This window comes from Clostridium saccharoperbutylacetonicum N1-4(HMT), assembly GCF_000340885.1.
Classification (GTDB): Bacteria; Bacillota; Clostridia; order Clostridiales; family Clostridiaceae; genus Clostridium; species Clostridium saccharoperbutylacetonicum.
The window spans coordinates 5072689-5130359 of sequence record NC_020291.1; the positions used below are offsets into that span (position 1 = coordinate 5072689).

General features: G+C 30.6%; 47 protein-coding genes (2 of these 47 only partly in view). 10 read left to right on the plus strand and 37 right to left on the minus strand.

Going from position 1 to position 57671, the window contains the following annotated elements:
• The 6 genes from CSPA_RS22585 to CSPA_RS22610 all read left to right on the plus strand — a co-directional run.
• Positions 1 to 1666: the 3' portion of a methyl-accepting chemotaxis protein gene (locus tag CSPA_RS22585; protein ID WP_015394716.1), read on the plus strand. 482 nt of this gene lie to the left of the window's left edge; only the last 1666 of its 2148 coding nucleotides appear in the window; its start codon lies off the left edge, out of view; it ends in the stop codon at positions 1664 to 1666.
• A 66-nt stretch (positions 1667 to 1732) separates the two neighbouring features.
• Positions 1733 to 2164, plus strand: coding sequence for a hypothetical protein (locus tag CSPA_RS22590; protein ID WP_015394717.1), 432 nt, complete (start codon positions 1733 to 1735; stop codon positions 2162 to 2164).
• Between the two features lie 297 nt (positions 2165 to 2461).
• A complete protein-coding gene (locus tag CSPA_RS22595; protein WP_015394718.1) occupies positions 2462 to 3631 on the plus strand; it encodes a galactokinase in 1170 nt (389 codons plus the stop codon).
• Positions 3632 to 3664: 33 nt separating this feature from the next.
• Positions 3665 to 4657: a UDP-glucose 4-epimerase GalE gene (gene galE, locus CSPA_RS22600; protein WP_015394719.1), complete on the plus strand. Its 993-nt coding sequence runs from the start codon at positions 3665 to 3667 to the stop codon at positions 4655 to 4657.
• Positions 4658 to 4881: 224 nt separating this feature from the next.
• On the plus strand, positions 4882 to 6384 hold the full coding sequence (gene galT, locus CSPA_RS22605; RefSeq protein ID WP_015394720.1) for a UDP-glucose--hexose-1-phosphate uridylyltransferase: 1503 nt from the start codon (positions 4882 to 4884) through the stop codon (positions 6382 to 6384).
• A 12-nt stretch (positions 6385 to 6396) separates the two neighbouring features.
• Positions 6397 to 7410, plus strand: a complete 1014-nt coding sequence (locus CSPA_RS22610) for a LacI family DNA-binding transcriptional regulator (protein ID WP_015394721.1) — start codon at positions 6397 to 6399, stop codon at positions 7408 to 7410.
• Positions 7411 to 7625: 215 nt separating this feature from the next.
• Here the strand turns inward: CSPA_RS22610 and CSPA_RS22615 are convergent, their stop codons facing one another.
• Positions 7626 to 8573, minus strand: a complete 948-nt coding sequence (locus tag CSPA_RS22615) for a methyl-accepting chemotaxis protein (RefSeq protein WP_015394722.1) — start codon at positions 8571 to 8573, stop codon at positions 7626 to 7628.
• Positions 8574 to 8759: 186 nt separating this feature from the next.
• On the opposite strand from CSPA_RS22615, the gene CSPA_RS22620 reads away from it, so the two are divergent.
• The gene (locus tag CSPA_RS22620; RefSeq protein ID WP_015394723.1) at positions 8760 to 10178 is read left to right on the plus strand and encodes a putative DNA modification/repair radical SAM protein; all 1419 of its coding nucleotides are present in this window, start codon (positions 8760 to 8762) and stop codon (positions 10176 to 10178) included.
• Position 10179: 1 nt separating this feature from the next.
• Positions 10180 to 10917 (plus strand): TIGR03915 family putative DNA repair protein, encoded by a 738-nt coding sequence (locus CSPA_RS22625; protein WP_015394724.1) that lies wholly within the window; start codon positions 10180 to 10182, stop codon positions 10915 to 10917.
• A 91-nt stretch (positions 10918 to 11008) separates the two neighbouring features.
• Here the strand turns inward: CSPA_RS22625 and CSPA_RS22630 are convergent, their stop codons facing one another.
• From CSPA_RS22630 to udp, 23 genes are all read right to left on the minus strand, one after another.
• Positions 11009 to 11569 (minus strand): beta-class carbonic anhydrase, encoded by a 561-nt coding sequence (locus CSPA_RS22630; protein WP_015394725.1) that lies wholly within the window; start codon positions 11567 to 11569, stop codon positions 11009 to 11011.
• Between the two features lie 117 nt (positions 11570 to 11686).
• Complete coding sequence (locus tag CSPA_RS22635) at positions 11687 to 12754, minus strand: galactose ABC transporter substrate-binding protein (RefSeq protein ID WP_015394726.1); 1068 nt, start codon at positions 12752 to 12754, stop codon at positions 11687 to 11689.
• A 65-nt stretch (positions 12755 to 12819) separates the two neighbouring features.
• Entirely contained in the window at positions 12820 to 13800 is a 981-nt protein-coding gene (locus CSPA_RS22640) for a substrate-binding domain-containing protein (protein ID WP_015394727.1), read from the minus strand.
• The gene (locus tag CSPA_RS22645; RefSeq protein WP_015394728.1) at positions 13800 to 15614 is read right to left on the minus strand and encodes a sensor histidine kinase; all 1815 of its coding nucleotides are present in this window, start codon (positions 15612 to 15614) and stop codon (positions 13800 to 13802) included. The genes CSPA_RS22640 and CSPA_RS22645 overlap by 1 nt, the downstream gene beginning before the upstream one ends.
• A gap of 10 nt (positions 15615 to 15624) precedes the next feature.
• Positions 15625 to 17247, minus strand: coding sequence for a response regulator (locus CSPA_RS22650; RefSeq protein ID WP_015394729.1), 1623 nt, complete (start codon positions 17245 to 17247; stop codon positions 15625 to 15627).
• Positions 17248 to 17492: 245 nt separating this feature from the next.
• Positions 17493 to 18719, minus strand: coding sequence for a galactose/methyl galactoside ABC transporter permease MglC (mglC, locus tag CSPA_RS22655; protein WP_015394730.1), 1227 nt, complete (start codon positions 18717 to 18719; stop codon positions 17493 to 17495).
• A gap of 75 nt (positions 18720 to 18794) precedes the next feature.
• The gene (locus tag CSPA_RS22660; protein WP_015394731.1) at positions 18795 to 20294 is read right to left on the minus strand and encodes a sugar ABC transporter ATP-binding protein; all 1500 of its coding nucleotides are present in this window, start codon (positions 20292 to 20294) and stop codon (positions 18795 to 18797) included.
• 155 nt (positions 20295 to 20449) lie between these two features.
• Positions 20450 to 21520, minus strand: coding sequence for a galactose ABC transporter substrate-binding protein (locus tag CSPA_RS22665; protein ID WP_015394732.1), 1071 nt, complete (start codon positions 21518 to 21520; stop codon positions 20450 to 20452).
• A gap of 374 nt (positions 21521 to 21894) precedes the next feature.
• On the minus strand, positions 21895 to 23313 hold the full coding sequence (gene hydG / locus CSPA_RS22670; protein WP_015394733.1) for a [FeFe] hydrogenase H-cluster radical SAM maturase HydG: 1419 nt from the start codon (positions 23311 to 23313) through the stop codon (positions 21895 to 21897).
• A gap of 90 nt (positions 23314 to 23403) precedes the next feature.
• Positions 23404 to 23655, minus strand: coding sequence for a TM1266 family iron-only hydrogenase system putative regulator (locus CSPA_RS22675; protein ID WP_015394734.1), 252 nt, complete (start codon positions 23653 to 23655; stop codon positions 23404 to 23406).
• 336 nt (positions 23656 to 23991) lie between these two features.
• Positions 23992 to 24831 (minus strand): DegV family protein, encoded by an 840-nt coding sequence (locus CSPA_RS22680; protein WP_015394735.1) that lies wholly within the window; start codon positions 24829 to 24831, stop codon positions 23992 to 23994.
• Positions 24832 to 25392: 561 nt separating this feature from the next.
• Positions 25393 to 27378, minus strand: coding sequence for a transketolase (tkt, locus tag CSPA_RS22685; RefSeq protein ID WP_015394736.1), 1986 nt, complete (start codon positions 27376 to 27378; stop codon positions 25393 to 25395).
• A 550-nt stretch (positions 27379 to 27928) separates the two neighbouring features.
• Positions 27929 to 28579 (minus strand): deoxyribose-phosphate aldolase, encoded by a 651-nt coding sequence (gene deoC / locus CSPA_RS22690; RefSeq protein ID WP_015394737.1) that lies wholly within the window; start codon positions 28577 to 28579, stop codon positions 27929 to 27931.
• A 259-nt stretch (positions 28580 to 28838) separates the two neighbouring features.
• Positions 28839 to 29492 carry a fructose-6-phosphate aldolase gene (gene fsa, locus CSPA_RS22695; RefSeq protein WP_015394738.1) on the minus strand — a complete coding sequence of 218 codons (654 nt, stop codon included), beginning with the start codon at positions 29490 to 29492 and terminating at the stop codon, positions 28839 to 28841.
• A gap of 184 nt (positions 29493 to 29676) precedes the next feature.
• A complete protein-coding gene (locus CSPA_RS22700) occupies positions 29677 to 30633 on the minus strand; it encodes an ABC transporter permease (protein ID WP_015391739.1) in 957 nt (318 codons plus the stop codon).
• Between the two features lies 1 nt (position 30634).
• Positions 30635 to 31855, minus strand: coding sequence for an ABC transporter permease (locus tag CSPA_RS22705; protein WP_015394739.1), 1221 nt, complete (start codon positions 31853 to 31855; stop codon positions 30635 to 30637).
• Positions 31848 to 33377, minus strand: a complete 1530-nt coding sequence (locus CSPA_RS22710; protein WP_015391737.1) for an ABC transporter ATP-binding protein — start codon at positions 33375 to 33377, stop codon at positions 31848 to 31850. Before CSPA_RS22710 ends, CSPA_RS22705 begins: the two co-directional genes overlap by 8 nt.
• A 171-nt stretch (positions 33378 to 33548) precedes the next feature.
• Positions 33549 to 34658, minus strand: coding sequence for a BMP family lipoprotein (locus tag CSPA_RS22715; protein ID WP_015394740.1), 1110 nt, complete (start codon positions 34656 to 34658; stop codon positions 33549 to 33551).
• Positions 34659 to 34680: 22 nt separating this feature from the next.
• Positions 34681 to 35394, minus strand: coding sequence for a purine-nucleoside phosphorylase (deoD, locus tag CSPA_RS22720; protein ID WP_015394741.1), 714 nt, complete (start codon positions 35392 to 35394; stop codon positions 34681 to 34683).
• Between the two features lie 25 nt (positions 35395 to 35419).
• Positions 35420 to 36094 (minus strand): YczE/YyaS/YitT family protein, encoded by a 675-nt coding sequence (locus CSPA_RS22725; RefSeq protein ID WP_015394742.1) that lies wholly within the window; start codon positions 36092 to 36094, stop codon positions 35420 to 35422.
• 29 nt (positions 36095 to 36123) lie between these two features.
• A complete protein-coding gene (locus tag CSPA_RS22730) occupies positions 36124 to 37314 on the minus strand; it encodes a phosphopentomutase (RefSeq protein WP_015394743.1) in 1191 nt (396 codons plus the stop codon).
• 68 nt (positions 37315 to 37382) lie between these two features.
• Entirely contained in the window at positions 37383 to 37784 is a 402-nt protein-coding gene (cdd, locus tag CSPA_RS22735) for a cytidine deaminase (protein WP_015394744.1), read from the minus strand.
• Positions 37785 to 37822: 38 nt separating this feature from the next.
• Complete coding sequence (udp, locus tag CSPA_RS22740; protein WP_015394745.1) at positions 37823 to 38599, minus strand: uridine phosphorylase; 777 nt, start codon at positions 38597 to 38599, stop codon at positions 37823 to 37825.
• Between the two features lie 361 nt (positions 38600 to 38960).
• Here udp and CSPA_RS22745 point away from each other — a divergent pair, with 361 nt between their 5' ends.
• Positions 38961 to 39695: a GntR family transcriptional regulator gene (locus CSPA_RS22745; protein WP_015394746.1), complete on the plus strand. Its 735-nt coding sequence runs from the start codon at positions 38961 to 38963 to the stop codon at positions 39693 to 39695.
• A 111-nt stretch (positions 39696 to 39806) separates the two neighbouring features.
• Here the strand turns inward: CSPA_RS22745 and tkt (CSPA_RS22750) are convergent, their stop codons facing one another.
• The 9 genes from tkt (CSPA_RS22750) to CSPA_RS22795 form a co-directional block, all read right to left on the minus strand.
• A complete protein-coding gene (gene tkt / locus CSPA_RS22750) occupies positions 39807 to 41798 on the minus strand; it encodes a transketolase (RefSeq protein ID WP_015394747.1) in 1992 nt (663 codons plus the stop codon).
• A 105-nt stretch (positions 41799 to 41903) separates the two neighbouring features.
• The gene (mmsB, locus tag CSPA_RS22755) at positions 41904 to 43118 is read right to left on the minus strand and encodes a multiple monosaccharide ABC transporter permease (protein ID WP_015394748.1); all 1215 of its coding nucleotides are present in this window, start codon (positions 43116 to 43118) and stop codon (positions 41904 to 41906) included.
• Between the two features lies 1 nt (position 43119).
• A complete protein-coding gene (gene mmsA / locus CSPA_RS22760; RefSeq protein ID WP_015394749.1) occupies positions 43120 to 44670 on the minus strand; it encodes a multiple monosaccharide ABC transporter ATP-binding protein in 1551 nt (516 codons plus the stop codon).
• Positions 44671 to 44739: 69 nt separating this feature from the next.
• A complete protein-coding gene (chvE, locus tag CSPA_RS22765) occupies positions 44740 to 45870 on the minus strand; it encodes a multiple monosaccharide ABC transporter substrate-binding protein (protein WP_015394750.1) in 1131 nt (376 codons plus the stop codon).
• Positions 45871 to 45986: 116 nt separating this feature from the next.
• Positions 45987 to 46259 carry a hypothetical protein gene (locus CSPA_RS22770; protein ID WP_015394751.1) on the minus strand — a complete coding sequence of 91 codons (273 nt, stop codon included), beginning with the start codon at positions 46257 to 46259 and terminating at the stop codon, positions 45987 to 45989.
• Positions 46260 to 46321: 62 nt separating this feature from the next.
• On the minus strand, positions 46322 to 47929 hold the full coding sequence (locus CSPA_RS22775) for a xylulokinase (protein WP_015394752.1): 1608 nt from the start codon (positions 47927 to 47929) through the stop codon (positions 46322 to 46324).
• 225 nt (positions 47930 to 48154) lie between these two features.
• On the minus strand, positions 48155 to 48808 hold the full coding sequence (fsa, locus tag CSPA_RS22780; protein ID WP_015394753.1) for a fructose-6-phosphate aldolase: 654 nt from the start codon (positions 48806 to 48808) through the stop codon (positions 48155 to 48157).
• A gap of 76 nt (positions 48809 to 48884) precedes the next feature.
• The gene (locus CSPA_RS22785; RefSeq protein WP_017810390.1) at positions 48885 to 49571 is read right to left on the minus strand and encodes an L-ribulose-5-phosphate 4-epimerase; all 687 of its coding nucleotides are present in this window, start codon (positions 49569 to 49571) and stop codon (positions 48885 to 48887) included.
• 457 nt (positions 49572 to 50028) lie between these two features.
• Entirely contained in the window at positions 50029 to 51111 is a 1083-nt protein-coding gene (locus tag CSPA_RS22795; protein WP_015394755.1) for a GntR family transcriptional regulator, read from the minus strand.
• Positions 51112 to 51514: 403 nt separating this feature from the next.
• Here CSPA_RS22795 and araA point away from each other — a divergent pair, with 403 nt between their 5' ends.
• Positions 51515 to 52981 (plus strand): L-arabinose isomerase, encoded by a 1467-nt coding sequence (gene araA / locus CSPA_RS22800; RefSeq protein ID WP_015394756.1) that lies wholly within the window; start codon positions 51515 to 51517, stop codon positions 52979 to 52981.
• A gap of 144 nt (positions 52982 to 53125) precedes the next feature.
• Here araA and CSPA_RS22805 read toward each other — a convergent pair whose 3' ends face one another.
• The 4 genes from CSPA_RS22805 to CSPA_RS22820 all read right to left on the minus strand — a co-directional run.
• Positions 53126 to 54913, minus strand: a complete 1788-nt coding sequence (locus CSPA_RS22805; protein WP_015394757.1) for a cache domain-containing sensor histidine kinase — start codon at positions 54911 to 54913, stop codon at positions 53126 to 53128.
• Positions 54914 to 55123: 210 nt separating this feature from the next.
• Positions 55124 to 56116, minus strand: coding sequence for a galactofuranose ABC transporter, permease protein YjfF (gene yjfF / locus CSPA_RS22810; RefSeq protein WP_015394758.1), 993 nt, complete (start codon positions 56114 to 56116; stop codon positions 55124 to 55126).
• Positions 56113 to 57153: an ABC transporter permease gene (locus CSPA_RS22815; RefSeq protein ID WP_015394759.1), complete on the minus strand. Its 1041-nt coding sequence runs from the start codon at positions 57151 to 57153 to the stop codon at positions 56113 to 56115. Before CSPA_RS22815 ends, yjfF begins: the two co-directional genes overlap by 4 nt.
• A protein-coding gene (locus tag CSPA_RS22820) for a sugar ABC transporter ATP-binding protein (protein ID WP_015394760.1) crosses the window boundary here: on the minus strand, positions 57150 to 57671 show its end. The gene runs 999 nt beyond the window's last position; 522 of the gene's 1521 nt are visible here — the last part of the coding sequence; its start codon lies off the right edge, out of view — the gene reads right to left on this strand; the stop codon is at positions 57150 to 57152. Before CSPA_RS22820 ends, CSPA_RS22815 begins: the two co-directional genes overlap by 4 nt.

Consider the following 57671-nt stretch of genomic DNA (forward strand, 5'->3'; position numbering starts at 1 on the left):
AACTCTTTTGGATGGAAGTACTGTAAATATTAAGTCTTACGATTACTTTTCCATAGCACTTTCTGGACATTCTTATGTTTCAGAACCTTTTCAAAGTAATTTTAGCAAAGATTTTGTAATTGCAATATCTGCTCCAATTAAAGATATGAATAAGACGTTAGGAGTTTTAGTTGCTTTTAAATCAGGAGATGAAATATCAAATATAAGTAAAAAAATATCTTTTCTAAGTACTGGTAAAGCATATGTAGTAAATTCCAACAGTAAAATAATTGGACATTCTAATGAAGACTATGTAAAAAATGCAACTAATCTTGGTGAAATTTTAACTAATACTGACAAATCAGCTCCTTACGATTTATTAAGCAAAATTTCTCAAGCTCAAAGTGGTTCGACAGAAATTATTTCTGATAATAAATTACAAACTTTATCATATTCACTAGTTCCAAGTACTGGGTGGTCAGTAATTGTTACAGTTGAAAATGATGACTTACTAAAATCTGTAGCAAACTTAAAATTTACAAATATTATCACTGGTATTGCTAGTCTTATATTAATATCTTTAATACTAATTTTTGCAATTTCAAAAATTTCTAAACAGATATTATATGTTGTTAGCTTAATGAAAACTTACGCTCAAGGTGATTTTTCTGTTGAGATACATGAAAAGACCTTGAAAGATCCAACTGAAACAGGAATTATGTGTAATTCTCTTATGAGTATAAAGAACTCCCTTAATACTAGTATTGATATGATAAAAAGTAATTCTTCTAATCTTAATGAACAATCAACTGGTTTGTCCTCTATTTCTGAAGAATTATCTTCACTTATAGATACTATTGTTAGAGCAATTAGCGATATTTCTGAAGGAACATCAAATCAAACTGATAATCTAATTAGCAGTACAAATAATTTAAATGAATTTGGTGAAAAAATTTCAACTCTTACTGATAAAGTTAATGATGTAACAATGACTTCATCTGAAATTGGTACTAAAGCTAAAAAAGGAAACGCTGAAATCCAAGTATTAGTTACTTCAATAGAATTATTAAACAATAACTTTAATGACTTCAATAAATCTTTGGCTGTTATGGCAAATGATATTAAAGAAGTTAATGAGATGACTTCCTTAATTAATAGTATATCAGAGCAAACTAATTTACTTGCTTTAAATGCTGCAATTGAAGCTGCAAGAGCTGGTGAAGCTGGAAGAGGCTTTACAGTTGTTGCTGATGAAATAAGAAAACTTGCAGAAATGAGTAAAAACTCTGCTCAAACCATTTATTCCATTGTATCAAAGGTTCTAAATAATACTGATAATATATCTAAAAATACTAATAATATTACAAAGGATGTCCAAAATCAAACGAATGTTATTAAAAATACAATAACGGCATTTAATGAAATTTCAACATCTGTAGAAGAAATGGTACCTCAAATGTATTCAATTGCTAAAGACTTTGTTGATTTGAATTCAGAAAAAGATGCTCTTGTGACTAATATCACTAACATTTCTGCAGTAGCACAGCAGATTTCTGCTACTACTCAAGAGATATATTCTTCTTCTGAAGAATTAAGCTCAGCTAGCTCTGAAGTTGCTAATTCTGCACAAAAGGTTAGTACTTTATCAAATGAATTGAATGAAAGCTTTGATCAATTTAAATTTTAAAACAGTATCGTTTTATACATCTTTGCAATAAACTGTAGTAAAGCAATTTATAGATAAGGTGGTAAAATGAATCCATTAATAAATTTAATACTTTCATCTCTTTTTAATGGTATGGGCAATGGTATGATGAATAACCCTATGATGCCTAACCAAAATGGAAATATGCAAAACCAAATGAGTGGCATGAATCCAAATATGATGACTGGTAACCCTTTATTAAACCTTCTTATGGGGAGTATGTTTGGTGGTATGAATCAAATGAATGGAAATCCATTAATGAGTATGCTAATGGGTAATCCGCAAAATGGTAATAATATGCCATTTGGAAATTCTACCAACACCAACAATAATCCTCAATTCAACAATATGAATTCAAATAACCCTAATATGAATAACATTGCTCCTCTTTTAAGCATGTTAATGGGTAATCAAAATCGAATGGGTATGCCTAATATGATGAATAATACCCAAAATAGAAATTCTTATCCAAAAAAATAGTAGGATAAATAATAGGTAGTTTAAGTGACTACCTATTAATTTTTTTTGCAAAATATAGATATCCAATGCGAGAATTAGAAAACCCTTTCTATGCTTAATTCATTCTTCATCATAAGATTATGTATAAATTTAAAACTAATTTACATTAAATAAAGTTAATTAAACACTTTTCTTTATAATTTTCTGCTAATTATTATTTAAAATACCTTATACAAAAAATTTTCTTAAAATTATTAATTCCCCCTTTACTTTTATATAGTAAGCGGTTACTATATAAATAAGAAGGAGGAATTGATTATGGAAAATATTAATGTACTAAAAAATGATTTTACTGAATTATTTAAAAAGGACTCTAAAAATGTTTACTTCTCACCTGGAAGAGTTAACTTAATTGGTGAGCACACTGATTATAATGGAGGTAACGTTTTTCCTTGTGCCCTTACTATTGGAACATATGCTTTAGTAACTAAAAGATCAGATAAAAAAGTATTAGTTAGTTCTTTAAATTTTAAAGAATTAGGAATAATTGAATTTAATTTAGAAAATATGGTTTATGATAAAGCTCATGATTGGGCAAATTATCCTAAGGGTGTAATTAAAACTTTTGAAAATCATGGCTTTAATATTACTAACGGCTTTGAAATACTTTTCTATGGAAATATTCCAAATGGTTCTGGATTATCTTCTTCTGCTTCAATAGAAGTTTTAATGGGTGTAATATTAAATGAAACATTTAATTTAAATATTGATATGGTAGACATAGTTAAAATGTGCCAAGAAGCTGAAAATAAATTTATAGGTGTAAATTGTGGAATAATGGATCAGTTTGCCATTGGTATGGGGAAAGATAACTGTGCTATTCTTTTAGATTGTAACACTCTAAATTATTCTTACAGTAATATAGATATGGAAGGCTATAAAATAGTAATTGCTAATACAAATAAAAAACGTGGCTTAGCTGATTCTAAATATAATGAAAGAAGAAGCGAATGCGAAGATGCTTTAGCAAAAATTCAAAAGGTAAAAAATATTAAAGCTCTTGGAGAACTTACTGAAGAAGAATTTGAAGAAGTAAAAGATTGTATTGGCGATCCAATAAAAATCAAAAGAGCAAAACATGCAGTATATGAAAACAGAAGAACTTTAAAAGCAGTAAAAGCTTTAGAAGAAAATGATCTTGCTTTATTTGGAAAGTTTATGAATGCTTCTCATGTTTCTTTAAGAGATGATTATGAGGTTACTGGAATAGAATTAGACACTTTAGTAGCTTTAGCTTGGGAAACTGAAGGTGTTATTGGTGCTCGTATGACAGGTGCTGGTTTTGGTGGATGTACTGTTAACATTGTTAAAGAAGATTGCATTGATGCTTTCATTGAAAAAGTAAAAAAAGCATACACTGATAAAATAGGTTACGAACCTGATTTTTATGTAGTAAATATTTCTGGTGGTGCTAGAAAACTTAGTTAAATCTATTTTTATAAGATAAAGGGAGATGTTAATATGTCAATTTTAGTTTGTGGTGGTGCTGGATATATCGGATCACATACAGTACATGAACTTGTAAAACAAAATAAGGATGTAGTAATTGTTGATAACCTTCAATCAGGTCATATAAAGGCTGTGAATCCAAACGCTAAATTTTATAAAGGCGATATAAGAGATGCAGAATTTTTAGATAAAGTTTTTTCTGAAAACAATATTGAAGCTGTAATACATTTTGCTGCTAACTCTTTAGTTGGCGAAAGTATGACAAAACCACTTCTATACTTCAACAATAATGTTTATGGAATGCAAGTTTTACTTGAAAGTATGGTAAAACACAACATAAAACATATTGTATTCTCTTCTACTGCTGCAGTATATGGAGAACCAAAAAGAATTCCAATACTTGAAGATGATGAAACAAATCCAACAAATCCTTATGGAGAAACAAAATTAACAATGGAAAAAATGATGAAATGGGTTGGGCAAGCTAACGGAATAACTTATGTTTCCTTAAGATACTTCAATGCAGCTGGTGCTATTGAAGATGGAAGTATTGGTGAAGATCATTCTCCTGAAAGTCACTTAATACCATTAATTCTTCAAGTTCCATTAAAGAAAAGAGAAGCTATAACTGTTTTTGGTGAAGATTATGATACTCCTGATGGCACTTGTATTAGAGATTATATACATGTACTTGATTTAGCAGATGCACATATAAAAGCTGTTGAGTATTTAATTAAAGGAAATGAAAGTAATATTTTCAACTTAGGTAATGGAGTTGGATTTAGCGTAAAAGAAATGATTGATTCAGCAAAAGAAGCTACTAATGAAGATATAAAAGTAGTAATAGGTGATCGCCGTGCTGGTGACCCTGCAAGATTAATTGCTTCAAATGAAAAAGCAAGAAACGTCTTAGGGTGGAAACCTAAATTTACAGATGTAAAAGATGTTATAGGTACTGCTTGGGTATGGCATAAAGCTCATCCAAATGGCTTTGAGGATAGATAATATAATATCATAGTTTTATAAAAAATTGTAAGTGATTAGGTAAGGAAAAGATTAAAGTTTTCCTTAACTCTTCACTTATCCTTTTAAATAAACCGCTCTACCTTACCTCATTTTATCTATTTAGTCCTAAGAACTGTTTACAAATCAAGTTTTCTTTCATACTAATAATTTATACTAATTATACTTTTAATTTATATACTATTGTTAAAATCAAGGAGGTCATTATGATAAACATAAATCTTGAAATAAATAGATTAATTAACTTTGCTTTAAATAAAAAATTAATAACTAATAATGATATGATTTATTCAACAAATATGATACTAGGTACCTTAAATTTAAATGAATTTGAAGTTTCTAATGTGGATGAGACTCTTGAAACTCCAACTCCTATTTTAGAAAACATTTTAGATTATGCATGTGGAAACAATTTAATAGAAAACACTACTACTGAAAGAGATTTATTTGATACCCAAATAATGAATTGTCTAATGCCAAGACCTTCAGAAGTTATAAATAAATTTAACGAATTATATAATTCTTCCCCAGAAAAAGCCACTGAATATTATTATGATTTGAGTATTGCATCGAATTATATAAGGAAAGATAGAATAGATAAAAATATTGTTTGGAAAGCACCTACTGAATATGGTGATTTAGATATAACTATAAATTTATCTAAACCTGAAAAGGATCCCAGAGATATAGCAAAGGCTAAACTAGTAAAATCAAGCTCTTATCCAAAATGTTTATTATGTAAAGAAAATGAAGGATTTTTTGGGCATATGAATCACCCAGCAAGGCAAACACATAGAATTATACCTTTAGCTTTTGATGAAGGACAAAAGTATTTCTTACAATATTCTCCTTATACTTACTATAATGAGCATTGTATTATTTTCAATGCTGAACATATACCAATGAAAATCAATAAAGCAACTTTTAAGAATCTATTAAATTTTACAGATATACTTCCTCATTATTTTGCAGGATCTAATGCAGACTTACCAATAGTTGGTGGATCAATATTATCACATGACCACTACCAAGGTGGACATTACACCTTTGCAATGGAAAAAGCTCCTGTAGAAAAGATTTATTCTATGTCAGGTTATGGTGAAGTTGAAATTGGCAGAGTTAAATGGCCAATGTCTGTTGTTAGACTTACAAGTGATAATAATGAAAAACTATTAGATTTAGCTGATCATATATTAACTTCTTGGAGAAATTATTCTGATGAATCTGTAGAAATACTAAGTCATACAGGTGATGAACCACATAATACAATAACTCCTATTTCGAGAAAAAGAAATGGGAAATATGAACTTGACTTAGTTCTTAGAAATAATAGAACGAGTGCAGAACACCCACTTGGAATCTTCCATCCTCATGATGAAGTACATCATATAAAGAAAGAAAATATTGGACTTATTGAGGTTATGGGACTTGCAGTTCTTCCTGCTAGATTAAAAGAAGAATTAAATATATTAAAAGAGAGTTTAATTAATAAAACATCAGACATATCAGATAATGAAACAGTAGCAAAACATTCAGAATGGTATAAATACATTTTAGGAAAATACAGCAATATATCTGCTGAGAATGCTGAAGACATTTTAAAATCAGAAGTTGGTCTTAAATTTTCAGAAGTATTAGACCATGCTGGTGTATTTAAAAGAAATGAACAAGGTCTTGCTGCTTTCGATAAATTTATAAATACATTATAAGGTGGAATAGTTATGAAATTAACCATAGTAGATGTGGCTAAAAAAGCAAATGTATCTGTTGCAACAGTTTCAAGGGTAATGAATGGAAATTATCCTGTGAAAGAGGAAACAAAAAGAAGAGTATTAGAAGTAATAGAAGAGCTTAATTATATTCCTAATATGCAAGCACGTGAACTTACACAGCAAAAGTCAGCTACTATTGGTGTTGTGGTTCCAAGTATTAATAATATGTTTTTCCCAGAAGTTATAAACGGAATTGAAAATAGTTTAAAAGTTCAATCCCTATCTTTAGTTTTAGCATGCAGTAATAATGACATGGATGAAGAGAAGCTATGTATAAATAACTTATTATCTAGAAATGTATCTGGTATAATTGTAATCGACCCTAATACAGGTAATATTAAATCAAAGTTTTACAATTCTATCTCAAAGTTGACTCCTCTTGTATTTGTAAATGGTTATTCCACTTCAGCAAGTATTTCTTCAGTAGTTAATGATGAAGCTATGGGTGCAAATATGGCAATAGATTATCTTTTAGAAAATAATCACAAAGATATATTATTAGTACGGGGTAAAGATAGTTATTCTTATGATATAAAAGAAAAAGTATATATTGAAAAAATGGAAAAAATAAATGCTTTTAATTCAAAAAATATTATTAACATCGGTAATGGAAATAGCAGTGAAACTGTTGACAATACAATAAATAAATTTATTGAAATACTAAAGACAACTTCAGCAACTGCTGTATTAGCTTGTAATGACCTTATGGCAGTAGGTGTTCTTAATGCCTGTAAGAAATTAAATATAGATGTTCCAGGAAAATTATCTATTATAGGCTTTGATAATATTGATTTAAGTAAGTTTGTTGAGCCAAAATTAACTACTATAGATCAAAATATGTTTCTTCTAGGAACAAATGCTGCAACTTTATTATTAGAGAAAATAGAATATGATAATTCTTGCAGCAAAAGAATAATTCTTATGAATTCACTAATTGAACGTGATACTGTAAGTTCAATCTAATTAATTTCACTTATGATACCGTAGAACAGAAGTGGCTACGCCACGTTTAATTAATATTGAATAATGAATAATTAAGGATGATATTCCTTCGGAATATCATCCTTAATCTTAATAAGTTTCAAGTTGTAGGAAAGTTCATAATTGCAGCATAGCTGCTCTTTTTATTTAAGTTCCGTTGTTGCAGCATAGCTGCTCTTTTTATAGGTGTATCTTTTTTATTCCCTTACATACTCAGATATTTTAGATACACTTTCTTCTAATTTCTTATCTACCTTACCAGCCTCTTCAATATGACCCATGATTTGATTATTTGTTGTTACAATCGTTGAATCTACTTCTTTTATTGTGCTAATAGTTTTAGCCACATAATCTTTTTGAGAATCTATTGTACTTATTAATTTACCAGCTTCTTCTTCAACAATATTGAATGAATTTAAAGCTTCTTCTATTTTTTCTAGTGCTCCTTTAGAGGATTTTACCCCTTCTGAAACTACAAATGTACTTTTTTCAACATTGCTTAAAACATTTCTAGTTTGTGAATCTATACTACTAATTAGCTTAGATATATTACTACTACTTTCACCCGTCATTTCAGCTAATTTTCTTACTTCATCTGCAACAACCGAAAATCCTCTTCCTTGTTCTCCTGCTCTAGCAGCTTCTATTGCAGCATTAAGTGCAAGAAGATTGGTTTGAGATGCTATTCCACTAATCAATTGAGCTATTTCTCCAATCTCTTTTAACTTCTCCCCTAAGGTAGTAATACTCTTATATGTATCTTTTGTTTCTAAATCTAGGTTTTCAATTACTTTAATCATTCCTTCAACAGATTCTTTTCCTTCAATTGATTTTTCTAATGTACTTTTTGTTATTATTAACAAATTTCCACCTTGATTTGATAGTTTATCTGTTGATTCACTAGTTTGCTCAGTAAAATTTAATACTTTGTGCATTTGTTTATCAATTTGTTCTGCTAATTCTGAAAGAATATCATGCTCGCTATTAACTTTATTATGTTGTTGTATTATATCTTCAATATGTACACTAATCCTCTTTAAAAATTCTATAGTATCATTATTTTTAGTTTGAACTTGTACTTTATTTTCATTTATACCTGTATTTTGAACAGATTCATTACTGTTTGCCTTCTTAAAAAAACTCATTCTTTTGTATCCTCCCTAATAGTTTATTATTACTATTTTCGTATAATTATATTAAAAACTGAATTGAAAAAGAAAAAAATAGCATTATTAATTTAAAATAAGTTGCAAGAGAACAAACATTCTTATATAATATAATTAGCGAATGTTTGTTCTACTCATTTCATTGAATAAGGATGTGTACTCAATATGGATTTAATGGATAAATTAAAAGTTCTATCTAATGCAGCAAAATACGATGTATCTTGTTCTTCTTCTGGTTCTAAGAGGAAAAATATAAATAATGGACTAGGAAATGCCTCAGAAAGCGGAATTTGTCACAGCTTTACTCCTGATGGACGTTGTATTTCATTGTTAAAAATATTATTTTCTAATGATTGTGTCTTTGATTGCAAATACTGTATAAATGGAGCCTCAAGAGATTTTTTAAGAGTAAGTTTTACACCTGATGAAGTCTGCGATCTAACTATTAATTTCTATAAGCACAACTACATAGAAGGCCTTTTTTTGAGTTCTGCTGTTATTAACAATTCCAACTATACTATGGAACTTTTACTTCAAACGGTAAAAAAATTACGCTTAGAAAAAAAATTTAATGGTTATATCCATCTAAAAGCAATACCTGGTGCTGATGATAAATTAATTCAAACGGCTGGTACATTTGTTGATAGAATGAGTGTTAATATTGAGCTACCGTCTAATGACAGTCTTAAACTCTTAGCGCCTCAAAAAAGCAAAGATAAAATATTAAAACCAATGGCAATAATTAAAAATTCTATAATTAATTACAGTGAAATGAAAAAATCAATAAAAAGTACACCTTTATTTGTCCCTGGTGGTCAAAGCACTCAGTTAATTGTTGGTGCTACACCTGAAAGTGACAGCAAAATAATAAAACTTTCTGAAGCACTTTATAATAAATACAGTTTAAAAAGAGTATATTATTCAGCTTATGTTCCTGTTATTAAAGATAATAAACTTCTGCCAGATATAACACATCCGCCTATGCTTAGAGAACATAGACTTTACCAAGCCGATTGGCTTCTTAGGTACTATGGCTTTAAAGCAAGCGAATTATTGAAAAATGACAATGATAATTTTGATTTGAATTTTGATCCAAAAACTCACTGGGCATTAGAAAATTTAAATGAATTCCCTGTTGAGATAAATAAGGCCACTTATGAAAAATTACTTCGCATTCCAGGTATTGGTGTGACTTCTGCCAAAAAAATACTTAAAATCAGAAGAGTTCATAATTTAACTTTTGAAGATTTAAGAAATTTGCGTGTTGTGCTTAAAAGAGCTAAATACTTTATTACTTGTAATGGTAAATATCAAGGAGATTCTTTATTTGATAATATTCATATAAAAAATAAACTTTTAAATCAAAATACTCCTAGAGGAAATATAAACCCAGATCAATTATCATTTTTTGACTCTTTTTCATATAAAGAACAAAAAACTAACTCTGGAATTATATTAGCAAATGAAAATACTATATTTAATAATTCTGCTTTCACTGCAAATAAAGAATTATCAAATATTTTATTGCCCCAAAGAATTAATTTAATTCCAGATAAAATAACTTCTATTACAGGAGAGTTTTAGTATGAAGATTTATGTATACGATAATACATTTGAAGGTTTATTAACTGCAATATATGAAGCATTTTATGAAAAAAATCCACTAGCAGCTTTTTACGCACAAAACGAACTAGATGCTCCACTTCTTCTTGGAGAAAACATTACAATTTTAACTAATCACGAAAAATTTAAAAAAGTTAAAAATGCAATTATAAATAAACTTGACTTTTTAGCTTTCAAAAAATTATATATGGTTTTTTTGAGTAACGAGAAAGAGAAAGGCGTTATTATCTATAAATATTTAAAAACAGCTTTTAAACTTGGTCCTGAGGTTCATAATTTTTTAAATATTAATGAAATAAGAATTGTTGATAACATCTCTAAACAAATCTCTTATGAAACCCATAGATTTGAAGGCTTTATAAGATTTAATTATATAGATGAAAAATTTTTATATTCTTCAATTGAACCTGATAATGATATTTTAGAATTACTTGGCGATCATTTTCAAAACAGATTTCCTAAAGAATATTTTATTATCCATGATATATTAAGAGATAAAGCTTTAATTTATAACACCTTTTTTTATGAAATAATAGAAATGACTAATGATACTTATGAAAAACTCAAATCACACAGCGATGATTATACTAAGCTTTGGAAAGCTTATTTTAAATCAACCACAATCGAAGAGAGAAAAAACCTACGCCTACAATCTAGAATGATGCCTAAAAGATACTGGAAGCATATATTAGAAACATAGGCTTGCCTAAATAACTCAAAATAGCCAATGCTCAATTTTCATATATTAATTGAGCATTGGCTATTTATCCTATTGAATCATCTTATTTTTATTAAGCATTACCATCTACTATAACTTCTAATTCCCCTGTTTCTGGGCTCATTATAAGTCCATGTACTTTTATATCAGATGGAATTAAAGGATGATCTTTTATCATTCTCACACTTTCTTTTATTGATTCTTCAACTGACTCAAATCCATGAAGCCACTTCTCAACATTAACACCTGCATTGTTTAATGTTGAAATTGTTTCTTCCTTTATTCCTCTATCTACCATCTTTTTAACAAGACTTTTAGTATCCAAATTACTCATCCCACAACCATGATGTCCTACTACAAAAACATCTTCTGCTCCAAATTCATAAACTGCAACTACTATACTTCTCATTACACCACCAAAATGGTGCATAACAGTAGCTCCAGCATCTTTAATTATTTTAGCATCCCCATTTTTTATATTCATTGCTTTAGGTAGTAATTCAGTAAGTCTTGTATCCATACATGATAATATAACCATTTTTTTCTTAGGAATTTTAGTTGTTATATATGCTTCATAATCCTTATTCTCAATAAACTTCCTATTATAGCCCAATATTTCTTCTAGTTTGCTCATTTGCCCCACGTCCTTACTTCATAAATTAATATTGATATAACTTTTCGTATTACATCAATATTAATTTAAGTTTTAATAATTGTAAAGTTAATAATTTTAAACCTAGTAAAATAATAGTTATTTATCAGTTGATTTTTGTAAAAATAAGTCAACATTGTCAATCGTAACTTCTGTATGAGCTGTTCTTATATATTTCCCTTTTTCCAACCCTTGCACTGAACTCATATCTCCATGTGTAGCTAACTTGTAAGCTAAATTAAAAATCGCATCTGCTTGTTTCCATGAATCATTTATAACAGTTCCAATCATCGTTCCTTTTTTTACAGCCTCTAAAGCCTTTGGAATTCCATCGATACCTATTACTAGTGGTTTATTCTTAATTCTGTTTTGACCTTCTAATGCCTGTATTGCACCAAGGGCCATATCATCATTATTACTAAACACCACTTCAATTTTATCACCATAAGTATTAATCCATTTTGACATTTTTGCAGTTGCTTGTGCCGATTGCCAATAAGCCGTATCATCAGCTACCTTTTCTAACTCAATTCCATTCTTCTCCATAGCTTTTATGCAATATTCTGATCTTATTAGTGCATCTTGGTGTCCAGGTTCTCCTTCTAACATAGCATATTGTATTTTTCCATCACCATTTCTATCTACCATTTGCTTATTTTTTCTATATGCATTAATTATTATATCAGCTTGCATTTCTCCTGCCTTTTCTGCTTCAGCTCCTACATAATATAACTTATTCCATCTATCTAAATCTTCTTCCACAGGTTCTCTATTAAAAAAGACAACTGGTATATTCGATGCTTTTGCCTTATCTATAATTGTTGATGCAGTTGTACGATCCACCATATTTACACATATAACATCATAATTTTGTGAAACAAATCTTTCAACCTGACTACTTTGTTCAGATGCACTGCCTCTTGCATCTAGTACGTTAATTATTATTTTATAATTCCCATCATTTTCTTTATCTTTAGCTATTTCTTCAATATTTTTTACAATTGTTGATATAAATGCATCATCTTGATTATATAAGGTTACCCCTATTTTTATTTCTTTAATATGATTATTATAATTGCTTATAGTTACATTTTTATCGCAGGCTGATAATAAATATATAATTGGTATTATCGTTAAGAATTTAGATAATTTCTTGATTTTTTTCACAATATCTCCTCCACAACACCATTCATTCAAATTCCAAAATTTCAACCCCAAAACTTACTATATCTTTATTTAATAAATGGAAATAACAATCTTTGATTTGTTTCTGAATACATATTATCTTTATTAATTACAGTTGAAGAAATTGAATTTTCATTTTCTTTTTTCTTATTCAATTTATCTACCGCTGTTTTTATTCCCAAATATCCTACATTAAACTCATTTTGAATAGCAGTTGCATTAATAATCTTATCTTCTAAAAAGGAAATAATTTTATTCGTACTTCCAACCCCGTAAACCTGTACATCTGCTATTTTTTTGTCTATATTTCCAAAATCTTTCTTTGTTTGAGCAATCCACTCTAATTCTTCAGAATCAAAAGCAACTATTACATTTATATTACTATCTTCTAATATTTTTTTGGTCTCCTCACGATAGGTTGATGGATTACTATCATTAAACTCCCAAAATATATAGTTATTTTTTGTGTTACTTAAGACGCTCATAAATCCATCATATCTTTCTTTTATGCTGCTGCACTCCAAGTTATTTTTCACAATCACAATATTATTATTCACATTACCATTTTTAACAACTTCTTCTGCTAAATTTTCACCAAGAGCATAATTATTACAAGAAATACTTGAAAGTTTTTGTTCTGACTTAATTGTTGATTCAATCATCACAACTGGAATTTTTCTCATTGCATTTTCTATAGGTTCCGACATTTTTTCATAATCAGTTGGTGCTATAACTATAGCATCAGCCTTATTTCTGATTTCCTTTTCAATGAGTTCCTTTTGCTCTATTGTACTATTATCCTCTGCTAAAGTAATGAATCTTATATTTACATCCATTTCAGATGCAGCTTGTTCTATTCCCTGCCTTATTATCATTGAGCTTTCACTGTTTTTCCCTCTAGTTATAACTGAAATATTATACATTCTCTTCTCTTTTTCATGCAATATAGTATCATTCATAAGAAGTACAAAGGATGTTATTAATAATAAAAATAGAAAAATAAAAATTCGTTTTTTTTTCTTTCTCACTAATTATCTTCCTCCCTCTTCCTTACTTCAGAATAATCAACGCATGGCATATGGATACTTATTGTCGTTCCTTCATCTGGTTCACTAAAAATTTTAAGTCCATAACCTTTTCCGTAATACAATTGTATTCTTTCATGAACATTTTTAAGTCCAATTCCTGAACTTTTCTTCTCATTTTCAGCTTTACTTTTAATTGTTAGGAGTGCATCTGCGACTTCCTGTGGCATTCCTAGACCATTATCTACTACATCAATAAATAAATCCCCCTCTTTAATATATGACTTAACTAAAATCTCACCGTCTCCACTCATGAACTCCATTCCATGGTAAATTGCATTTTCAATTATTGGCTGAATTATCAACTTAATACTTGCTAAATTTAAAGTATCCTCATCTACCTCAATATTATAAGTAAATTTATTTTTATATCTTATATTTTGAATAGTCAAATAGTTACGTGCATGCTCAATTTCATCTTTTACAGTTATTATATTTTTCCCTCTGCTCAAGCTTATCCTAAAAAGTCTTGCTAAAGCTGTTACCATGATAATAGCCCCATCATAATTTTCATTTTCTATCATCCAAATAATAGAATCTAACGTATTATATAAAAAATGTGGATTTATCTGAGCCTGCAATGCATTAAGTTCGCTTTTTCTTTTAGATTCCTGCTCAGATATTATATTATCCATAAGCGAATGCATTTGATTGACCATGGACCTAATTGCTTTTCCTAAATGCTTAGTCTCATAGGAACCACTAATTGATATTTCTACATCTTTAACTCCACTTTCTAGCTCTTTTACGCTTTTTTCTAGAGATCTTATAGGATTAGCTATACGTGATGATACAAGCATATTAAGAAATACAAGCACGCAAATACCAAATGATATTATAAATATTGCAAATATGCTCATTTGAGAATAATCAGAGGTTATATCCTTCATAGGAGTAACTCCAACAATCTTCCAGCCTGTATATCCTACAGTTTTAACAGTTACTAACCTTTCTTCCCCTTGAAAATTTTCTTCATGGTTTCCTTCTTCGTATGCAGCTGCAATCTTATTATTTTCTTCAATTAAATTTGAATAAATTAATTGTTGGCGTGGATGATAAATTATTTCTCCATCTCTATCAATTAAATATACATATGCTGATTGACCTAAACTTGCATTTTTACAAATTTGCTCAATACCACTAAAATTAATATCTACTAGCAAAACACCTGATGTAGTTCTCTTATTATTTGTAAGTTCTACTGCACGACTTAATGATACAACCCAATGATATTTATTATCTGGATCAATAAATATATTTTGCACATGCGGTGTTGAAAAATGTAGATTTTCTTTTCTACTTAATGCAGTATAAAACCAATCATTAACCCTTGGATCAACTGAGCTTTTCAACTTTCCTAAAGGTGATGCTGCTACAACTTCACCATCATTTGAAAAAACACATATGCTTGTAATAGAATCTTTATTTGCTCCATAAAGCAAATCCATTTCTTTATCTATACTTTCATTTGCTAAATCCTTCTTTTTAATAACATCATAATATGTTGTATCAGATATTCTCATCATATTATGCAGATAGTTATCTAAATTTAAATTAACTTGGTCAAGCATAGATTTGTTATTTTCAGCTATTATATCTTCGGTAGAATTTATAAATCTAAAATATAAGGCCCCACTAACAATTAACATTCCTATAACTGCAATTCCTGTAAAAGCAATTGAAATTATATATTTTATACTTGCATTCTTAAAATATTTAATTATTTTTTGTATTTTTTCCCTTATTAAATTAAGCATTGCAACTCACTCAACTCTTTCTATACTTTGACGGCGATACTCCAAACTTCTTTTTGAATACATAACTAAAATAATTTGCTTCTGGATATCCAACCTTTTCAGCTATCATATATGTTTTATCATCTGTTGTATTTAAAAGTTTCACAGCTTCTTCTAATCGTACTGTAGTAAGATAATTAACAAAGTTTTCACCTGTTTCTTTCTTAAAAATAGTTGAAAAATACGTTGGACTAACATGTAACCTCGAACAAAGCTTTTCAACAGAAACATCAGGATCTGAATAGCTCTCTTTTATATATTGCTTAGCCTTTTCAATTAGCAGCATAGAGGAATTAATACGTTCCTTTTTAATATAATCATTTATTTTAATAGCCTTATTTGTAATCCATTTCTTTACTTCATCTATTGAATCAAAAGCTTCTAGATAACTATAACAATTAAAATTCTCTCCAAAAATTTCATTGATATCTAGATTATAATTTTGAACTAATTTTAAAATAGATGTCATGATTTCCATCAAATAAATTCTATATTGATTAAATGGTAGGAGAAGATCTTGAAATTTTTTAAATAAATTATCTATAGCCTCTGTAATCTCTTCTTCTGAAGAAATTTTAATTGCATTCAACATTACACGCTCTTCTTGCTCATCTAACTGTAAATGAATAGAATTATCTGGTTCGACATCATCAATATAAATAGCTTTACCAGTTCCTAATATAAATCTATAATCTAAAGCATTCTGAGCACTTCGATATGAAAATCTCATTTCAGATGGATCATCGTAAACATAACCTATACCTGCTGATATATTTAAATCCATGATTCTCATATACTCTTTACAAATTTCATTTATTCCTTTAATAAATTGCAATATATCATTTTTTTCTATAAGGTTTCCAATAACTACTACCATATCTGAATAAATAAAACTTACGAATTTTGTATACTTATCCATAGTCTCATCTACCATTTTCTTTATTGAAATAGGTACTAGGGTAGGTTCTTTTTGAATTCCAGCATCTGCACTATCTTTATTATCTTCTAACATTAATACACCATCTGCTCTTATTAATGCTACAGATATATACTCATATTTAAAATCTATCCCTAAATTTTCCGATTGATCCTTCCACTGACTTCCACTAATTCGACCTTCAAGCATACCTACCAAAAATTGTTCTCGAATCACAGGCAGACTTTCTACATAATGCTTGTAAAGTGTTTCCAAGTTTCTCTTTTCATCATACTCTTTATCTAACTGTGATTTTAACCTTTGCAGTACCTCAATAAATTCTACAGAGTTAATCGGTTTCAAAACATATTCGACTACATTTATCTTTATTGCTTGATGTGCATATTCAAAATCATCACATCCTGAAAATACAATTATCTTTGTAGATGGCATTAATTCAACAAGTTTCTTTCCTAGCTCCAAGCCATCCATATATGGCATTTTTATATCCGTCATTATAACATCTGGCTGAAGTTTTTCAGCTTTTTCAAGTGCATCTTGACCATTTTCTGCATCGCCCACAACTACAAATCCATACGCTTCCCAATCAATTTTTTTTATAATTCCAAGACGAATTTCTTCTTCATCATCAACAATCATAATTTTATATAAATTCATTTAGTCACCTCCAACAGATGCATTAATCACTAAAATTTATTAATACAACTCTTGCTATTTAAAAACATATTTTTATAATAAATACTAAATTATTAGTGAAATCTTACAATAATCTAGATATATTATACATTAACTATTTAATTATTACTAGTATTATCGCAAATACCTATTTCACTAAATTACACACAAAAAAACAGGCAGATATCATAATTTTAAATATGATACCCACCTGTTATATATATATCTTATTTTCTTCTATACTTAGCCATATCAATTGCAACTGCAACTGCTATAATAATACCCTTAATAACTTGTTGCCACATAGGACTTACTGCTATAAATTGTAATCCATATTGAATTACTGTGAATATAAGTACACCACTTACTATTCCGCCTACTTTACCAACACCACCGTTTAGTGAAACACCACCAACAACACAGGCTGCGATTGCATCAAGTTCATAACCATTACCATAGTTATTAGTAGCACCTGCTGTTCTTGCAGCTTCTAGGACACCACCAACACCATATAGAAGTGATGCAAAGATGAATATTCCCATTATAGTTGCAAATACATTAACTCCAGAAACTACTGCTGCTTCACGGTTACCACCAATAGCATATACATTCTTACCAAATATAGTTTTGTTTAATATAAACCAAACTAAAATTATGAATACAATTGCAATTGGAACTAGGATTGATATTCCAGGAAAACTTCCTATCTGGAATAACTTTGTTTGACCAAGAGCTATAAAATCTGGACGAATACCACCAATTGGTTGTGATTTATTAGGTGGCAAATCAAAGTATAATGAAGTTACACCATAAACTATAACTTGTGATGCTAATGTTGCAATAAATGGATGCATATCGTATTTAGCTACTAAGAAACCATTTAACACACCAAATATAGCACAACCTATAACAGCTAATAATATAGGAATGATAACTGCCAATTGTGGCAAACCTGGGAAAAATCTATTAGCATAATCTGGGTTTTGTAACATTGAAGTTGAAATTACCGCTGCAAGACCAACCATACGTCCTGCTGATAAGTCGGTACCTGCAATTAACAATGTAAAACAAATTCCAAGTGCAACAATCATTTTAGTTGATGATTGCGTCAAAATATCTAAAAATACAGCATATTGCATGAAACGTGGTTGAATTATCATAATTACAACTACCAAAACTAACAATGCTAGAATAATTGCATTATCTGTTAAAAAGTTCTTTACTGTTTTGGCTGAAAAAACAACCTCCATATCTGCATTTTTCTTATCAAAAAATTGTTTTGCTCCATAAATAAGAAGAGCAATTCCAACCCCTCCAACATATATAGGTAAATCGTAAATTATATTGGGATCTAAAATAATATTAAAAACAATTCCAAGTATCACGAAAAAAGCACCAATACCTAAAAATATTTTTCCAAAGTCTTTTCTCGAAATTATCTTTTCTCCATTCATTTTATTATACCTCACTTTCTTTCTCCTGATAAAAATCTTTTGTTACTAAAATTATATTTATAAAGGAGATATCTATTATTTCATAAATTCTGTAGCAAGACTCATAACTTTTACTGAATCCGCTTCATTCTTATCTAAAATTCCTGTAACTTTACCTTCACACATAACCATGACTCTATCAGACATACCAAGTAACTCTGGCATTTCAGAAGAAATCATAATAATTGATTTGCCTTTCTTAACCAATTCCTGCATGATTGTATAAATTTCATACTTAGCGCCTACATCAATTCCTCTTGTAGGTTCATCCAATATAAGAATATCTGGATTAGTAAGAAGCCAACGTGCAATTAAAACTTTTTGTTGATTTCCTCCCGAAAGGTTTTGAATTAATTGTTCCATACTTGGAGTTTTAGTTCTTAATTCTTGATTTGACTTTTTAGCAGCTTTATATCTGCTGCCTTCCTGTAATACTCCAAATTTTGCATAATCTTTTTGACTTGCAATTACTGTATTATCTAACACTGAGAGAATACCAAAAATTCCACTTGCACGTCTTTCTTCTGTTAAAAGTGCAAAGCCGTTTTCTTTTGCATCTCTCGGAGTTTTAATTTTTATTTCTTTTCCATCCTTGATTATTTCTCCACTTTGTATTTCACGAAGACCAAATAAAGCTTCTACTAATTCTGTACGTTGTGCACCAACAAGACCACCAATTCCTAATATTTCACCTTTACATAGTTCAAAATTTACATGTTGGAATGATTTTTTTATTGGAGAACATAGATTTTTCACCTTCAAAACTACATCCTTAGTTGGTTCATAATCACTTGGTGGGAATCTATTGGTCATATCACGACCAACCATACGATTTATAATTAAGTCTGTTGTAAGATCCTTTGCTTCCCAAGTTCCTACATACTGACCATCTCTCATAATTGTTACTTCATCAGATATTTTTAAAATTTCCTCCATTTTGTGCGATATATATATAATGGCACAACCCTTTTTTTGTAATTGCTTTATAATCTTAAATAAGTGCTTAGTTTCATTTTCTGTTAATGATGAAGTTGGTTCATCCATAATAATAATTTTTGAATTATAGCTAACAGCTTTCGCTATTTCTACTAATTGAAGACTAGATGGTGAAAGTTTTCCAGCCAATATTTCAGGATTAATATCTAATTCAATTTCTTCGAATAATTCTTTTGTTTTCTTTATCATAGTTTTTTTATCAACAGCAATTCCCTTCATAGGAAATCTACCAAGCCAAATGTTTTCCATAACTGGACGGAAACGAATTGGGTGTAATTCTTGATGTATCATCGATACTCCTAATTCTAATGCTTGTTTTGAAGTATTTATCTCAACTTTATTTCCATCTAATATTATTTCTCCACCATCTTCATGATAAATACCAAAAAGACATTTCATTAAGGTTGATTTTCCTGCACCATTCTCACCCATTAGTGCATGTACACTTCCCTTTTGCACTTTGAGTGTTACATTATCTAGTGCTTTTACGCCTGGAAATACCTTTGTAATGTTATTCATCTCCAGTACATATTCACCCATAAAGCCATCCTCCTTTTTAATTATTAATGATTAACAAGTAATGATGAATAATTGTGGTTGAAATCACTTCGTAATTTCTTTAAGTATATATTTTGAAATTACGGAGTAATTTCTTCCTTAACCATTCACCATTAATCATTAATTCTTAATTTAATTTATTTAATATACTTTGTATAGTTATCTTGAGTAACTTTTACATAGTTAATCCATACATATTTTCCATCTGTTACATCATAACCAATATTTTCTTTGTTTATTTCTTTTCCTTGAGCAGCTGCTATTGCAATATTTACAGTTGCCTTACCTTGATTTTCTGCATCATTTAATACTGTTCCAAGAAGTGATCCTTCTTTCATAGCTTGTAATGCTGGTGCTGTTGCATCAACTCCAACTACTGGAATATATTTGCTTGCATCACCTTTGTTATATCCTTCAGCTTTTAAAGCTTCAACAGCTCCAAGAGCCATATCATCATTGTTACAAAGAACAGCTTCTATCTTGCCTATACCTTGACCAGTTATAAATGCTTTCATAAGGTCAGTAGCTTTTGCTTTATCCCACATTGCTGTATCAGCAGCAAGTTTTTGTGTTTTAAATCCAGCAGCTTCAATAGCCTTTATTGAATATTCAGTACGAAGAGTTGCATCTTGATGTCCTGGTTCTCCTTGAAGCATTACATATTGGATTACTCCATCCTTGTTTTTATCTGCTTCTGGATGAGCTTTAAAATAATCGGCTATAATTTCACCTGATTGAGTTCCTGATTGTTCAGCTTTTGCCCCTACATACCAAACTTTATCATAACCATTCATATCATTTTTTTCAGGTTCACGATTTAAGAATACTATTGGAAGTTTCTTTGCTTTTGCTTTTTCAATAATTGGACCAGCTGCAGTTCTATCAACTGCATTTATTGCTAAAGCGTTTACACCTTTTGTAATAAATGTGTCAACTTGCTCATTTTGAGTAGGTTGCTTATTTTGAGAATCCACTAATTCAAGTGTTGATCCTTTTTCTTTAGCTTGTGCTTCCATTGCAGAACGAACACCAGTCATAAATGTATCATCAAATTTATAAATAGCAGACCCAACTAACACTTTTGAGCTATCAGCTTGTTTAGGTGCTTCAGCAGTACCAGCTCCACCTCCACTTTTACATCCTGTCACAGTAGCTGCAACTAAAGCAGTAGTCATAACAATTGCTAATAATTTTTTAAACCTTTTCATTTTTTACCCCTCCATGTTTCATTAAACTATTGTAAACATAATTTATTTTTATACCGTTTACATATCTGATTATAAATTAATTTGTATTTACTCTCCATACAAAATTCTTCACTCTTTTATCGAAATTCTTATATAAACATATTAATTTTTAACTTTTTATATTTAATTTATTAATTTCTTATAGTTTCATATGAAAAAAACTGCTCAAAAATCTATTAAATTTATGAGCAGCCCTTCTATACTTTTTGCAATTATCAATGTTCAATACCCCACAGGGTACCCTTTCAGGGCATCAATTATAAACGAATGCTTATTTTCTTCGGAAATCTTTAAGTTTTGAACAATTCTTTTTTGCAGCATATATTATTAAATATTTAAAATCTAAAATCACGTTTTCCTTCATTTAATTCTTCGAGATGTTCTAATACAATTTTTCTAACTTTTTCATTTGGAATGTTAGGAATTTCATTTCTTATAACTTCTTCACCTTTTTTCTTTGTATCTTCTGAAGCATAATCTTCTAAATATTCTTTTAAAGTCATAAGTGCGTTAGGTTGACAACAGTTTGCTATTTGTCCTGCCTTTACAAGAGTCATGAATCTATCACCTGTTCTACCTTCTCTATAACAAGCTGTACAGAAACTTGGTATATGTCCTCTTTCAAGCAACCAATTAACAATTTCATCTAGAGTTCTATCATCATTGACTTCAAATTGTGCTGAATTTTCTTCTTCTTTTTCCTTTTCAACATAACCACCAACACTTGTAGATGATGCACCACTTATTTGTGATACTCCAAGCTCAAGAACTTTTTCTCTTGTTTTTTGTGATTCTCTTGTTGATACTATAAGACCTGTATATGGTACTGCAATTCTAAGTACAGCAACAATTTTTGCAAAAATATCATCTGAAATAGCATTTGAAAATTCTTCAGGATTGATATCATCAGCTGGCCTTATTCTTGGTACACTTATTGTATGTGGTCCAACTCCCTTAGCAGCCTCTAAATGTTCGGCATGCATAAGAAGACCGACAAAATCATATTTATACATATTTAATCCATACAATACGCCTATTCCGACATCATCTATTCCTCCATCCATAGCTCTGTCCATAGCTTCAGTATGATAAGCATAATCATGCTTTGGACCTGTTGGGTGAAGTTCTTCATATGACTTCTTGTGATAAGTTTCTTGGAATAATATATATGTTCCAATTCCTGCTTCTTTCAATTTTCTATAATTTTCTACAGTTGTAGCTGCAATATTTACATTAGCTCTTCTAATTGCTCCATTTTTATGTTTTATACTATAAATAGTCTTTATACTTTCTAATACATATTCAATTGGATTATTTACTGGATCCTCACCAGTTTCTAGTGCAAGTCTTTTATGTCCTAAATCTTGAAGTGCTATTACTTCATTTTTAATTTGCTCTTGAGTAAGCTTTTTCCTAGCAATATGCTTGTTTTTATGATGGTATGGACAATATGTACATCCATTTACACAATAATTAGAAAGATATAATGGTGCAAACATTACAATCCTATTTCCATAAAATTTTTGCTTTATTTCCTTTGCTAGTTTAAACATTTTTTCATTTTCATCGTCTAATTCACACTCAAGTAAAAGTATTGCTTCCCTATGTGATAGCCCTTTGTACTCTTTAGCTTTCTCTAAAATTTCATTAATAAGTTTTTTATTATTCTTATTTTTTTCAGCAAATTCAAGACTTTCTAATATTTCCCCATCATCAATAAATTCTGTTGCTACATTAGATTTAACATTATACATATCCTACACTTCTTTCTTTAAATTGGATTTTTACTAATCTTATCTTCGTTCTGATCTATGATTTTTCTCATCCAACTTCCAAAGGCAATTCTATTTTCCTGTTTTAGAATACATAGTTTTTACATTTATCCCTGGAACCATACCAAGTTTTCCTGACAATGAACTTATAACATCATTAGAAGCATCAACAACAATACTTATTATACTTATACCTTTTTCGCGATAAGGTATTCCCATTCTTCCAATCATGTATTGTGAGTACTCATGTAAAATATTATTGAGCTTATCAGTTGAATTCATATCCTCAACTATAATTCCTATCAATGCTATTCTTGTATCCATTTTTACTATTCCTTTCAAAACAAAATACCTATAATTACAAAAAATCCCTATACCAAATCAAGGCGTAGGGATTGTGTCTATGCTTAATTAATAATAACGCCTTTTCATTTGGGACGAACCCTCATGTATTTCAGAACGATTACGCTTATAAAATCTTTCTTTTTGGGATTCTTGAATTTCCCTAAAAGTCAGACTACAATATTATATTAACACAAAGATTTCTTTAAGCAAAGCTTTCATTAATTAAAATTTTAAATGCAGTTGCTTTTATTCAATCAAATTAAAAAAGTAACCAATTTTATTCCTAATAATAAATTAGTTACTTTTTGATTTATACTAAAAACAAATTACAATCCCACCATCATCGGCATAAACTGTACTAAGTCCACCACTTTCAAAAATAATAATATCCTTAAAATTATATCTATTGCTGATTTCTTCTTTAAATCTTTCAGCTTTTTCTCTTGCATTTACATGACCTATACCAATAACCTTATTTTTAAAGTCATTTGTTTCTTCACCTATCATTTCAACTAATCTATTAAAAGCTTTTTTCTTTCCTCTTACTTGTTCTCTAAGAATTATTTCTCCGCTTCCATTATCAGACATAATCGGAATAACCTGTAGCAATGTCCCCATCAGTGCCTTTGCATTGCTGATTCTACCATTTTTAGCTAAGTTATCAAGTCTTTCTAGAACAAATAACGTTCTCATTTCATCTATATATTTAGTAACCTTTTCTACTATTTCTTCGTTGCTAGCTTTTTCTTCAATTAATTGTTTTATCTTTAAAACAACTAAATCAGGTCCTGATACAGCTGATTGAGTGTCAAAAACATGAACAAAACTGTCTGGTAACTCTTCCTTAAGCATTTCCTTAGCAAGAAGAGCACTATTGTACGAGCCACTTAATTTACTAGAAATAGTTACAATAAAATTATTCTTACACTTTTTCAAAGCTTCTAAAAAGTCATTTGGTGATGGACATGCAGTTCCTATTTTATTTTTGCTGCTCTTCATTTTTTGAAGCAGTGAATTTATATCTAAATTTCTATCTATAATTTCTTCATCATCAATTAGTATTTTAAATGGTACTCTCTCCATATATTCTTCTTCATTTCCAAAAGCCTCAGAATTGAAGTCAACACAGCTGTCAACTATTATTTTGCTATTCATTATATTCCTCCATTTTATTTAATCTTTAATTTCTTATTAAAGTTATATATTCCAATTATCAATGTTAAATCATCAATTAATGAGTAAATTCCTTCAGTGTTTCTTGAATTGAAATGTACAATTTTAATTACAAATCATATATATATTGAAAATATGATTCTTCATAATAATTCTAAAAATCCTTCAAGAAAAAGTGATGCTATAAATCTTGTGTTTTACTAGCAGAACTTTATAAATAACTGTAAACTGTTCATTGTAAATTGTAAATTGAAACATATATATTAAAAGATTAATTTATTTTTAATTAATTAAGTTTGTCCACTAAATTATATATTAAATTCCTTTTTATTAACAGTTATTTTTTATCTTTTATACTTAAGGTACTATGAAATGAATCATTTTAATTTTTATATTAATTTAATATTATTTATCTTCATTATAATTAATTATACATAAAATGCAAATTCTTAAAAATTAATATATTTTATACAAAAAACAGCTGCTACAAACTAATTATAATAGTTCAATAACAGCTGTTTAAAATTATCTTATATTAAAAGTCTATTTAAGTTTAACTGCTCTTTCTACTACATTTTCTACAGTGAACCCAAATTGCTCAAATAAAACTTCTGCTTTACCTGACGCACCAAAGGTATCTAAGGAAATAACATCTCCATCAAGACCTACATATTTATGCCATCCAAAGGATGTTAAAGCTTCAACAGCTAGTCTTGCACGTACTGCTTTTGGCATTACTGATTCTTTATAAGCTTCATCTTGAGCATCGAATAATTCAAAACTTGGCATACTTATTACTCTTGCATCAATTCCTTTTGTTGCTAATTCGTCTGCTGCTTTAAAGATTAATTCTACTTCTGAACCTGATGCCATTAATAGTACATCTGGAGTTTCTTTCTTAGAATCTTTAAGTATATATCCACCCTTTAATGCTCTCTTAGGGCATCCCTCATATAGTGGTAACTTTTGTCTTGTTAATACTAATGAAGTTGGTGTAGTTCCATTTGTTACAGCATAATACCAAGCTGCTGCTGTTTCTTTAGAATCAGCTGGTCTAAACACTGTCATATTTGGCATACTTCTAAGTGCTGCTAAATGTTCTATTGGTTCATGAGTTGGACCATCTTCCCCTACTCCAATACTATCATGAGTTAATACATAAGTTACTGGAAGCTTCATAAGTGATGATAATCTCATGGCACCCTTCATATAATCACTGAATACAAAGAAGGTTGCGCAGAATACCTTAAGACCACCATGAGCATACATACCGTTAGCTATAGCTGCCATAGCATGTTCTCTAACTCCAAAGTGAAGGTTAGAGCCACTTCTATCTTCTGCTGAGAAATCTCCTCTATCATTCATATGAGTCTTGTTAGATGGTGCTAAATCTGCTGATCCTCCAATAAAGTTTGGAATAAGCTTAGCCAGTCTGTTTATCATTATTCCTGAAGATTCTCTTGTAGCCATTTCTTTATCAAAGTTCCAAAGTTCTTCATTGTTTAATAATGCATCTTTATCAATTTCTCCACTCATCCACTTAGTATATTCTACTGCAAGCTCTGGATAAGCCTCTGAATATTTATTAAATAATTCTATCCATGCATTTTCTTTAGAAACACCACTTTCTATATATTCATTCATGTTTAAATATACTTCGTCTGGAACATAAAATGCAGGTTCAGCTTTCCAGCCTAAGTTTTCTTTCATAGCCTTTACGTTGTCTGCCCCTAAAGGTTCTCCATGAGCTGAAGCTTTTCCTTGTTTTGCTGGACAACCAAATCCAATTTGATTTTTAACTATTATCATTGATGGCTTTTTAGTTTCTGCTTTAGCTTCTGCTATTACTTTTTCGATTGCATCTATATCATTTCCATCTGCAACCTTTAATACTTGCCAGCCATAAGCTTCATATCTCTTTGCTACATCTTCTCTAAATGCTATATCTGTATTTCCTTCTATTGAAATGTTATTTGAATCATATAGTACTATTAGCTTTCCAAGTTCTAAAGTTCCTGCAAGAGATGATGCTTCTCCTGAAATTCCTTCCATAAGACATCCGTCACCAACTATAGCATATGTATGGTGATCAACTATGCTATACTCTGGCTTATTAAACTTTTCTGCTAAATGCGCTTCTGCTATTGCCATACCTACTGCATTACAAATACCTTGTCCAAGTGGTCCAGTTGTTATTTCAACACCTTTAGTATGACCATATTCAGGATGTCCTGGTGTTAAACTTCCTACTTGTCTAAAGTTCTTTAAATCTTCAACGGTTAATCCATATCCGAATAAATGTAATAATGAATATTCAAGCATTGACCCATGTCCTGCTGATAATACAAACCTATCTCTATTATCCCATTCAGGATTTTTTCCATTATGATTCATTTTTGTCCATAATGTAAATGCCATTGTTGCTGAGCCAAGTGGTAACCCTGGATGTCCAGACTTTGATTTTTCTATAGCATCTGCTGATAGCACTCTTATTGCATTAATTGATAACTTATCTAATTCTCTACTCATTTCTTACCTCACTTCATAAACATAAATTTTATATAGATATCCAAATGAAGAATCAAACTTATAAATGGAATATACATGCACCATTGAGAAATTATAATCGTAACACTACACTAGAAATTTGATACATTTTTCTGGAAGCAGGCATGTGAAATTTAGCTGATGATGGTTCTTAATGGGGGCTTGTTTCATTTTTAGCTTGTCCAAAAGTGAATGTCCAAATTTTATATTTGGAAACATGAACTTTCTCCTTGGGGATTTTACATCTGGAACACGCTGAAATGACGATAAGCCACCATTTAGAACCTTCCAGCGAAAATTTCACTAGTCCTGTGGAAGATAAATGTATCTGATTTCGGTAATTGTTGCATAAGTCTAATTCTCGCTTTGGATATCTTTATTGCTACCTAAATTGAATCTTTACTTTACTCTACTATATTTTAGAATAAAATTTAGAAAAAGGGAATATATTCTTATATAGATATTTCATTAATAATATTTTTGTAATATCTATATAAAAAATATTTCCCCAGTTTATTTAGCAAAAGCTACATTACTTACTCTCATTGACAATAGCAATACTAGCACTTGCACCAATTCTGCTTGCACCTGCATTTATCATATCCATAGCTGTCTTAAAGTCTCTAATTCCACCTGATGCTTTTACTCCTAATTCTGGTCCTACAGTTTTTCTCATAAGAGCAATATCCTCTTTTGTAGCTCCACCAGTTGAAAATCCTGTTGATGTTTTAACAAAATCTGCCTTAGCTTCCTTAGAAATTTCGCAAGCCTTAATTTTCTCTTCATCAGTTAATAAGCATGTTTCAATAATAACTTTAACGATTGCCTTTCCTTTTGCTGCATTTACTACTGCTTCTATATCTTCTTTAAGAAGTTCATAATTTTTAGCTTTTAATGCACCAACATTAATAACCATATCTATTTCGTTAGCACCATTTTCAATTGCTTGAGCAGTTTCAAAAGCCTTAGCTTCCTTAGTCATAGCTCCTAATGGAAATCCAACTACTACACAAGTTTTAACATCACTTCCTTTAAGTTCAGTGCTTACTAATTTGGCATAACATGCGTTCACGCAAACAGACGTAAATCCATATTCCTTTGCTTCTACACAAAGTTTCTTTACATCTTCTACTGTTGCCTCTGCCTTTAAAATTGTATGGTCAATATATTTTGCTATCTCCATATGCTACCTCTCCTTAATATTATTTTTATTCAGTTTACAATTTACAGTTAACAGTTGTGGTTGAAATCCCTTACGGGATTTCTTTAATTTTTATTATACCTCACAGAAAAAGCCAAAAGCTTTTTCCTCCTTCAACTGTGCACTGCACCTTGTAAACTGCAAACTATCCCAAACTGCCAAGTTTTGCTCTCAAACTCTAAACTGTGCATTGTAAATTATAAACTGTCAAACTATTCCCTCAACTGTAAACTGTGCCTTGTTAACTGTGAACTGGAAACGCTGCTGCCCAATCCGCCTTAAACTTTTCAATCCCTTGGTCTGTTAAAGGATGCTTTAGCATTTGCATTACTAAGTCAAATGGTATTGTTGCTATATCTGCTCCTGCCTTGGCTGCTTCAATTACGTGAATTGGATTTCTTACACTTGCTGCTATTATTTCTGTTTCTATTCCATGTACTGCAAATATTTCTGCTATATCTCTTACTAAATCCATTCCTATCATTGATATATCATCTACTCTTCCTAAAAATGGACTTACATAGGTTGCTCCTGCATTTGCTGCTAGTAATGCTTGAGTTGCTGAGAATATTAAGGTTACATTTGTCTTTATTCCTTCACTAGATAATACCTTTGTTGCTTTTAAACCTTCTGCTGTCATTGGAATTTTTACTATCATATTTTTATGAATTTCTGCAATTTCTCTTCCTTCTTTTATCATTCCTGCTGCATCTTCACTTATTACTTCTCCACTTATTGGTCCATCAACTATTTCTGTTATTTCTTTTATTACTTCGTTAAAGTCTCTGCCTTCTTTTGCTACTAGTGACGGGTTTGTTGTCACTCCACAGATTACTCCCATTTCATTTGCTTCTTTAATGTGTTCTACATTTGCTGTATCTAAAAAAAATCTCATTTTAATACCCCTCCCTCTTAATTCAGATTACAATTTACAGTTGTGGTTGAAATCCCTTACAGGATTTCTTTAATTTATATTCATAAGAAAAGCTATAAGCTTTTCTTCCTTCAACTGTAAACTGTGCACTGTACCTTGTAAACTAAAACTTATCCTAAACTGCACCTTTTAAATTGTAAACTGCCTACCTTTTTCCTTTATCAAATGGTTCTCCTTCAGCTTTTGGTGCTCTAGATGATTTAGAAAATACTACAAGAGCAAGTAAAGTAGCTGCATAAGGGAATACCTTTAATATAACTAATGGAATTGATCCAAGTGCTGGAATAACTTGAGATACATTTGCAATTGTTGTTGCAAATCCGAAGAAAGCTGTAGCTGCAAGAATTCCAAGTGGTTTCCATTGTCCAAATATCAATGCTGCCAATGCTAGGAATCCTAAGCCTGAAACACTTCCATTAAATTCTCCTGAGAAGGTTACAAGCATTACTGCACCAGCAAAAGATGATAAGCCTCCTGAAAGTAAAACACCTATATAACGCATTTTATAAACATTGATACCTGCTGCATCAGAGGCTTGTGGATGCTCACCACATGATCTTAATCTTAAACCAAATCTTGTTTTATATATTAAGAAGGCACTTAAGAATAATATTCCTAAAGAAACCCATGTTGTTATATATGTCTTTTTAAATAATAGGTCTCCTATTATAGGAATTTGCGATAAACCCGGTATATCCATTGGATAAAATCCATTTGTTATTCTAATACGTCCGCTTCCTGTAATAGTTCTTGCTAAAAAGATTGTTACAGCTCCTGCCATCATATTAATAGCCGTACCACTTATTGTTTGGTCTGCATTTAAATTAATACTTGCAAAGGCATGTAAAAGTGAAAATAACATACCAACTATTATAGAAACTACTAAACCTATCCAAATAGCAGTAGTACTACCTGCGCCCATAGATTCTTGTAATTTAGATATTGTTAAAGCCCCTGCAAAGGATCCAACAATCATAAAACCATCAAGTCCTATATTAATTACACCACTACGTTCACAATATAGTGCTCCTAGGGCAGTCATAAGTAGAGGAATTGTATATGCAACAGCATATGGAAAAATTTGTTGTAGTATTGCCCACATATTATTTCTCCTCCTTGTTATCTATATCTTCAGTTTCCTTTGGTTCTTCTATATTGTTTTGTCCTGATTCTATATTGTCTTTCTCTAATTCTTTATTCTCTTCTTTATTTTCGTCATGATTTTCTTCTGGCTTCGTATTACTGCTAACAGCATTATTTTCAGCCACTTTTGCTTGTGCCATAGCTTTTCTATGTTTAATTGCATTTACTATCATTGGTACTGCTGCACTTATAGCTGCAAAGTATATTATAGTTGCAATTATTGTGTCTGCTATTTCTGGTGGAATATTTGTATTTGCATTCATAAATCCTTTTCCAGAGTATAATACCCCAAAGAATAAAGCTGATATTAATATTCCAACTGGATTGTTTGCACCTAATAAAGATACTGCTATTCCATCAAAACCTTGAGATGGCATTACACCAATTTGCATATTTGATGCATTTCCTACATATTGAGCTACACCTGCAAGCCCTGAAAGAGCTCCAGCTATCATCATAGACACAACTATATTTCTATTTACTGACATACCTGCATATTCTGCTGCACTCTTATTAAAACCAACAGCTTTTAATTCATAACCTAAAACTGTTTTATTTAATATGAAAGCTATAACTATAACAGCTATTACAGCTATAAATATTCCTAAATTAATATAAGAACCTGAAAATAAGTCTGTAAGCCATTTTGTCTTTAAGGAAGCTGCTTCCACAATACTCTTAGATTCTGTTTCAGTTGAACCTTTAAAGTAAGCTGGTATAGCATAATAAACTATCCAATAACAAATCCAGTTCATCATAATTGCTGATACTACTTCATTAACATTAAATTTAGCTTTTAATACTCCTGGTACAAAAGCCCATAAAGCTCCTGCTATAGCTCCTGCTACTATCATAACAAGTAATAATATAACTCTTGGAAGCACTGCTCCATAAGTTAATCCAATTACAGTTGCACAAAATCCACCAAAAAGCATTTGTCCTGGTGTACCAATATTGAAAAGACCAGTCTTAAAGGCAAATCCAACAGAAAGTCCTGTAAGTATTAATGGTGTTGCTGTAGCTAAGGTATCACCAAATCTTTTAAAATTTATAAGTGCGCCTTTATAAAGATAAGCATAGCCTTCTGCTGGGTTATCTCCAATAATAAACATTAAGATTGCACCTGCTATTAATCCTAATACAACTGCAAGTATAGAATTCAACGCTTCTTTCTTACTCATCTGACTTTCCTCCTTTTTGAATTCCAGCCATCATCAGACCGATTTCATTTTCATTTGTTTCTGAAGCATTAACTATTCCTATTAATTCTCCACTATTAATTATTGCAATTCTATCTGATAAATTCATAATTTCGCTAAGTTCTAAAGATACAAGCAGTACTGCTTTTCCTTGATCTCTTTGTTCTACAAGTCTTTTGTGGATATATTCTATAGATCCTACATCAAGACCTCTTGTTGGTTGAACAGCTATTAATAAATCTGGATTTAATTCTACTTCACGCCCAATTATAGCCTTTTGCTGATTACCACCTGACATTGTTCTAGCAAAAGATTTTCCACCTTCTCCTGATCTAACATCAAATTCCTTTATGATTTTTTCAGCATAATCGTGTATAGCACCCTTATTTAATAAGCCATGCTTTGAAAATGGTTCTTTATTGTAAATTTCTAAAACCATATTATTTTCAATTGTATAGTCTAATACTAAGCCTCTTTTTTGACGATCTTCTGGTATATGAGCAATTCCGCTTCTTATACGCTTACGTATTGACATATTTGTTATATCTTCATTTTTAAAATAAACTTTTCCTGATTTTACTGTTCTCATTCCTGTTATTGCTTCAACTAATTCGGACTGTCCATTTCCTTCTACTCCTGCAATTCCAAGGATTTCTCCAGCTTTAACTTCTACGGAAAAATTATTAACTCCTAGAACCTTCTTATTATTTAAAACAGAAAGATTCTCAACCTTTAAAACTACTTCACCTGGTTCCTTCGGTTTTTTATCAACTTTAAAGCTAACAGGTCTACCAACCATCATTTCAGCCATTTTTTCTTGTGAAGTTCCCTTAACATCTACACTTCCTATATATTTTCCACGTCTAATTACTGTACAAGTATCTGCAACAGCTTTAATTTCTTTAAGCTTATGAGTAATTAAGATAATTGATTTACCTTCTCTAATAAGATTCTTCATTATTTTCATTAGTTCTTCAATTTCTTGTGGTGTAAGTACTGCTGTAGGTTCGTCAAAAATTAACACCTCAGCATCTCTGTAAAGCATCTTTAAAATTTCAACTCTTTGCTGCATTCCAACTGATATATCTTCTATTTTTTCATATGGATCAACTTTTAATTCGTATTTCTTAGATAACTCTTCTATCTTTTTAGCTGCACTTTTAATGTCTACTACTAAGCCTTTTTTAGGTTCGCAGCCTAAAATTATATTCTCAGTAACAGTAAAATTTTCAACTAGTTTAAAATGTTGGTGAACCATTCCTATTCCTAAATCATTTGCTACATTAGGATTTGATATTTTTACTTCTTTTCCTCTTACTTTTATACTTCCCACTTCAGGCTGATACATTCCAAAAAGCACTGACATTAATGTCGACTTACCAGCTCCATTTTCACCAAGTAACGCGTGAATCTCACCCTTTTTCAATCTAAGAGTAATATTATCATTAGCTACTATTCCTGGGAATTCTTTTCGAATATTTAGCATTTCAACTACATATTCCATTAATTACTCCTCCTTATTTAACTCCTAATTGTTATAACTATAATTGATCTTTGCAAAAAATAAAGGATGAAATTTCTTTCAGATCTAAATCTATAAGATTAACAAACCTGTAGAAATTCATCCTTTTGTTTTACTATTAGTAGAATCCTAACTACATTGTCTTAGGAATTATTATTTTATTAATGATCCATCATTTTTGTCATTCACTTTAACTGATCCATCTTTAAGTTTTCCAACCACATCATTAACTGTTTTCATTGTATCGTCAGTTAAATTTGGATTCTTTTCTGGAATACCAACTGCGTCCTTTGTAATATCAAATATTAATGTTTGACCACCTGGGAATTTACCATCTTTTAATTGCTTAACCATTTCATAACTTGCTGTTTCAACTTTCTTTACAGCAGAAGTAAGAACTACTGATTTATTATCTGCACCAACACCATCTTGATATTGATCTCTGTCAACACCAATAACCCAAACTGGCTTACCAGCTGCTGCTCTTGCTTTAGCTTCTGTTATAACACCATTTCCAACTCCACCAGCTGCACAGAATACTGCTTTTACGCCTCTGTCATACATTTGAGCTGCAAGTTGTTGTCCTGCTGCTGAATCGTTGAATGTACCTTGATATACTACATTTTCTGCTTTTAATGTCATTTTAGTTCCTAAATTCTTGTTTGCATAAGCAACACCTTGTTGGAATCCCCAGTTGAACTTTTGAACAGCAGGAATTTCCATACCACCAATAAATCCTAGGTCTCCTTCTTTAAGTTGAACTGATGCTGCAACACCTGCAATAAATCCTGCTTGATGTTCTGCAAATAATATAGATACTGCATTGTCTCCTACTTTGTAGTTTGCTTTTGGAGTAGCTCCATCATTTGGAGTACCATCAATTAATACAAAGTGTGCATCCTTATATTGATCTTGAGCTTTGAAAATAGCTGTTTCAAATTTAAATCCTGGAGTAGCTATAAACTTGAATCCAGAGTCATAAAGATCCCCAATGTTCTTTAAGTAGTCTGCTTCAGTTTCTCCACTTGGTTTAACATATTTTGTTTCAGTTCCAAAATCTTTTTCAGTCTTCTTTAATCCTTCCCAAGTACCTTGGTTGAATGACTTATCGTCGATTGTTCCTGAGTCAGTTACCATACCTACTTTTAATTTTTCTTCAGTCTTACCAGCTTTGTCACCAGCACCTGATGAACTTCCACATCCAGCTAATAAAGTAACTGTAATTGCTGAAATTGCTAATAATGATAATAATCTTTTTTTCATAAAATTTTCCTCCTAAAATTTATTATTTTGCTATTTCAAGGGCTATTTTCATCATTTCTGTAAAACTCAATTGTCTATCTTCTGCTGAAAGTGATTCTCCAGTTAACACACTATCTGAAATTGTAAGTAAACATAATGCATTTTTTCCAGCCTCTGCAGCGTTCATATAAAGTGCAGCTGCCTCCATCTCTACAGCAAGAATACCCATGCTTCTCCACTTATCAGTTGCTGTTTTATCTGCGCAATAAAATGTATCAGATGATAATATATTTCCTACAACAACATTAATATTATTTTCTTTTGCTGCTTCAACTGCATTACTAACTAAATCAAAGCTTGCTATAGGAGCGAAAGTTCCTGGTAAATTATATTGAGACGCATAATTAGAATTAGTAGATGCACCTAAACCGATTACAACATCGCGTAAATTTAACTTCTCAGATAAACTGCCTGCTGTTCCAATTCTGATAATGTTGTCTACACCATAAAAATTAAACAATTCATAGGAATATATTCCAATAGATGGCATTCCCATTCCGCCTCCCATAACAGAAACGCGTTTTCCTTTATAGTTACCTGTGTATCCAAACATATTTCTAATTGTATTAAATTGAACAACATCCTCTAGGAAATTTTCTGCAATAAATTTAGCTCTCAGTGGATCACCTGGCATTAACACTGTTTTGGCTATTTCTCCTAATTGTGCCCCAATATGGGGAGTTGGTGTATTTGTCATAATTCTCTCCTCCAAAAATCACATTTTAAATCTTATCTTTATTTATTTTTAAATGTACCAGAACTACTTTTTTAAATAGTTCTGATACAAATTGTATACTTGGGCCTCCTGCAAAGGCAGCAATTGCTGTTACCAAGCCAGCTTTCCCACCTAGGGTAAATCCAATAGTAACTGAAGTAATATCACATATTATCTTTGCTGTTCGAAATTGAGACTTTATTTTATCTCTCAATATCATTGCTATACATGTAAACGGATCTAATCCAATGTCTATAGCTATGAAAATTCCTAGACCTATAAATATCATTGAACACCCACAAATTGCACTTAATATTCTCCATTCTAAAATAAAAGGGAAATTGATATAATCATAAATTTTGGCACCTATTCCTACAAAAGTTCCCATAGGAATCGTATATATAAATGTACCTATATTAATATATCTTCTATTTAGTATTACTACTATTATTATCAACGAATAATTTACTACATTTGTTATTATTCCAAGTCCACTTTGTGGAAGTCTACATGCATTACGAACTCCATCATATAAAATTGCTACTGCATCATTTCCAAGCATTGCAGCTGAGTTAAATGCAATTCCAAAGCCTATAAATGCTACACCAATTAATGCTATTGCAATTTTTACAAGAAATATTTTATTGTATTCCTTCTTAATTTTATTAATGAAACTATCCATTAACCACTACCCTTCCTTGGCTGTACATATTAAATAAGCTTACTTAATACTGATTCACCGATTGTATTTTTGGGCATTTCTATTTGAAAATTATCTGCTATTGTAGCACCAATTGCAGCAAAACTATTACTTGTTTCCATCAAACCACTTTGTGTCATTGATGGTGAATATGCTAAGAAAGGAACAAATTCACGTGTATGATCAGTACCTTTATAAGTAGGATCATTACCATGATCAGCAGTGATTATTAATAAATCATCCGCTCTTAATTTGTCTAGTAATTTGCCTAAATTAATATCAAACTTTTCTAATTCTTCTGCATAGCCAACTGGATTTCTTCTATGTCCCCACAATGCATCAAAATCAACTAAATTGATAAAGCATAATCCTTTAAATTCTTTATCTGCAAGCTCTAAAGTTTGTTCCATACCATGAACAGAGCTTTTTGATTTATTAGATTCTGTAATTCCTTCTCCGTCAAAAATATCATTAATTTTTCCTACAGAGATAACGTCTAGTCCACTATTTTTTAATACATTAAGAGCAGTTTCTCCATATGGTTTTAAAGCATAATCATGTCTATTGCTTGTTCTTTTAAATTCACCTTTTTTTGCTCCTAAATATGGTCTTGCTATAACTCTTCCAACTTTCCATTCATCTTTAAGAGTTATTTCTCTAGCTATTTCACAGCAACGGTAAAGCTCATCTAATCCAAAGGTTTCTTCATGACCACAAATTTGTAAAACAGAATCTGCTGAAGTATATACAATCATATCCCCTGTTTTCATTTGATGTTCACCAAGTTCATCTAAAATTTCTGTACCGCTGGCACTCTTATTCCCTACAATATTATGTCCTGTTCTTTTTGTTAACTCATCTAGCAATTCCTTTGGGAAACCTGTATCTGTAAATGTTTGAAATGGAGTTTCTATTTTTAGTCCCATCATTTCCCAATGGCCAGTCATTGTATCTTTACCTACACTTGCTTCTTTCATTTTCATAAAATGAGCTAATGGCCTTTCAACTGCTGCTACATGCTTTATTGGATGTAAATTTGCTAACCCAAGCTTTTGCAAATTAGGTATTTTAAAGCTTTCAACACTTTCTGCTATATGCCCAAGCGTATCTACTCCAGTATCTCCATATTCTCTTGAATCGTTCATTTCTCCAACTCCAAGAGAATCTATTACAATTGTAAAAATTCTATTATATTTTTTCATATTTCATCCTTTCTAAGTTAATAATGCTTTAATTATCTTATGCATTATAAACAATTGATTTTATTTTTTTACCTCAAATCTTCTTCGCCAAAAGACATTGGTAATAATTCTTCTATATCAGTAAGTTTTTCTATCTTTTTATTAGATAATACTATTGGTGTATTTTTTTCTAATAACTCTGCTAATACCTGTCTGCATGCTCCACATGGAGTTGCTAATGTTTTTCCATCACTTACAATAGCTATTGCTTCTATATCACTTTTACGATATCCATTGGAATAAGCTTGAAAAATTGCATTTCTTTCAGCACAATTTGTTAATCCATAAGATGCATTTTCTATATTAGCTCCTATAAAGTATTTCTTATCTTTAGTTAAAACACAAGAACCAACATGATACTTTGAATAAGGTGCATATGCATTTTCCATAGCCTCAAAGGCTTTATCTAAAATATCTTGATATTTATCCATATTTCCCATCTCCCATAATTAAATAATTTATTATTAAATTATTTATTCATATCAGCTTTTATTAGATTTCTAATTCCTTCAATAGCAACTTCTATTGCAGCTTCCGTATCATGCACTTGTGCATTTTCTAAGCCTGCCTTTTCACGTTCTTGGTTTGCTACTACTAAGAAAACTGATCCAACTCTGACTTTTAAATAACTTCCAACTACAAATAATGCAGCTGACTCCATTTCAGAAGCAAGACATCCACATCTTAACCATGCATCCCATTTATTTAATAAGTCATAACTTACTGGTTTTGTTTCTGGTGAATGTTGTCCATAAAATGAATCTTTACATTGAACAACTCCTGCGTGGTAAACTTTATTTAATTTCTTAGACGCATCTACTAAAGAATTTATAACCTCTAAATTTGCTACAGCAGGGAATTCAATTGGCGCATATTCTTTACTAGTACCTTCTGCTCTAATTGCTCCAGTGGCTACAACTACATCTCCACCTTTAACATTTATATCCATTCCGCCACATGTACCTATTCTTACAAAGGTATCAGCTCCACAGTTTACTAATTCTTCTAGGGCTATTGCAGCTGATGGTCCACCTATTCCAGTTGATGTAACACTAACTTTAACCCCATCTAAATATCCAGTATAAGTTACATATTCTCTGCTATCAGCAATTAACTTTGGATTCTCGAAGTGGGCTGCTATCTTTTCACATCTTTTTGGATCTCCTGGCATGATAACATATTTCCCAACTTCTCCTTCCCCAACATTTATATGATATTGTTTCCCTGAACCTTGCGAATAATTCATATTTATCCCTCCATTTATTTCATAAAAATCATTTTTAGAATACGATTACAAGAGTCTTTTAAAAAAATGTCGGACACATTATTAACTTGTCTATTAACTTGTATCTTTGTCTGTACACTGAGAATATCATGCCTAATTATTTCTGTCAAGTTCTTTTTATTTATTTTATATTTTAGGGTTATACCTAACTTCAAATCTATGTTAAAATATATTGTGTTAATAACGATAATTGAGTATTATAAAAATATTATTGTCATTAATATAAAATCGAAATTATATTTATTATTATATACTTATAATAATATTATGTATATGTCTACTTGTCTAAACAACCTTATGTCTGTAGAAAGGTGATATTTTTATGAATGAGTTTAATATAACTGTAAATGAAAAAGAATTGAGATATGTGAGTGTTTATAATCAACTTTTTAAAATGATAAATGAAGGAACTTTTCCTGAAGGCAGTAGATTGCCATCAGAACCCGAACTTTCAAAATTAATTGGGGTTAGCCGAACAACCTTAAGACAGGCACTTGCATTATTGCAAGATGATGGATTAGTAAATAATATTCGAGGCAAAGGAAATTTTATAGTGAAGGCTAAACCCAAAAAAGATATTGGTTTAGAAACAATGGGGCACCCTATATACAAATGTATAAACGATACCATTGATGAAGTTAAAATCCAATTGCGTATAGAACCGTCTACAGATTATTTTAATCAAATTTTAATAAAAAAGACTGCTGCTGTTGTATTAATAGATCGGTGGTATAAGGCTCAAGGTAAGTCTATAGCATACACTTTTACTTTACTACCAATTGAAACCATTTCCAAATTTAATTTGGATTTAAACAACCAAGATCAAATTTTAGAATTTATAGAGACAGAGCTTTATGAAATATCTAGTGATATTTTGGTTGAAATTAAGTATTCAACTTCTGGAAATTTTGCTGCCAAAGCTTACCCCATTTCACCAGAAAATCAATTTCATCTAATACAAGAAACTATCCATAAAGACTCAGAATTTCCAATAGCCTCTAACAAGCACTATTTACCTATAAAAACTAGCTCTATTAAATTTCATCCAAAAAAATAATCATACAAATGGAGCAGTCACACTAAAAAATTAGTGTGGCTCTTTTTTACAAAAAAAATAAATCCCAAACTAAATAAGTTTGAGATTTATTGTAAAACATCATTATGTTACTTATTTTTCAACTACTTTGATTGCTTTTCCAACAACATTTTCTACAGTAAATCCAAATTGCTCAAATAAAACTTCTGCTTTACCTGATGCACCAAAGGTATCTAAGGAAATAACATCTCCGTCTAAACCTACATATTTATGCCATCCAAAGGATGTTAAAGCTTCAACAGCTAGTCTAGCTCGTACTGCTTTTGGCATTACTGATTCTTTATAAGCTTCATCTTGCGCATCGAATAGTTCAAAACTTGGCATACTTATTACTCTTGCATCAATTCCTTTTGCTGATAACTCATCTGCTGCTTTAAAGATTAATTCTACTTCTGAACCTGATGCCATTAGTAGTAAATCTGGAGTTTCTTTCTTTGAATCTTTAAGGATATATCCACCCTTTAATGCTCTCTTAGGACATCCATCATATAGTGGTAACTTTTGTCTTGTTAATACTAATGAAGTTGGTGTAGTTCCATTTGTTACAGCATAATACCAAGCTGCTGCTGTTTCTTTTGAGTCTGCTGGTCTAAACACTGTCATATTTGGCATGCTTCTAAGTGCTGCTAAATGTTCTATTGGTTCATGAGTTGGACCATCTTCCCCTACTCCAATACTATCATGAGTTAATACATAAGTTACTGGAAGCTTCATAAGAGCTGATAATCTCATTGCTCCCTTCATGTAATCACTGAATACAAAGAAGGTTGCACAGAATACCTTAAGTCCTCCATGAGCATACATACCGTTAGCTATAGCTGCCATAGCATGTTCTCTAACTCCAAAGTGAAGGTTAGATCCACTTCTATCTTCTGCTGAGAAATCTCCTCTATCATTCATATGAGTCTTGTTAGATGGTGCTAAATCTGCTGATCCTCCAATAAAGTTTGGAATAAGCTTAGCTAGTCTGTTTATCATTATTCCTGAAGATTCTCTTGTAGCCATTTCTTTATCAAAGCTCCAAAGTTCTTCATTGTTTAATAATGCATCTTTATCAATTTCTCCACTCATCCACTTAGTATATTCTGATGCTAATTCTGGATAAGCTGCTGAATAAGCTTTAAATAATTCATTCCAAGCTGTCTCAGTCTTTTCACCTTTTGCTATATGTTCGTTCATATTTGTGTAAACTTCGTCTGGAACATAGAAAGCAGGTTCAGCTTTCCAGCCTAAGTTTTCCTTCATAGCTTTTACATTGTCTGCCCCTAAAGGTTCTCCATGAGCTGATGCTTTTCCTTGTTTTGCTGGACAACCAAAACCTATTTGATTTTTAACTATTATCATTGATGGCTTTTTAGTTTCTGCTTTAGCTTCTGCTATTGCTTTTTCTATTGCATCTATATCATTTCCATCTGCAACCTTTAATACTTGCCAGCCATAAGCTTCATATCTCTTTGCTACATCTTCTCTAAATGCTATATCCGTATTTCCTTCTATTGAAATATTGTTTGAATCATATAATACGATTAATTTTCCAAGCTCTAAAGTTCCTGCTAGCGATGATGCTTCTCCTGAAATTCCTTCCATAAGACATCCATCACCAACTATAGCATATGTATGATGATCAACTATGCTATACTCTGGCTTATTAAACTTTTCTGCTAAATGTGCTTCTGCTATAGCCATACCTACTGCATTACAAATACCTTGTCCAAGTGGTCCAGTTGTTATTTCAACACCTTTAGTATGACCATATTCAGGATGTCCTGGTGTTAAACTTCCTACTTGTCTAAAGTTCTTTAAATCTTCAACAGTTAATCCATATCCAAATAAATGTAATAATGAATATTCAAGCATTGAACCATGTCCTGCTGATAATACAAATCTATCTCTATTATCCCATTCAGGATTTTTTCCATTATGATTCATTTTTGTCCATAATGTAAATGCCATTGTTGCTGAACCAAGTGGCAACCCTGGATGCCCAGACTTTGATTTTTCTATAGCATCTGCTGATAGCACTCTTATTGCATTAATTGATAACTTATCTAATTCTCTACTCATTTCTTACCTCACTTTAACTTATTTTACTATTTTTTCTAAATTAACAATATAGAATTTAATTGACAATTTACAATACAACATTGTCAAACTATAATTTAATACTCATTATTTCTTCTTCTTTGAGTATAAATCAAATACTACTGCAAATAGTAAAACAAAACCTTTAATAGCCATTTGCCAGTTATTATCTACTCCTAGTAAAGACATACCATTGTTAAGAACACCTAATACTAATCCACCGACAACTGCTCCCATGATTCTTCCTGTACCACCACTTGTTGATGCACCACCAATATAACAAGCTGCCATTGCATCAAATTCAAAGTTAACCCCTGCTTTTGGTTGTGCTGAGTTAACACGCGCTGCATAAACTAATCCTGCTAATGCTGCCATAACTCCCATATTAATAAATACTAAAAATTGAGTTCTAGCAACCTTTACACCAGATAATGCTGCTGCTTTTCTATTACCACCAACTGCATAGACTTGTCTACCAAATACTGTCTTTGTAGTAATAAATGAGTAAATTCCTATTATTACTCCAACAAGTATCAATACGTTAGGTATTCCTTTGTAACTTCCTAACATAAAAGCTCCAATTAGAATTACTGCAACTATCACAGCATTTTTAGCCAAAAATACATTCTTACTTTCAACAGTAAAATTATATTTCTTTAGTTTCTTCCTATTTTTCATATTTATTAATACTACTGCTAATGAGAATATAATTCCTATAATTACTGTTGATCCAACTAAATAACCTGCACCCATTTTGAAGTAAAATAGTGGTGGTAAGAAACCAGATCCTATATTTGCAAATGATGTTGGAAATGGTGCTATTGTTTTACCATTTAATATTATCATCGCAAATCCTCTAAATGCTAACTGACCAGCTAAAGTTACTACAAATCCTGGAATTTCTTTGTAAGCTATCCAATATCCTTGAGCTGCTCCAACAATTCCGCCTAATACAAGTGATATAATAATAGATAATCCTGGATTAAGGCCTTTACTAACCATACACACACCAGCTATGGCTCCAATAAATGCGCAGACTGAACCTGCTGAAAGATCAACTGTACCTATTATTACTACCAATAACATACCTATTGCAACAATCAATACATATCCATTTTGTTGAATTAAATTAGTTATATTAAGAGAGTTTAACATAATTCCTTTAGTTAGAATTTCAAATATAGTTATTACCGCTATTAATACAGCAAACATTCCGTTTTTTCCCATAAAACTCTTAAATGAACTACCTTTTTTAACTTCGTCTTTTACACTATTATTTGTTTCAACTTTTACTTCACTCATCTTACTCTGCCTCCTTGTTTTTTGCCGTAACTATTTTACTCATAATAACTTCTTGAGTTGCATCCTTAATATCTAGTTCCCCTATCATTTTCCCTTCATTCATGATGTAAATTCTATCGCTTATACCAAGAACTTCTGGTAATTCAGAAGAAATTACAATAACAGCTTTTCCTTGTGCTACTAAGTCATTTATAATTGTATAAATTTCATATTTTGCTCCAACGTCAATTCCTCTAGTAGGTTCATCAAGAATTAATAAGTCTGGTTCTGCATAAATCCATCTTGAAAGGATTACTTTTTGTTGATTACCACCACTTAAATTTCCTGTAAGCTGCAATATACTTGGACTTTTTATATTCATTGATTTTCTAAATTCTTCTGCAGCTAAAATTTCAACTTGTTCATTTATAACACCCTTATTAGAAATTTTATTTAAAGAAGCAATTGTAATATTATGACGTATATCATCAATTAAATTTAAACCTGCATCTTTTCTATCTTCAGTTACGTAAGCAATACCTGCATCAATTGCATCTTTAACTGTTTTTATATTGATTTCTTTTCCTTCTTTTATAAGAGTTCCAGAAATATTTGCACCATATGTTTTTCCAAAAATACTCATTGCAAGTTCAGTTCTTCCTGCACCCATAAGCCCTGCAATTCCAACCACTTCACCTTTTCTCACATTTATATTGACATTATCAACTTTTTTTCTATCTGGATATTCCGGATTATATACATTCCAATCCTTTACTTCAAATAACACATCTCCTATTTTAGGAGTTCTCTTAGGATAACGATCTGAAAGTTCACGTCCTACCATACCTTTTACAATTCTATCTTCAGGAATTCTTCCGCCAGATGCATCTAAAGTTTCAATAGATGCTCCATCACGCAATATAGTTATAGAATCACAAACTTTAGAAACTTCATTTAATTTATGTGAAATCAAAATACATGTTATTCCTTGTTTTTTTAACTCCAACATTAGATCTAATAGATGTTCACTATCATCTTCATTTAATGATGCTGTTGGCTCATCTAATATTAATAATTTAACATTTTTTGATAGGGCTTTAGCAATTTCAATTAGCTGTTGCTTACCAACACTTAATGTATTTACTATGGTATCTGGGTCTTCATTCAAGCCAACTTTCTTAAGTAATTCTTGAGTTCTTGTTCTTACCTCATGCCAATCTATAACTCCATGACTCGCAATTTCATTTCCTATAAAAATATTTTCACCTATACTAAGGTAAGGACTTAACGCTAATTCTTGGTGTATAATAACAATTCCATCTGCTTCGCTATCTTTAACAGTTTTATATTTACATTCTTTTCTGTTGTACAAAATAGCACCTTCATATGATCCATAAGGATATATTCCACTTAAAACTTTCATTAAAGTAGATTTACCTGCTCCATTTTCTCCACAAAGTGAGTGAATTTCTCCTTGTTGTACTTGTAAATTAACATTATTTAATGCTTTTACACCTGGAAATGTCTTAGTTATATTTATCATTTCAAGAATAATATCATTATTCCCTAACATATATTATGTCCCTCCTTGTTTAAATAATAGTAGCAATTTATTGCTACTATTATTTTTATAATTTGATTACTATTTGTTAAGGTCTGCTTCTTTTATATATCCTGAGTCAATTAATTCTTTTTTATAATTATCCTTATCTACAGAAACTGGAGTACATAAATAAGATGGTACAACCTTTACTCCATTGTTATAAGTTTTTTCATCATTAACTTCTGCTTTTTGTCCTTTTAAAACTGCATCAACTGTTTTAACTGCTTGAGCTGATAATTTTCTTGTATCTTTAAATATTGTTTGTGTTTGTTCACCTTTAACTATTGACTTAACTGTAGCTGTTTCTGCATCTTGACCTGTTATTACTGGCCATGGAAGATCAGCACTACCGTAACCAACACTTCTTAAAGCTTCTACAATACCACGACTTAAACCATCATAAGAAGAGAATACAGCATCAACTTTTTTACCTTTTGAGTAATTAGCAGTTAATATGTTTTCCATTCTATTTTGTGCTAAAGCTCCATCCCATCTTAATGTACAAACTTCATCAAATTTAGTTTGACCTGAAGCTACAACTAATTTTTTAGAATCTATATAAGGTTTAAGAACTTCCATTGCACCATCGTATAACATATGTGCATTATTATCATCTGGAGAACCTGCAAATAATTCTATATTAAATGACTTAGTTGCATTTTTTAAATCTAATTTCTTTTCAATATATTGTCCTATTTGAGTCCCTACAAGCTTATTATCAAAAGAAATATAGTAATCTACATCTGCAGTATTTTTAATTAAACGGTCATAAGCTATGACAGGAATATTAGCTGCTTTAGCTTTTGCACAAACGTCTGTTAATGATTCACCATCAATATTTGCAATTACTAAAGCACTTACGCCCTTTGTAATTAAGTTTTCAGCTTGTGATACTTGTGTTTCAACAACATCTTCTGCATATTGAAGATCTGTTTTATAGCCAAGATCTTTTAAACCTTTTACCATATCGTCTCCATCTTTTATCCAACGTTCAGAAGACTTTGTTGGCATTAAAATACCAATTGTTTTTCCACTAGTATTTGAATCACTTGTTGCACTACTAGAATTTTTGTCATCTGCACCTCCTGGAGCAGTAGTTGTAACACCACATCCTCCTAATGATCCTAAAAGTGTCATAGATAGTAACATTGCCATTAATTTCTTTTTCATAATTGTTTCCCCTTCCATCTACACATATTTAATTTAATTTTATATTTTCTTTTGTTCCATCTAATCGTTATCATATGTGATAAATTCAAACAGATCAAAAGGTAATATCTTTACATTTACTTGTAAAAGTTGTAGGACAATTCCCAAATAACTAACAATGCCATAGCATTAGCATATAACTTATTTACATCAAACTTATACTCTACATTCTTTTTTTTGTATAACAGATGAATAGCCACACACAAAATAATAATCGCTCCAAACATCGTCAATGGTAAAAAGGATGGTGTTAGAAATCCAGCATCGATCATAACAAAATATAGTAATAATCCTGGTGCTATTAGATAGTATAATAACCTATTGCTTAATGTTACATTCTTTTCATTCATTGAATTCTCTCCAATCTAATAAAAATTATGGTTTAATATTCAATAATAAAGTATTTTAATATTTATTTAAGTTTATCTACTGCTGCCCTTTCAATTGTAAGTCCATTTATATAACGATTTATAAATTGGTTAAAACCTTCAACGTCATTTTTATCAGGACTAACCTTAGTACCAATCTTTCCTGCAAATACTTTCTCTACTAGATAATTTTCTAATGTCTCATTTTCAGCTTTATTAAGCATATATGATGCAAGCAATGCAATTCCCCATGCGCCACCTTCTCCAGCAGTTTCCATAACAGAAACTGGAGCATCTATAGCGGCAGCCATAATCTTCTGTCCAACCTCTTTAGTTTTAAATAAACCTCCATGACCTAAAATTTCATCTAATTTAACACCTTCTTGTTTAAGGAGAATATCTAATCCAATTTTTAATGCACCTAGTGCTGTGAATAAGTTAACACGCATAAAATTAGCTAAGCTAAATTTACTTTCTGGTGACCTTACAAACAAAGGACGTCCTTCTTCAAAATTAGTTATATGTTCACCTGAGAAATAGTTATATGCTAATAATCCACCACAATCTGAATCTCCTTCAAGAGCCTTATTATATAATGTTGCAAAAAGTTTTGTCATATCAACATCTACACCCATTGCTTCTGCAAATTCTTTAAACAAACCAACCCAAGCATTAAGATCTGATGTACAGTTGTTGCAGTGAACCATAGCTACTAGATTACCAGTAGGTGTTGTAACTAGATCAATTTCTTCATACACTTTTGATAGTTCTTTTTCAAGTACAATCATTGCAAACACAGATGTTCCTGCTGAAACATTACCTGTACGCTTTGCGATGCTATTAGTAGCAGCCATTCCTGTTCCCGCATCACCTTCGGGAGGACAAAGTGGAATACCAGCCTTTAATTGTCCTGTAACATCTAAGAGCTTTGCCCCTTCTTCAGTAAGTGTACCTGCATCTTCACCAGCCAATGAAACTTTAGGTAATATTTCTTCAAGTTTCCATGAGAAATTCTTTGAAGTTATCAATTCATCAAACTGTTTAATCATATTTTTATTAAAGCTTTTACTATCAATATCTATAGGAAACATTCCTGATGCTTCACCTACCCCTAAAACTTTTTGTCCTGTAAGTTTCCAATGAATATACCCTGCTAAAGTTGTTTGGAAACTTATATCAGTTACATGTTCTTCATTATTTAAAATAGCTTGATAAAGGTGAGCAATGCTCCATCTTTGTGGAATATGATAATTAAACACCTTTGTCAATTCTTCAGATGCTTTTTGTGTAATTGTATTCCTCCATGTACGGAAAGGCACCAAAAGTTTACCTTCTTTATCGAAAGCCATATACCCATGCATCATTCCACTAAATCCAATTGCTCCTATAGTTTGAAGAGTGACACCATATTGCTTCTTAACATCTTCAACCATATTCTTGTAACTATCCTGAACACCAGTCCATATATCTTCTAAACTGTAAGTCCATATGTTATTAATATATCTATTTTCCCAATCATGACTACCTGAAGCTATGGGTGTATTATCTTCATCAATTAGAACAGCTTTAATTCTAGTTGAACCAAGTTCTATGCCAAGTACTGTTTTTCCATTAATAATAGCATTCTTTAATTTGCTCATATCGTGACTCATAAAACCCTCCAATTTATTCAGTTATTAGTTAAGAGTTAACAGTTATGAGTTAACAGTTAGTTCTTAACTTATTAGCTGAATTTTTTAATTTATTATAAGATGCATATCTTTTTTACTATACATTAATTATTTTCTTAGTATCCTCTAAACAATTTAGACTTAAATATCAATCCACAAAACTACTCAGTAATTTCATTCTTAACTGTAATCTGTGAACTTAGTTTGTTAACTGTTAGCTGGAAAAGCTGCTGCCCAGTCTGCTTTAAATTTTTCTAATCCTTGATCTGTTAATGGATGCTTTAGCATTTGCATTACTAAATTAAATGGTATTGTTGCTATATCTGCTCCTGCTTTGGCTGCTTCAATTACGTGAATTGGATTTCTTACACTTGCTGCTATTATTTCTGTTTCTATTCCATGTACTGCAAATATTTCTGCTATATCTCTTACTAAATCCATTCCTATCATTGATATATCATCTACTCTTCCTAAAAATGGACTTACATAAGTTGCTCCTGCATTTGCTGCTAATAATGCTTGAGTCGCTGAGAATATTAAAGTTACATTTGTCTTTATTCCTTCACTAGATAATACCTTTGTTGCCTTTAAGCCTTCAGCTGTCATTGGAATTTTTACTATCATATTTTTATGAATTGCTGCAATTTCTCTTCCTTCTTTTATCATTCCTGCTGCATCTTCACTTATTACTTCTCCGCTTATTGGTCCATCAACTATTCCTGTTATTTCCTTAATTACTTCGTTAAAATCTCTGCCTTCTTTTGCTACTAGTGATGGATTTGTTGTTACTCCACAGATTACTCCCATTTCATTTGCTTCTTTAATGTGTTCTACATTTGCTGTGTCTAAAAAAAATCTCATAATATTACATCTCCCATTTATTAATTTAAAATTTTTGCTTATTTAATATCTTACATATTTATTTAACTTAATTTCATTATTGTCCATAATAAGCATTTGCACCATGTTTTCTCAAGTAATGCTTATCTAAAAGATGCTGCTTAACTCTTTCAACCTTACTATTTAATGTCATTGTCTTATAAGCCATTTCAGCAACTTTATCCAATACAACTGCATTATATACAGCTGAATCTGCATCTTTTCCCCATGCAAATGGTCCATGATTTTTTACTACAATAGCTGGAACTTCTAATGGATTTTTATCACCTATTGTTTCAACTATCACATTTCCTGTTTCTTTCTCATATTCGTTGCTGATTTCTTCATCAGTTAAGTCCCTAGTGCATGGAACATCTCCGTAAAAATAATCTGCATGAGTTGTACCAAAAGCTGGTATATCCATTCCAGCTTGAGCAAAAGTTGTTGCCCATTCTGAATGAGTATGAACCACGCCTCCGATATTGGAATATTTTTTATATAAAACTAGGTGAGTCGGGGTATCTGTTGATGGTTTATATTTTCCTTCAACAACATTCCCTTCTAAATCTACAACCACCATATCTTCAGCTTTCATTGTTGCATAATCAACACCACTTGGCTTAATAACTACCAAGCCTGTTTCTCTATCAATTTCACTTACATTTCCCCATGTATAAATAACAAGGCCTTTTCTTTGAAGTTCCATATTTGCTTCATAAACTTTTTCTTTTAATTTTTCTAACAATTTTAACACCCCATTTTGTCAGTTTACAGTTTACAATTTACAGTTCACAGTTATGGTGTAAATCACTACATATTTGTTAATATTTTTTAGTGTTACAGAACTTTTTTCACTGTTTACTATTAAATTAAAACTATTAGCTGATTTTTTAAACTATTATTTTGGCTTGATAAATGATATACTTACGGTTAATCGTAAGTATTTCTTATACTCTCTAGAGTATACGGTTACACGCTTTGCAAGGTTTTACACTGTCTTTTTTCAAAAACTTCTGTTTCCCTTACTGAATAAACTTTCATAATACACTTTAATTTTAATACCTTTCCTACCTCCTTGTTGCATATATGTACGTACAAGAATACGTAAAAAGAATAAAAATTTATATATATTATTTAAATTTATCTTTGCTTTAGTACAAAGCAAAGATAAAAATTTTAACCATTCTAACTTGTCCATATATTTATTGTAACTCTACTCTTGAACAAGATTCTCTAACAATAAGTTCAGCACTGTAAGTATACTGAGGTTTATCTATTCTGCCCTCTATCATATCTATAACACATTTTGCTGCTCTTACTCCCATATCCTCTTTAGGATGTTTTATTGTTGTAAGTTTAATGTCGGATGAAACTGCAAGACTTGAATCATCAAAACTCACAATTGACAGATCTTTAGGTATTTTTATGTTTTCTTTTCTACACTCATCTATTACCCTTAAAGCAACCTTATCATTATAACAAACAATTGCAGTAGGCCTGTTTTCAGAACTAAGAATTCTTTTAATAAACTGGTCTATGTACATTTCTTGATTATCTGTTATATATTCTCCAACTATTTTTTTATTAAAGCTCAAGTTATATTCAGTAAGTGCCTTAATATATCCTCTTCTTCTCTTTTCACCCTGTAAGTCATCGGCCTTGAATAAGGCTGCTATATTTCTATGCCCAAGTTCCAATAAATAATTTGTTAATTTGTATCCACCCTGTTCATCATCTACTAGAATATAAGCAGAATTTTCCTCATCACAATTTGCATTGATCGCAATATATTTAATATTATTTTTTTCTAACTTTTTAATGCTCTCATGGTGTAAATTGTTTATTGTACTTTGAGCTGGTTCTACTATTAATCCTGCTATATCTTGGTTAATAATGTTTTCAAAACAAATTCTTTCATTGTTTATATCATTGTTACTATTAAATAGCAGTAAGTTATATCCTTTTCTTCTCAGTTCTTCTTCTATACCTGATATTATCTTTGGAAAAATATAATCTGATATATATGTTGTAAGAACCGCAACGTTTTTCTTTATTTCATTTTGCTTTTTATTTGAGTAAAAGCTTCCTTTTCCTCTTTCCTTATATATCCAGCCTTCTTGAACTAAATAATTAAGAGCTTGTCTTACAGTGTGCCTACTAACATTAAATTGCTTGGCTATATCATTTTCAGAAGGTAATTGTTCCCCTGCTGAAACCTTATTGTTTTCCAGAAGGTCGATATAATATTTTTCAATAAGCTCATGTTTTGTTTCAGCTTCTTTCATTTTCCTCAACTACTTTCATCAAGTAAAATATGCAATACTACTTTAGAAACATAATTTTTTCAAGTTGTACGCACTTGATAATTTGATTATATAATTTTTTTTTTATTATATCAACTGTTTTTACAAATTATTTTCTTTATCAATCATTTTTTTTAGTTAAGACAATCATTTTTCCTAAAGTAATTTGACATTCACCCACCGAATAAACCATTGATTTTATGACATCTTGGATATCTCCCCTCAACTTTTATGTAGTTATTTTTTCTAAATATTTAATTTTATCTTGTATGCACAACTATGTTATATTATAATAAGATTGTACAAACAACATTGTATTTCAAAAAACATGTAAATGAATACATGAATAAATAATCATTTTATTATATTTTAGGAGGAATGTTAAATGATAAAGTTAAAAAACTATGAATTTTGGTTCATTACTGGAAGCCAACCTCTTTATGGTCCAGAAGTAATTGATCAAGTAGCTGATAATTCAAAAAAAGTAGTTGAAGGTTTAAATTCAAAAAGTCTGCCTTACAAAATAATATTTAAAACAGTTGCAACTGATTCTGATTCAATCAGAAAAGTATGTAATGAAGCTAATAATACTGAAAATTGTGCAGGTATAATCACATGGATGCATACATTCTCACCAGCAAAAATGTGGATTCATGGTTTAACTCAACTTAGAAAGCCATTACTTCATCTTCATACACAGTTTAATAAAGAAATTCCTTGGGGAACAATAGATATGGACTTCATGAACTTAAATCAAGCTGCTCATGGAGACAGAGAATTTGGATATATTGGTGCTAGACTAGATATACCAAGAAAAATAGTTGTTGGACATTGGACTGAAGATTCTGTTGCATACGACATTGCTAAATGGATGGCTCCAGCTGTTGCTGTGACTGAAGGTCAACATATTAAAGTTGCCCGTTTCGGTGATAATATGAGAGATGTAGCAGTAACTGATGGTGATAGAATTGAAGCTGAAATTAAATTTGGCTGGACTGTAGATTACTATGGTGTTGGCGATTTAGTTAAATCAATGGACAAGGTTACTGAAAGTCAAATCGATGAACTTATGGCTGAGTATGCTAAATTGTATGATATAGATCCTAAAGCATCTTTAGCTTCAATTCGTGAACAAGCCAAAATAGAAATAGGTATAAGATCTTTCTTAGATGCTAAAGGTTATACTGCTTTCACAACTAACTTCCAAGCTCTTCATGGAATGAAACAACTTCCTGGATTGGCTGCTCAGCATTTAATGGCTGAAGGTTATGGATTTGGTGCTGAAGGAGATTGGAAAACTGCTGCTCTTCTTAGAGCTATGAAAATCATGGCAAATGGAAAAGCTACAGGATTGATGGAAGACTACACTTACAATATGGATTCTGAAAATGGATTAATTCTTGGAGCTCATATGCTTGAAGTTTGTCCAACTCTTGCTGGAACAAAACCTGTTATTGAAGTTCATCCTCTTGGAATTGGTGACAAAGAAGATCCAGCTCGTTTAGTATTTAAAGGAGCATCTGGTCCTGCTGTTGCTGCTTCATTAATAGACATGGGAAATAGATTCCGTTTAGTTGTCAATAGTGTTGATGCAGTTGAAATGACTGAGGACATGCCTAATTTACCAGTAGCAGGCGTTCTTTGGAAACCACAACCATCATTAAAGGAAGGTGCAAAAGCATGGATACTAGCTGGTGGTGCTCATCATACAAGTTTCTCTTTTGTTCTTGATGAAGAGCAATTAGTAGATTGGGCTGACATGGTTGGTATTGAATGCATTTTGATTAATAATGAAACAAAATTATCTACATTCAAAAATGAATTGAAAATTTCTAGTACAGCTTGGAAATAGTCAATTTTAAATTAGCTATAATCTTTTTTAAATAAACAAAATGGTGAATTGTAATTTCCTTATAGATAATACATTTTACTCTATAAGGTTCCCCTCCTTTATATTACAATTCACCATTTTATATTTGCAAAAAATGAAATTTATCTACTCACCATCTATTATTGGATGCTTAAGCAGAACTGTAGTCCCTTCACCATATATACTTTCATATTGTAAGCCATATTCATCCCCATATATAATTTTTATTCTTTCATTTACATTAAAAATTCCATACCCTATCTCATTTTTCTTTTCATTACCATTTCTAAGCATATAATTTATTTTATTCAACAATTCTTCTTCCATCCCTTTACCATTATCACTAATTGCGAAGATTAACGTATTTTCTTTAATTTCTCCCTTAATGAGAATTCTTCCACTTCCTCTTTTTTCTTTTATTCCATGATAAATAGCATTTTCTACTAAAGGCTGCAATATTAATTTTATCAATTTATATTCTAGCATATTATCATCAACTTGAATTTCATAATCTAATTTGTCTTCATACCTTATTTTTTGTATAGTTAAATAACTCTTTATGTGGCTTAGTTCTTCATTCACACTTATTATTTCTTTCCCTTTACTTAAGCTAATTCTAAGTAAATTAGTAAAAGCCTCTATTATTTCTATAATATCTTCTTCATTATGTTCTTCTGCCATCCACCTTATTGTATCTAACGTGTTATACATGAAATGCGGCTTTATTTGTGCTTGCAAAACATTCATTTCTGCAATTCTTTTTTTCTTTTCTTCAACTTGAACTAAATTTATTAAATTACTTATTTCTTTAACCATAGTATTAAAAGATCCACCTAGTTCTCCTATTTCATCATTATACTTAGCATTAAATGTTACAGTTAAATCTCCTTCTTGCGCTTTCTTCATAAGTTTCTTCAATTTTTTTATAGGATTGACAATGGACCTTGTGAATATTATAACTAATATTTGTGCAATTATTAGTGCTAAAACTGCAACTATTGCTGAATAGTATTTTATATCTTCAATAACACGAAGGCTCTCACTTTCAGGAAATACACCTATTGTTTCCCAACCAGTATATTCTGATTTAATTTTTGTTAACTGATAATTTTCTCCATTAATATTTTTTATTATGATTTCATTATTAATTTTATCTATCCATTCATTTTTAATTCTATATACCACATTATTCACTGGTGTATAGACTATTTCCTTATTACTATCCATAATATAAATAAAACCTGCTGTACCCGGTTTTGAATTTTCAATAATATCTTTAATAACATCTAACTTAACATCAATAAGAATTACACCATTTATTTTTTTACTAGAAGAATCAACTACTGCTTTTGAAACAGAAAAAACTTCATCTGCTGAATATCGAAAAATATTATCAATATTTCGTCCTGTTGGCTTAGTAAACAAGTGTATCTTATCAGGTTCGTTATAAGCTTTTAAATACCATTCTTCATTTATCAAAGATTGTCTAGATACCTTATTCATAACATCACTTATGTATCCACCATTATTATTAACCACCATTATCCCAGCTATTTTAGGATTAAACTTTACAAAACTATATATTGACTTATAAGCTTCATCTTCTAAATTATCATTTTTCAATTTATTATCACTTAAAAATTTCAAGATTCTCGGATCGGTAGACATATAATTCATAATATTTTCAGTGTTATTAACATATGATTCTATATTATAATTTATTTGTTTTATTATTTGATTAGTATTTTCATTTTGAGAGAAATTTATTGAATTTCTATATGACAAATTTCCCAATATTGTTATCATCATTGTAACAATTAAAATAACTCCAAAAAAATAAAAAATAAGCTTACTGCTTATGCTTCTATTCATAAAATATGTCTTAAGTTTATTCAATCCATCCCCTCCAGTCATAAAAACTCTATAAATTTTCAATTTATACTACTATTCTACTATAAACCAATCTTATAATCTATTTTTCGAGAAATATAATAACTATAAAAAACCTATTATTTAAAACTTAAAATAATTAATAGCAGATTGCTTATTTTTCACTTATCCAAATTTATTTAATTCAAAGATAAGCAAGTACAATCTGCTATTATAAATTTTAAATTATATATATTAAATTAATGCACTTTTCCGTTTTTCATCTCTAATAACAATGATTCTCTGTAATACAATAAACATGAATAACAACATTCCAACAGCAATTTTAGTCCACCATGAATTCAAAGTACCATCAAACATTATAAGGCTTTGAATTATACCTGTTGTAAGTACTCCAAATAATGGACCAATAATATTTCCATAACCTCCAGTTAATAATATTCCTCCAATTACACACGCTGCTATAGCATCCATTTCTGTTCCATTACAATGAAGTCCATAGCCTGATAGAGTATATATTGTAAACAACAACCCACCTAGAGCTGAACAAAATCCTGAAAATGTATATACAAGAATTTTTGTTCTTTCTACTGGTAATCCCATTAGTTTTGCTGAATTTTCATTTCCTCCAATTGCATATACTGTCCTTCCAAACCTAGTGAACTTTAGCATATAAAAAGCACCAGCTACAACCATTAAACTAACAATAACATTAATTGATATAAAAGCATCTGGGAGTATCGAAATTCTGTATGAAGAAATATCAATAAATAATGGATTATCAATCATAATTGTATCAATACTTATAATATAACTGGCACCTCTTGCAAAGAACATTCCTGCCAATGTAACTATCCATGGATGTAAATTAAATTTTTGAATTAAAATTCCTTGAACAGTTCCAAAAACAATTCCAACTATAAGCACAATTAGTATAACCAAAACAGGATTCACACCTTTTTGTAATAAACTTGCAGTGATCATACTTACAAAAGCTATCATAGCACCTACTGATAAATCAATTCCACCTGTTAGAATCGCAACAGCTTCACCAATTGCTATAACAATTAAATATGCATTATCTATAAACAAATTCGAAAATACTTGCGGAGATAAAAATCCATTATATAGGATTGAACCAATTAAAAATAAACTTATAAATAATACTATAGTAGCATAAATGGCAATGTAATCTTTGTTTAATTTCAATAAACTCTTTTTATTCATGCTCTTGCCACCTCTTTTTCCTTAGCTTCATTTTTAGATGTCTTCTTTATCCTGATCATCTTTCTAAATTCTGGCGATTGAATTATACATACAACTATAACAACTATTGCTTTTACCACCAAAGTTATTTCTGGCGGAACCCCTAAACTATATATTGTAGTTGTTAATGTTTGTATAAACAGAGCTCCAACAACAGTTCCTGCAAGATAAAATCTTCCTCCAACCATTGATGTTCCACCAATAACTGTTGCTAATATTGCATCGAGTTCTAGCCATAAACCAACATTATTAGCATCAGCACTTTTTATATTTGCACATAAAATTATGCCAGCTATCCCTGCAAGAACTCCGCAAATAACATAAAGTGAAAAAACAACCTTTCTAGATTGAATTCCTGCAAATTTACAAGAATTGCTATTAACGCCTATAGATTCAATAAAAAGACCTAGAGCCGTTTTTCTTATTAAAGCATACATAATTAATCCCACAAAAAATACAATAAATATTGCTACTGGAAGTATAACGTAACCAGTTCCTATAAATATAAATTCCTTATTTGTAAAAGTTAAAATCTGTCCACCCGTTATAAGTTGTGCAATTCCCCTACCTACTATATATAAAATCAAAGTTCCAACCATTGGTTGAACCCCTATATATGAAACTAAAAATCCATTCCATACTCCACATAGTAGGCCACTGATTATTCCAACAGCTACTGCCATTGGAACCGATCCTCCATCAACTATAACTGTTGCTGATAATGCTGCACTTATTGCAATTATAGACCCAACAGAAATATCAATTCCTTGGGTTGCTATAACAATTGTCATTCCAAGTGATATTAGAATTAACGGGGCTGCACGATTTAAAATATCAATTGTATTTCCAAATAAATGTCCATCCTTCATAGTTATACTCAAGAAGCTTGGTGTCATTATAAAGTTAAATAATAATAATATTATCAAACTTGCTAATGGCCAAAATATTTTCGTATTGTAAATTTTCATAAAAAAATTCTTTTCCTTTTTATCTATCATGCAGTTGCACCTCCTGCTATAGTTTTCATAATATTTCCTTCTTCTATTTCATCACCACTTAATTCGCCTATAACATTTCTATCTCTAAGAACTATAACCCTATCACAACACTTAACTACTTCTGGAAGTTCTGATGAAATAAATAAAATTGTCATTCCCTGTTTTGCTAATTTCAAAATTAATTCTGTTATTTCATTCTTAGCTCCTATATCAATTCCTCTTGTTGGTTCATCTAAAATTAGTAACTCAGGCTCGGTTGCAAGCCATCTAGCCAAAATCACTTTTTGTTGATTGCCTCCACTTAAATTACTGATCTTTTGTTCCATACTTGGTGTTTTTATTCTAAGTAAATCAATATATTTTTGAGAAATTTCTTGCTGTTTTTTCATTGGGATATATTTAAATATTCCTTTGCGAGCCTGTAATGCAAGTATTATATTTTCTCTTATTGTTAAATCTCCAACTATTCCTTCAACTTTTCTATCTTCAGGGCAAAATCCAATTCCCTCTTCAATTGC

Coding starts and splice junctions, on each gene's coding strand:
- hydG (WP_015394733.1), bottom strand. CDS start 23,313: ATGTATAATGTTAAATCTAATGTAGCAACAGAATTTATTGATGATGGG.
- CSPA_RS22745 (WP_015394746.1), top strand. CDS start 38,961: ATGAATGAGTTTAATATAACTGTAAATGAAAAAGAATTGAGATATGTG.
- deoD (WP_015394741.1), bottom strand. CDS start 35,394: ATGACAAATACACCAACTCCCCATATTGGGGCACAATTAGGAGAAATA.
- CSPA_RS22595 (WP_015394718.1), top strand. CDS start 2,462: ATGGAAAATATTAATGTACTAAAAAATGATTTTACTGAATTATTTAAA.
- CSPA_RS22710 (WP_015391737.1), bottom strand. CDS start 33,377: ATGGAATATGTAGTTGAAATGCTAAATATTCGAAAAGAATTCCCAGGA.
- CSPA_RS22795 (WP_015394755.1), bottom strand. CDS start 51,111: ATGAAAGAAGCTGAAACAAAACATGAGCTTATTGAAAAATATTATATC.
- CSPA_RS22625 (WP_015394724.1), top strand. CDS start 10,180: ATGAAGATTTATGTATACGATAATACATTTGAAGGTTTATTAACTGCA.
- udp (WP_015394745.1), bottom strand. CDS start 38,599: ATGAATTATTCGCAAGGTTCAGGGAAACAATATCATATAAATGTTGGG.
- chvE (WP_015394750.1), bottom strand. CDS start 45,870: ATGAAAAAGAAATTAATGGCAATGTTACTATCTATGACACTTTTAGGA.
- CSPA_RS22650 (WP_015394729.1), bottom strand. CDS start 17,247: ATGAATTTATATAAAATTATGATTGTTGATGATGAAGAAGAAATTCGT.
- tkt (WP_015394747.1), bottom strand. CDS start 41,798: ATGAGTAGAGAATTAGATAAGTTATCAATTAATGCAATAAGAGTGCTA.
- CSPA_RS22775 (WP_015394752.1), bottom strand. CDS start 47,929: ATGAGTCACGATATGAGCAAATTAAAGAATGCTATTATTAATGGAAAA.
- yjfF (WP_015394758.1), bottom strand. CDS start 56,116: ATGAATAAAAAGAGTTTATTGAAATTAAACAAAGATTACATTGCCATT.
- CSPA_RS22725 (WP_015394742.1), bottom strand. CDS start 36,094: ATGGATAGTTTCATTAATAAAATTAAGAAGGAATACAATAAAATATTT.
- deoC (WP_015394737.1), bottom strand. CDS start 28,579: ATGGAGATAGCAAAATATATTGACCATACAATTTTAAAGGCAGAGGCA.
- CSPA_RS22805 (WP_015394757.1), bottom strand. CDS start 54,913: ATGACTGGAGGGGATGGATTGAATAAACTTAAGACATATTTTATGAAT.
- CSPA_RS22665 (WP_015394732.1), bottom strand. CDS start 21,520: ATGAAAAGGTTTAAAAAATTATTAGCAATTGTTATGACTACTGCTTTA.
- fsa (WP_015394738.1), bottom strand. CDS start 29,492: ATGAGATTTTTTTTAGATACAGCAAATGTAGAACACATTAAAGAAGCA.
- araA (WP_015394756.1), top strand. CDS start 51,515: ATGATAAAGTTAAAAAACTATGAATTTTGGTTCATTACTGGAAGCCAA.
- mmsB (WP_015394748.1), bottom strand. CDS start 43,118: ATGAGTGAAGTAAAAGTTGAAACAAATAATAGTGTAAAAGACGAAGTT.
- galT (WP_015394720.1), top strand. CDS start 4,882: ATGATAAACATAAATCTTGAAATAAATAGATTAATTAACTTTGCTTTA.
- CSPA_RS22590 (WP_015394717.1), top strand. CDS start 1,733: ATGAATCCATTAATAAATTTAATACTTTCATCTCTTTTTAATGGTATG.
- cdd (WP_015394744.1), bottom strand. CDS start 37,784: ATGGATAAATATCAAGATATTTTAGATAAAGCCTTTGAGGCTATGGAA.
- CSPA_RS22700 (WP_015391739.1), bottom strand. CDS start 30,633: ATGTGGGCAATACTACAACAAATTTTTCCATATGCTGTTGCATATACA.
- CSPA_RS22715 (WP_015394740.1), bottom strand. CDS start 34,658: ATGAAAAAAAGATTATTATCATTATTAGCAATTTCAGCAATTACAGTT.
- CSPA_RS22660 (WP_015394731.1), bottom strand. CDS start 20,294: ATGGGTGAATATGTACTGGAGATGAATAACATTACAAAGGTATTTCCA.
- CSPA_RS22770 (WP_015394751.1), bottom strand. CDS start 46,259: ATGAATGAAAAGAATGTAACATTAAGCAATAGGTTATTATACTATCTA.
- CSPA_RS22675 (WP_015394734.1), bottom strand. CDS start 23,655: ATGGATACAAGAATAGCATTGATAGGAATTATAGTTGAGGATATGAAT.
- fsa (WP_015394753.1), bottom strand. CDS start 48,808: ATGAGATTTTTTTTAGACACAGCAAATGTAGAACACATTAAAGAAGCA.
- CSPA_RS22630 (WP_015394725.1), bottom strand. CDS start 11,569: ATGAGCAAACTAGAAGAAATATTGGGCTATAATAGGAAGTTTATTGAG.
- CSPA_RS22705 (WP_015394739.1), bottom strand. CDS start 31,855: ATGAGTAAGAAAGAAGCGTTGAATTCTATACTTGCAGTTGTATTAGGA.
- CSPA_RS22730 (WP_015394743.1), bottom strand. CDS start 37,314: ATGAAAAAATATAATAGAATTTTTACAATTGTAATAGATTCTCTTGGA.
- CSPA_RS22615 (WP_015394722.1), bottom strand. CDS start 8,573: ATGAGTTTTTTTAAGAAGGCAAACAGTAATGAATCTGTTCAAAATACA.
- CSPA_RS22680 (WP_015394735.1), bottom strand. CDS start 24,831: ATGAATAGCAAAATAATAGTTGACAGCTGTGTTGACTTCAATTCTGAG.
- tkt (WP_015394736.1), bottom strand. CDS start 27,378: ATGAGTAGAGAATTAGATAAGTTATCAATTAATGCAATAAGAGTGCTA.
- CSPA_RS22620 (WP_015394723.1), top strand. CDS start 8,760: ATGGATTTAATGGATAAATTAAAAGTTCTATCTAATGCAGCAAAATAC.
- CSPA_RS22610 (WP_015394721.1), top strand. CDS start 6,397: ATGAAATTAACCATAGTAGATGTGGCTAAAAAAGCAAATGTATCTGTT.
- galE (WP_015394719.1), top strand. CDS start 3,665: ATGTCAATTTTAGTTTGTGGTGGTGCTGGATATATCGGATCACATACA.
- CSPA_RS22645 (WP_015394728.1), bottom strand. CDS start 15,614: ATGCTTAATTTAATAAGGGAAAAAATACAAAAAATAATTAAATATTTT.
- CSPA_RS22815 (WP_015394759.1), bottom strand. CDS start 57,153: ATGATAGATAAAAAGGAAAAGAATTTTTTTATGAAAATTTACAATACG.
- mmsA (WP_015394749.1), bottom strand. CDS start 44,670: ATGTTAGGGAATAATGATATTATTCTTGAAATGATAAATATAACTAAG.
- mglC (WP_015394730.1), bottom strand. CDS start 18,719: ATGAATGGAGAAAAGATAATTTCGAGAAAAGACTTTGGAAAAATATTT.